Origin of the sequence: Bradyrhizobium sp. CCBAU 65884 (genome assembly GCF_028128835.1) — a bacterium.
Lineage (GTDB): Bacteria > Pseudomonadota > Alphaproteobacteria > Rhizobiales > Xanthobacteraceae > Bradyrhizobium > Bradyrhizobium ottawaense.
Genome location: NZ_LBJU01000090.1, coordinates 1 through 51,473, shown reverse-complemented (window position 1 = coordinate 51,473; position 51,473 = coordinate 1). Strand labels below are relative to the sequence as shown.

Here is a 51,473-nt window from a genome sequence, read left to right as displayed (position 1 = left end):
ACCAACGCGGGAAGAGGTGAAGATCCCTCACCGCGCCTCTTCAAATCCGGCCAGCACCGAGGTCAGGTTCGCGCCCAGAATATCCGAGAGATAACCGCCCTCCTGCACGAACACGGTCGGCAGGCCCATCCTGGCGATGGCCTGGCCGATGCGGCGGAAGCCGGGCGTGGTGACGGCCAATCCCTTGAGCGGATCGTGCTCGGAGGCATCGAGGCCGAGCGCGATGACGAGCGCGCCGGGCGCAAAGGACTCGATTGCCTTGCGCGCCACGTCCATCGCCTGGATGTAGCCGTCATCGCCGGTGCCGATGGCGAGCGGGATGTTGAGATTGGTGCCGAGGCCGGGCCCCTCGCCGCGCTCATGGGCATAGCCCCACACATAGGGATAGTAGGCAATGGGATCGGCGTGGATCGACACCGTGTAGACGTCGGGCCGGGCGTAGAAGATGCCTTGCGTGCCGTTGCCGTGATGGACGTCGACGTCGAGGATCACGACGCGCTCGTGCTTCTGCCGCAGATGCGCCGCGGCGATCGCGCTGTTGTTGAGGAAGCAGAAGCCGCCGGCCATGTCGCGATAGGCGTGATGACCGGGCGGACGGCAGAGCGCATAGGTCGCATCCTCACCATCCATCACCATCTGCGCGGCGGCGACCGCAACATCCGTCGCGGCGCAGGCCGCAGCCCAGGTGCCCGGACCGATCGGCGCCGCGGTATCGGCGGTGTGCCAGCCGAGCTTGCCGACGATGTGGGTCGGATAGGTCGCAGCGTGGCGCACCGGATGGATGTTGCCGATCATCTCCGGACCGGAATCGCCGAGCGCGGTCCAGGCGTCCCAGGCTTCGCTCAGGAACGACAGATATTCCGGACTGTGAATGCGCGCGCGAGGGCCCTGTCCGAATGTGGTCGGCTCGACCAGCTGGTGCTTGCCGTCCTTCAACCCCTTCAGCAGGCGGTCGGCGCGCTCCGGCTGCTCGGTGGTGCGCTTGACGACACCGCGAACCAGGAAGAATTGCGGATCGTGGCTGCGGTGCAGTTCGGTATGGACGGCTTTCACTCAAACACTCCGTGCTTGCATGCTCTGGTCTTGACGCGTTTTCTTCACGCGAACCGGTATCCACTTCGCTCGAAAACGCTGTTGAGGCGGCGCCACAGACGTCTTGATCGCTGCGGCGGCCAGATGCAAGCAAGAAGAATGCCGTCTCGCCCTGCGGCGGAAGCAGATCGCAATCGGCGCTCAGCAGCGCCCGCGCTGCAGGCAGTGCTCGCGGCCCGGCTGATCGGTGCGGAAGGACTCGATGAAGCCGCCCTGACGCTGGGTGACGAAGACGGTCTTGCCGTCGCTGCCGCCGAAGGCGAGGTTGGTCGGCTCCTTGGCCTTCAGCGCGATCTCCCGCTCGACCGCGCCGTTCGGCTTCATCAGCGCAATCGTGCCCTTGAGAATGCGCGCGACATAGAGCCGGCCGGCAACGTCGGTGCGCAGCCCGTCGACGGTGTCGGGCTGAAACGCCTTGACGAGTTTTGCAGCCGTCAGCTCGTTGCCGTTGATCGCATAGGACCAGATCTGGCCGCTGCTGGATTCGCCGACATAGAGCGTCTTGCCGTCAGGGCTGAGATCGATGCCGTTGGTGGTGCCCATTGCGCGCGGCGCCGACATGATCTGTCCCTGCACCGTGCCGTCGGCGGCTTTCGTAATCCGCCAGATATGGCCTTCCCGGCCCTTCCAGTTCGGATCGCTCGCATAGATCGTGCCCTCGCGGGCGATCGTGATGTCGTTGGGCTGGTTCATCTCGTCGGAGTGAAACCAGATGCCTGGCTCGGTCGTCCCCTTCGCAATCGCGAAGATGTTGTGCTTCTTGTAGTCGGCGATGAACATGGTGCCGCTCCGGTCGAAGCGGATGGCGTTGCCGACACTGCCATCGGGCAGCGCCGTGAACGGCTCCGACGCGGTGCCGCCGGCGGGCAGCCGGCCGATGGTGCCGGGCCTGCCGAGATTGACCACGAACAAATTGCCCTCGAGGTCAGCCGCCGGACCCTCGATGCCGAAGGTGTATTCGCCGGGAGGCGTCACCTGCGCACTCTCGAACAGCTTCGTTTCCGCATGGGCGGACGCAGCCGCGACGGCGAGTAGGACGCTACTGCACAGGCACCAGAAATTCCTGCCGGATGTAATAGCCATCGCCGTCGGTGCACTCGCCATTCAAATAGGGATCGGCCGGCCGGAAGAATCGGCTGAAGCCGGGTTTGTCTACAGCGCTCCTTTGTGTCACGACAACGACCTTTCCGGCCGGTATTTCGCCGCATTCCTTGCTGGTTTTGCCAAAGAACTTGCGCTGCGGCGGGCCCGGCTTGATCCGCATCCGCGTACCCGGAACCATCGTCGCGACGAGCAGATCCGCGGTGTCCAGCAGACGTCTGTAGCCGGTCTCGGTCTTCGGCAGGCTCTCGCCGCCCGGCGGCATCAGCTTCTCCGCGCCGAGACCGCGGAGCCGCGTGCGCAGCTTGCCGGCGTCGGGATCGCCGGGATAGGTCCAGCCGTCCTGCGAAAGTATGAAGCGGAGCACCGCCACGTCCTTCTCCGCCTCCGATTGGCCGCCCTTCAAGCCGAAATCGGAATGGCAGCCGACGCAATGCTTCTCGACGAGGCCTTTGCGCAGCGTGGTCAGCCGGGCGCTGTTCTGCGCATCCCTGGCGACGAAGGCCGCGAGCTGATCGATCATCGCCTGGCTGCGCATGTCGCACGGCAGCGGTGGCGGCGGATCACCCGCGGCACGATCGATCCGGATCACCGTCTGGTTCTTGTCCTCGACCAGCCAGATCGCGCCGTCTTCCGCGACCGTCATGCCGACCGGCGCCCCTTGCGGCCGCGCGCCGTTGACGCGGTGCCAGCCTGCGATCAGCTCGTCGAACGGCGCGGCGGCGACCTCGCCGGCGTCGGACTGAAAACTGCGCACCGGATCCGCGGCGCAACTGACGTGGTAGCGCACCGGCGCGGGGGAAGGCTTGGGGAAGCCGCGATCGTCGACGTCGTAGACGAGGACGCGGCTTCCGGTCGGACGATATCCGTGGAGGCCGACCAGCAGCTTGCCCTCCAGCTCCGGAAATTTGCTGCCATGATAATAGAGCATCGCGAGCGGCGCGCCGTGCGGCGGCATCAGCGAGAGCGGCGGCTTGTAGAGCGCGTTGGCCGTGCAGAGCGATTTGTAGAGCCCGCCTTGCAGCACGTTCCTGAATTCCGGGCTCGGCGTCGACAGATCGTAGCAATAGGGCCAGCCATAGTGCCTGCCCTGCTCGATCGCGTTGATCTCCTCGTTCGGCTTGAAGATGTCGGGCAAGTCGCGGCTGTTCTCGCCCTGCAGGAAGGCGTAGCCGGCCTCGGGAAACTTCGGATGCAGCGCCAGCGCCATCGAATTGCGCAAGCCTCGCGCATAGACGGTGTGCGGCGGATCGGCATCGCCGGGCTTCAGCGCCGGGAAGACACCACCCGGGGGCGGCGTGAACAGCCAGATTGCTGCCATCGCGAAAGCGCCCTCGGCCGCCGCGCAAGGCTTTGTGATTGGCGCCGGCGTGATGCAGTCGTCGCTGTGCGAGCCGACATTGACGAATAGCCGCCCGTTCCAGTCGAAGACAAACTGCTTGAGCGGATGCGCGCTCTCCTGGAGCCTTGTGCCGTCGGGCAGCGTGATCCGGCGGCCCGGCATATGACGGACGATGGTCTCGACCGTGCCGCGCGGATTGTCGGCGATGGGATCGAACCGGAAGATGGTCTCGGCGGTCGAGGCGTAGAGCTTCCTGTCCGGACCGATGGCGAGGCCGAACGGATATTCGATTCCCGCCAGGAGCTCCCTGAACCGCTGGCCCTGGGCCGCGCGCGGATCGAGCAGCAACAGCCGTCCGTCGGTGTGGCCCCAGCCGCCCATGTCGGCCACCACGAACAGCTCCCGGCCCGGCAGCTGGACGATCGCGCGCGGGAATTTCCGGCCATCCTCTTCGCTGGCGACGAGCCCGGCGCAAAATCCGGCCTTCATGTCGATCTGGATCCTGGGAAAAGCGAGATCGCCATTGCCGCAGGTTTCCGCGCCGATCGCATAGCCGCTGCGGCGGAGCGGCTCCGATGACGCCGCCGAGGCGAGCCCAAGCAGGGCCGCCAACACCCCCACACACGCGCGCAGGCTTCGGCGTTCACGCCTGGATGTGAAGTAGCTCACGGCGGCCCCCCAGATTTCCCCCGAAAAAGCTGTTTCATGCCGTCCGAACGCCGTCCAGCCGAACATCACTCGCCTGTGATTAAACCTGTAACGACCTCTGAGCCGACCAATATCCGTAGATTCCCTTACCGGGCTCGACCCGAATGTTTCGCGAAGGCTTCGGGTGGTATCGATTTGCCATCCAAGTTGCTCCGCCAGGAGGCGCATATGGTCCAGGTCTATTTTCACTGCTCCAACACCGAGGGCACGCTGATCGACCGCTACGGCGCCGCCGTCTCCAATCTCACGGAGGCGCGCGACCGTGCCTCCCAGATCATGAATTCGATGATCCAGACGCCCGGCGCTGAAGACTGGCGCGATTGGGTGATCCATGTCAGCGGCTCCGACGGCGAGGATCTGTTCGATCTTCCTTTCACCGCCATGCTCGGCAAGCCGCATTGAGGTGATGTCATGTTGCTCGCTTCACTGAGCCTGTTCCGCCAGCCCGTGAACTTCGTCGCCGCCAAATGGCAGACGCTGATCAGGGTCGCGGGCGACCCCTACCGCCCCGAGTTGCACTACATGCGCGGGCCGGGCCCCAAATGGCGCGCCAAGTATCAGGGCAGCCGGCTGAACCGCTCGCTCTGAGCGCTACGGCCTCGCCGCTTCCAACTCCGTCTCTCCTTCGTCATGGCCGGGCTTGTCCCGGCCATCTACGTTTTTGGACGTGGATCAAAGACGTGGATGCCGGGACATAGGCGAGCGTAAGCGACGCCGTCCTTCGGACGGCTATGCCCGGGCATGACGAGTAGGGCAAGCGGTCCCTACCTCACCTCCCGGTAAACGTAGCCTTGCGCTTCTCAACGAAGGCATTGCGCCCCTCGATCGCGTCCGCGCTCTTGCGAACCACCGCCTGGAGCTCGATCTCGCGGCGGAATTGCGCCTCGTAGGTCGCATGCTCGCTCTCCTCGACGAGCAGGCGCGTTGCCACCAAAGCGCGTGTCGGGCCCTCCGCCAGACGGCGCGCCAGAATCAGCGCCTCGTCCATCAGCTTCGCGTCGTCCACGACCTGCCGCACCAGGCCGATCTCCTGGGCCCGTTCGGCCGTCAGCGGCTCGTTCAGCAGCATCAGCTCGAGGGCGCGCTGGCGACCGATCAGCCGCGGCAACAGCCAGGTCGAGCCGAGATCCGGCACCAGCGCGATGCGGCTGAACACCTGGATGAAGCTCGCCGACCGCGCCGCCACGATCATGTCGCCGGCCATCGCCAAGCTGAAGCCGCCGCCGGCCGCGACGCCATTGACGGCGACGACGACGGGCACGCGGCATTCGCGCAGCGCCTTGAAGGCGGGCCAGTAGAGGCGCATGACGCCGGCAGCAAGATCCTCACCCAGCGCTTCCGACGCCTTCAAATTCTGTCCTGAGCAAAAACCGCGCCCCGCGCCAGTGAGGATCAGGGCTCGAATACCCTCGTCCTGCGCCATCTCGCCGATGGCGGCGGCGAGCGCGCCGAGCAGGTCCGGCGTCATCGCGTTCAGGCTCGCCGGCTCGTCCAGCGTCAGGATCCCGACCGCGCCATCCCGCGCCTGTTTCACACCAGCCATGTCGCGTCTCCCTTAGGATTTTCTCGTTGGTGGCAATGTGCCATCCTTCGGATGCCCCGCCAATGCTGAGCTTCCGCGCCAACACAGCTGGCGCCAGAACAACAGAGATCAAGACGACATCATGCCTCATCAGTTCAGCCTCAACCAAACCGTCCGCAAACCCGCCGTCACCTCCAAGGGCGGCATCGTCGCCTCGCAATCGCGGCGAGCGGCCGAAGTCGGGGCGCAGGTGCTGGCGGCGGGCGGTGACTGCGTGGACGCGATTGTGGCGACCACCATGGCGCTGAATGTGCTGGAGCCCTGGAATAGCGGCATCGGCGGCGGCGGTGCGATGGTGCTCTACCGCGCCAGGGAAAATCGCTTTGAGGTGATCGACTACGGCATGTGCGCGCCGCAGAGCCTGCGCGTTGCCGACTATCCGCTCAGCGGCGAAGGCGCGGCGTCCGATCTCTTCCCCTGGCCGCGGGTGAAGGACGATCGCAACATCCACGGCCCCGGTTCGATCGCCGTGCCTGGCGTCGTCGCCGGCATGGAAGAGGTGCATCGCCGCTACGCCAGAATGCCGTGGAAGGATCTGGTCGCGCCGGCAGCCAGGCTCGCCGGCGAAGGCCTGCTGGTCGATTGGTGGACCACGGTGACGATCTCGGGCTCGGCCGCCGATCTCAGGCGCTATCCCGCCAGCGCGGCGGCGTTCCTGAAGGATGGGCTGCCGCCGAGCGCGCCATGGGGCATCAAGGCCGAGACGCGACTGCCGCAGGACACGCTGAAAGCGACGCTGTCGCATCTCGCCGAGGCCGGACCGCGCGATTTCTACCAGGGCGATCTCGCCAGGAGCATCGCCTCCGACATCAAGGCCGATGGCGGTTCGCTGTCGGTCGAGGACCTCGCCGCCTTCCGCGCGCATCTGCGCGAGCCGCTGGCGATCCCGTATCGCGGCGGCAAGGTGTACGCGACGCCAGAGCTCACGGCCGGGCCCACCATGGCACACGCGCTGCGCCTGTTGCAGCAGAGCCTGAAGCCGGCAAGCGCGCCGGACGCAGCCGCCTATGTCGAATATGCGCTCGCTCTGCAAGCGGCCTTCCGCGAGCGGCTCAAGGACATGGGCGATGCCGACGGCAAACGCTCGCTCGGTGCGGAATATCTGGCGCCCGCCTGCACCACGCATTTCTCCGTGGTCGACCGACACGGCAACATCGCCGCCGTGACGCAGACGCTGCTCTCGTCCTTTGGCTCGAGATATGTGACGCCGCACACCGGCATCGCCATGAACAACGGCATCATGTGGTTCGATCCGACACCGGGCACCACCAATTCGCTCGCGCCCGGCAAGCGCTGCCTCTGCAACTACACGCCCGTCATCGCCGAGACCAGGGACGGCAAGCGGCTCGCGGTCGGCGCCTCAGGCGGCCGCCGCATCCTGCCCTCGGTGATGCAGCTCGTGTCGTTCGCGATGGACTTCGGCATGGACCTCGATGCCGCCATCCACCAGCCGCGCATCGACGCCAGCGAGGGCGCGGTGGTGATCGGCGATGCTCGCTTGCCTGAGGACGTGCGCAAGACGCTGGGCTCGCGCTTCGACTATGAAGAGACCCGCGTGCAGGCCTTGCCGCAAAAATTCGCCTGCCCGAGCGTGGTGATGCGCGAGGGCGACGTCAATTCCGGCGCGGTCGAGATCTTTCAGCCCTGGGCCGAGGCGGTGGCAGAAGCCTGAGCGTTCGTCGAATAAGAAGCGGGCGCTAGCAGAGACGCGCAACTGCTTCAACGGGTCATCGCGCCCATGTGGCCACGACGCGAGCCTCTCTCGTGTCCCGGACGCGCTGCAGCGTTCTTACGCTGCTGCGCAGCGTCCGGGGCACGCTCGACGCGCAGATCAGTGCCAGACTGCGCCAGCTTGCGTTGATTCGATGCGCCATCGCGCATCTCCGCGAGCGTCACGACTCCTCCACATTCGCAGGGAACTTACCTACCCGTCGTTCATTGATTTGAACGGACAAGTGCGCTCGCCCCAGTGGAGGACATGATGAAGAAACTTGCGCTCGCCGCGTCGCTGATCCTTGCAGCCGGCCTCACATTCACCAGTCCTGCCCTGGCCAAGGGCGGCCATGGTGGCGGACATGGAGGCGGACATGGGCACGGCCATGGTCATGGTCATTCGATGGGCCATCATCACCACGGCTCACCGCCCGGATGGTCGCGCGGACGCAAGGTCGGCTGGCGCGGTCACGGGTGCCCGCCCGGCCTGTGGAAACAAGGCCGCTGCTGAAGTCGGATATCTGCCAATGATGCAAGGCGCCGCTCCTGACCGGGCGACGCCTTCTTCACATGCCGAGCCGGTCCCGTATGCGGCCCGTAATCACCGCGGTCGTCACACCCACCGGCCAGAACGCGTGCATCGGGATCGGCTTGATGCCCGTGATGGGCATGTCGATCTCCGCCTTGGCGCCGCCGATCAGCCGGCGCGCGAGCTGCGCCCCCATCGCGGTCGCGAGCGCGACGCCGCGGCCGTTGCAGCCGAGCGAGATCAGGATGCCTTCGGCCGGCTCATGCACATGGGGATAGTGATCCCCGGTGATGGCGAGACGGCTATTCCAGCCGTGAGTCCAGGCAACGCCTTTCAATTGCGGCCACAGCCGCTCGGCATAGCGCATGAGATAGGCGACGTCGTGCGGCGACTTGATCCAGCGCATCGGGCCGCGGCCGCCCATTAGCAGGCGATTGTGCTGGTCGATGCGGTAATAGACGGTGATGTGGCCGCTCTCGTACAACACGGACCGCGTCGGCATGATCGAGCTGGCCACCGCATCGGAGAGCGGCGCCGTGGCCGCGATCGACGAGAACACCGGCACGATGGTGCGGCGGAGCGCGGGCCAGAGATCTCCGGTAAAACCGTTGGTGGCGAGCAGGACCTTGTCGGCATGAACCACCGCCCGCGGCGTCTCGATGCGCCAGCTTCTGCCATCGCGGCGCAGTGACAGCGCCGGCGTCTCGCCATGCACCTTCGCGCCGGCCGAGATCGCGGCGCGTGCGAGACCACGGGCGTAGCTGAGGGGATGCAGATCGCCGCCGCGCGCATCCAGCATGGCGCCGATGTAGCGGTCGGTGCCGGTCATCTCGCGCAGCTGCTCGCGGTTCAGATATGTCACCGGCATGCCGCGGCGGATGCATTGCTGCGCCGTCGTCTCGATCGCCGCGGCGCTGGTCGCGTTATAGGCCGCACGCAGCGTGCCGTTCTGCCGCGCCTCGCAGGGGATCTGGTAACGGCGGATCAGGTCATGGGTGAAGTTGGTGGTGCCGTAGGAGAACGCGATCATGCGGCGGCCGAGGTCAGCGCCGAAATCAGCCTCGATCTGATCAGGATCGTGCTTCAGGCCGGGATTGGTGTGCCCGCCATTGTTGCCGGACGCGCCCCAGCCCGGCTCCTGCGCCTCCAGCACCAGCGCCTCGACACCCTGCTCCGCCAGATGCAACGCGGTGGACAGGCCGGTGTAACCACCGCCGATGATCGCGACCGAAACATTCTTGTCCGTATCGAGCGGCGGCGTGGCAACCGGCGCGACGGCGGTGTCGGCATAGAGCGAGGGCGGCAGAGGCAGGCGCGCAGGCATGGCGAAGTCCGGTCAGAGCGGATGCAGCACACGCCGCAAGAAATCCTGCGTGCGCGGATGCTGGGGTTGGTTGAGCAGCGCCTTGGCCGGCCCCTGCTCGACGATGACACCGCCGTCGATGAACAGCACGCGGTCGGCAACGTCGCGGGCAAAGCCCATCTCGTGGGTGACGACCACCATGGTCATGCCGTCGTCGGCGAGCTTGCGCATCACGCCGAGGACATCGCCGACCAGTTCAGGATCGAGCGCCGAGGTCGGCTCGTCGAACAGGATCGCCTTGGGCTGCATGGCGAGGGCCCGCGCGATCGCGACGCGCTGCTGCTGGCCGCCGGAGAGTTGCGGCGGATGCGCATCGGCCTTCTCGGCAAGCCCGACCTGGGCGAGCAGCGCGCGGCCGCGCTCGAGCGCCTGCGCGCGCGATTCCTTCTTCACATAGAGCGGTCCTTCGATGACGTTCTCAAGCGCGGTGCGATGCGGAAACAAATTGAAGCGCTGGAACACCATCGAGACCTGGGTGCGGATGTTCACGATCGACGGCGCGTCGCGGTCGACCTTGAGCCCCTCGACGCTGATCTCGCCGCGGTCGTAGCTTTCGAGCCCGTTGATACAGCGCAGGATGGTGGACTTGCCGGAGCCGGAGGGACCGACGATGCAGACCACCTCGCCCTTCTGCACCGAGGCCGTGATGCCCTTGAGCACCTCGTTCTCGCCAAAGCTCTTGTGGACGTCGTTCAGATCGATCATCGCTTGCCGGCCCGCTTCTCGAAGTGACGGACCAGCAGGATCAGCGGGATGCTCATGGTGAGGTACATCAGCGCAACAAGCGTGAACACGCTGGTGTTCTTGAAGGTCGAGGACGCGATCAGCTTGCCCTGCAGTGCGAGCTCGGCGACCGTGATGGTCGAAGCCTGCGAGGAATCCTTCAGCATCATGATCATGACGTTGCCGTAGGGCGGCAGCACGATGCGCACGGCTTGCGGCAGCACCACGCGGCGCATGGTGAGCCACCAGCCCATGCCGATCGACTGCGCCGCCTCGATCTGGCCCTTGTCGATCGCCTCGATGCCGGCGCGAAAATTCTCCGCCTGATAGGCCGAATAGGCGATGCCGAGCCCGAGGATCGCAGCCTGCAAGGCGGACAGCGTGACGCCGAGATCGGGCATCACGAAGTAGAGGTAGAACAACAGCACGATGATCGGGATGCCGCGGATCACGTTGATCAGGCTGGCGCTGATCATCGACAGCGCCTTGATGCCGGAGACCCGCATCATCGCCCAGATCAGGCCGAGCACCGTCGAGAGCAGCAGCGAGCCGATGGTGACGACGATCGTCAACACGACGCCGTTCATCAGGATCGGGAAGAACTCGGCGGCGTCGTGCCAGAAGCCTTTCATCGGGCAGCCTAGTCTCTACCGATCAGCCCTGAGCCTTGAGGCCCCATTTGTCGAGGATCTTGTCGATGGTGCCATTGGCCTTCAGCTTCGCCAGCGAAGCGTTGATCTTGCCGAGCAGCGCGGCCTCGCCCTTGCGTACGCCGATGCCGACCGAGCCGACGGTGACGGGCTTGTAGCCGTCAACGAGGCGCACTTCGGGGAAGCCGCCCTGCTTCAGGTTATAGGCGAGGATCGGATAATCGGCGTAGCCGGCCTTGAGGCGGCCGGTGTTCACGTCGCGCAGGATGTCCGGAATGGTGTCGTAGGCCTTGACGTCCGCGAACAGGCCAGACTTCTTCAGCGCGTCGACGAAGGCGGTGCCGACCTGGGCGCCGACCGTCTCGCCCTTCAGATCCTCTTGCGTGGCATAGGCCTTGGTGTCGCTCTTCGGCACGACGAGGCCTTCGCCATAGGTGTAGATCGGATCGGAGAAGTCGACGACCTCCTTGCGCGGCGCGGTGATGAACATCGCGGCGGCGATGATGTCGATCTTGCTCGACGTCAGCGACGGGATCAGTGCCGAAAACTGCATCGGCTCGATCTGCACGTTGAAGCCGGCATCCTTGCCCACTTCAGTGACGAGATCGACCATGATGCCCTGGATGGTGTTGGTCTTGGTGTCGAGAAAGGTGAAGGGAATGCCTGTCGGGGTCGAGCCGACCTTCAGCACCTGCTGCGCCGAAGCGGGCGTTACGGCTGCCAGTGCGAGCGCCGCGACCGCGGCCAGACCAAAACGCTTCATCGCATCCTCCTTTGGGTCTGGCCGATGGCGGCGCTCGCGGGTGTTGCGAGCCGAGCCGTTTCGGCCTATTTTCACCAATATGAAAATTTGGTCACACTTTCGGCGATGATGCAAGTGGTTTTCATGCACATGAAGGAAGCGGTTTGACGTGAGCGGTGGCAAACGAATGCGCAAACCGGCGGCAACCAAGCCGGCGAAGCGGGTGAAGCCCAAAGCCGTCACCAAGCCGGCGGAGCCTGCGATGGACGTGGCGGTCGGCCGCCGCATCCGGGATCTCAGGCGCGTCAGGCAATTCTCGCTGGAAACGGTCGCGGCGCGCACCTCACTGTCGATCGGCTTTCTCAGCCAGATCGAGCGCGGCCTGTCGTCACCATCGCTGCGCGTGCTGGCCACGCTCGCGGATGTGCTCGGCGTCGGCATCGCCGCACTGTTCGGCGCAAGCCCGAGCGCCGACGGCACCTCCGATCAAGTGGTGACGCGTGGGCTGCAGCGGCCCGAGCTGAAGCTCTGGCGCACCGGCGTCTCCAAGCAATTGCTGAGCCCGGCCAGCGCTGACAACAAGCTCAATCTGTTCCTGGTGCATCTGGAGCCCGGCGGCTCCACCGGCGACGAGCTCTACACCCATGACGGCGAAGAGGCCGGCCTCGTGCTCGAGGGCGAGATGATGCTGACGGTGGACAGCGAGACATGGTCGCTGAAGACCGGCGACAGCTTTCGCTTCGCCAGCCGCCGGCCGCACCGGTTTTCCAATCCGGCCGAGGATGCGAAGGCCGTGGTGCTGTGGGTGAATTGCGTGACGGGCTAGCCGAGCTTACGATCAAGCAAGGCGCCTACATGGAATTGCATCGCATAGATCATGCGACAGACTTCATAGCGGTGTAGCAGCCCCTTCTCCTATGCCCACTGAGGCTGTGAGTGCGGAGCATCGTGGACCATGGGAGAGCAACCGTCAGTTAGCAGCTTGAAGTAAATATGATAGATCAAGTTGAACAGAACTTCGCAGTATATACTTGGATTGTTATAACCATTTTCCCTCGAGTAGCGGTGGGGTACAAAGCCCGACCTGCAGATATTGTAGACCGGACACTCGGAACATTTTTGGGGTACCCGTTCCGTCTGGTTCAACTTCTTGAAAGTAGGATCATCAAAGACCCTCGAAATCGAGTCACGATGTACATTGAACTCGAAATGTGCCCCACTCTTGTTTATTCGCGAAACGTCGTGGGCTTCAATATCGCCATCGCTGTCGATAATGATCGACCGACACTCAGCCGATCCGACAAGGTCAGAGCTGGCGTCCGCTCCGACTATTTTGTTGATAATATCCTCAAAGAAGCGAATATTTGTGCGTGGATAGTCCTTCCACCACTCGTCAAAAAGCTCCATCAAAAAGCTAGAGAATTCGTTGAGTGAACTCTTGACGTACGTTGACATGGTATCGTGATCGGCGTCAGGCAGGAGAATATTCATCCTTTCAACACAGAGTTCTGACGTCATAAACTCATAATACTCCCTTCCCGAAATCGATGGATCGATAACGGTGATCACTCCTCGAAACCGCAAATCGGCGGCACTCTGCGCAAGGACTAATCCTCGGGTAGCCTCGGCGTAAGTTCCTTTACCTTTGTGATCAACCCGCCACCTATCATTGATCAATCGCGGGCCATCCAGACTAATCCCTACATTGACCTTGTATCTCGCAAGCAGCTCGATCCATTCATTGTCCAACAACGTTCCATTCGTTTGAACTGTAAAGCCGAGACGATCTGCCGAGCAGATGCTCAGCAGTTCATCCAACATCTCTTTGAAATATCTCTTCCCAACAAGTAGGGGCTCACCGCCGTGAAAAGTAACAATCACGTGCTCCAGACCGTACTCCTCGATGTATTCGTTTATTCGCAGGCCGAGCACCGCAACAGTCTCTCTAGATATCCGCCGGGAAGTGGATTTGTACGACTCGTCTCCCCTGAAGTACATGTAACAATACTTGCATGCTATGTTGCAGTGGCTCGCAACCTTCACCACCAACTGCGTTGGCACCATTTTATGCGGGTTCATGGAAAGATCACTCCAGGACGCCAAGTCCTCCGTTGACGCATGGGAGGACTTGGCATTGTGTCACTCACGAGCGACTGTGCGAGCAATCCTTGTCGTGGCTATTGCTCTTGGTGTAGGGGCAACTCGGAGAACCCTGAGCAAGCAAATTGAGTTTCTCGGGCGCATTACTCCCGGCCGACAGCGTTGGAAAACGCTTTGACAACCGAAGCGACAACTCTTCGGCATCAAGACAGCCCGAATTTTCAAGAATCTTCGCCTGTGCCTCTGGGTCAAATCTATTGAAGCTAGCATTCACTGCCTCAAACCAGGCGTCACGTCCTGGCCGTGCCGAAGCAGAAGTAGCTAGCCCCCCCGCGGCAAGTCCGGCCACACTCAACTGAACAACCGATCGTCGGGAAATTTCAGCCATTGACAATCTCCATTGGATAGACAACCGTGCAACAATACATCAACTTTTAATTGTGTAAATCGCTTTTCCCGCATTTCTGGACCCACTGGACTCCAACGAGCCATCGAGAACTCTAGTGCTTGGGATCATCCAAGACACACCGCTAGTTTACTGGCTGCTTGCCGTTGCCTTCGGCCTTGCAATCGAATGCACAGCTAAGCGCAAGATTTCGTTGCATCACCTGTGCGTCAATATTGCTAGTGGGATACTGGTCCTGCTCTCAGGCTACTTGATTGCAGCCCCCATCATCACCGGTTTAGCTAAGATCGCACGCTCGCTAGTAGGTGTTGGCTGGATTGACCTTCGCATCTTTTCGGAGACGGAATTTGTTTCTCAGATTGGTGCGGCCGCACTCTACTTATTTATCTTCGATTTCTTTTACTATTGGTGGCACCGCTCTCAGCATGTGTATCCATCCCTTTGGGAACAGCACGCCGTACATCACAGTGATACAGAATTCGGTGTGACGACTTTTCTTCGTCAACACTGGACTGAAGTTATTTTTCAAGCCTTTCTGATCCACCTTCCCATCATTATTGCTTTCCGACTAACGCCTGTCACTTTCTGGGTCATTTCCGGAATCATTGCGAGCTTTAGCTTTTTCACACATCTAAATCTCCCAATACAGCTGGGAAGCTGTGCCTGGCTTATTACTTCCCCACAGTTGCATCGCTTACATCATTCCAAGTTGCCACAACACGCTAACCACAATTTTGCGGCCTTTTTTCCGGTGTGGGATTTGGTGTTTGGCACCTACCAAGCGCCGATTCGGGATGAATTCCCTCCCACAGGTTTGATGTCGAATGAAAAGATTGAGTCTCTGACAGAGGTTGTGGGCTGGCCTATGAGGCGATGGATAGCAACACTGACTAAAATGAATCGTCGCTTGAGACGATAGTGACCTTCTTAGCCCACGGCTCACGCTTCGATCTTTCCAAAGCGCAACGGTAAACCGCCTAGCTTATCGTGCCGGGAAGCACATCACCCAAACCGGTGATTATACCGGTCCACCGTCAGCGCACTGACGTCGATGTCCGGCTTCTTGCCCGACAGCATGTCTGCGAGCACGCGCCCGGAGCCGCAGGACATGGTCCAGCCGAGCGTGCCGTGGCCGGTGTTGAGGTGGAGATTGGCGTATTGCGTCGGGCCGATCACCGGCGGGCCGTCCGGCGTCATCGGACGCAGGCCGCTCCAGAACGTCGCCTTGGCGAGATCGCCGCCGCGCGGGAACAGATCGGTCAGCGAATGATCGAGCGTAGCGCGGCGCGCATCGTAGAGCTTGTCCGAATAGCCCGAGATTTCGGCGGTGCCGCCGACGCGGATTCGATTGCCGAGCCGCGTGATCGCGACCTTGTAGCTCTCATCCATCACGGTCGATTCCGGCGCGCCTGCGGCGTCCTTGATCGGCACCGTGATCGAATAGCCCTTCACCGGATAGACCGGCAGGGAAATGCCGAGCGGCGCGGCGAGCCGCGACGACCAGCTTCCGAGCGCGAGGACGTAAGCGTCGGCCTGCAATGTGCCGGCACTGGTCACAACACCGCTGACGCGCGCGCCGTCGGTGGTGATGCGGTCGATGCCGATGTTGAACATGAAACGCACGCCGAGCGCCTCGGCATGCTTGGTCAGCGCCTGCGTGAACATGTGGCAGTCGCCGGTCTCGTCCTGCGGCAGGCGAAGCCCGCCGACGAACTTTTCCTTCACGCCTGCGAGCGCCGGCTCGACCGCGATGCAGCCCTCGCGGCTCAGCACCTCGAACGGCACGCCGTATTGCTTGAGCACGGCGATGTCCTCAGCGGTGCCGTCGAGCTGGGCCTGGTAACGGAACAGCTGCAGCGTGCCTTGCGAGCGCTCATCATACTGGATGCCGATGTCGCGGCGCAGATCGCGCAGGGAATCGCGGCTGTATTCCGCGATCGGGATCATCCGGCTCTTGTTGACCGCGTAACGTGCGCTGGTGCAATTGCGCAGCATCTTGAGCAGCCAGACCCACATCACCGGATCGAGCTTCGGCCGGATCACGAGCGGGCCGTGCTTCATCAGCAGCCACTTGACCGCCTTTACCGGCACGCCGGGGCCGGCCCAGGGCGAGGAATAGCCGGGCGACACTTCGCCGGCGTTGGCGAAAGAGGTCTCCAGCGCCGGCTCAGGCTGACGGTCGACGACCGTGACCTCGTGGCCGGCACGCGCAAGGTAGTAGGCAGAGGTGACACCGATGACACCGCTGCCGAGGATCAGAACTTTCACGCTTGGTCAAACTCCCGCGGCATCACGCTCGCCGCTGCAAGGAAACAACTCGCAACGGCGAGAGCAATTATCAGGCCACCCGCTTGATGGCGTCACCAAGGATCGCGACGATATCGTCGATGTGGCTCTTCTCGACGATGAGCGGGGGCGACAGCGCAAAGGAGTCGCCGCTCATGCGGAAGTACAGCCCGCGATTGAAGCAGTCGACCATGACGTCGTAGCCACGCGCACCGACCGCGCCGTCGCGCGGCGACAGCTCGACGGCGCCCATCAGCCCGCAATTGCGGATGTCGATGACGTTGGGCAGGCCTTTCAGCGAATGCAGCGCGTCGCGCCAGTATTCGGCGATCGACGCACCGCGCGTGAGCAGGCCCTCGTCCTTGTAGATGTCGAGCGTCGCGATGCCCGCGGCGCAGGCGGTCGGATGCGCCGAATAGGTGTAGCCGTGGAACAGCTCCATGACGTTTTCCGGGCCGATCATCATGGCGTCATGCACCTTGCGATGCGCGAACACCGCGCCGCAGGGAATGGTGCCGTTGGTGATGCCCTTGGCCGTGGTCATCATATCAGGCGTGACGCCGAAGAAGTTGGCGGCGAACGGCGTGCCGAGACGGCCGAAGCCGGTGATGACCTCGTCGAAGATCAGGAGGATGCCGTGCTTGTCGCAGATCTCGCGCAGGCGCTGCAGGTAGCCCTTCGGCGGCGGCAGCACCGCGGTCGAGCCCGGCACCGGCTCGACGATGACGGCGGCGATCGTCTCGGCGCCGTGCAGAGCGACCAGCCGCTCGAGATCGTCGGCGAGCTCGGCGCCATGCTCCGGTTGGTCCTTGGCGAAGGCGTTGCGGGTGAGATCATGGGTATGGCGGATGTGGTCGACGCCCGGCAGCAGCGTCGCGAAGGCACGGCGGTTGGCGACCATGCCGCCGACCGAGGTGCCGCCGAAGCCGACGCCGTGATAGCCGCGCTCACGGCCGATCAGGCGGGTGCGGCTCGCCTGGCCGTTGGCGCGGTGATAGGCGAGCGCGATTTTCAGCGCGGTGTCGACCGATTCGGAGCCGGAATTGGTGAAGAAGATGCGGTCGAGGCCCTTCGGCGCGATCTCGGCGAGCCGCTCGGCGAAGTCGAACGCCAGCGGATGGCCCATCTGGAACGACGGCGCGAAGTCCAGCGTCATCAGCTGGCGCTCGACTGCGGCGGCGATCTGCTTGCGGCCGTGGCCGGCATTGACGCACCACAGGCCGGCGGAGCCGTCGATCACCTTGCGGCCGTCCACGGTGGTGTAGTGCATGCCCTCGGCCGAGGAGAACAGGCGCGGCGCCTTCTTGAACTGCCGATTGGCCGTGAACGGCATCCAGAACGAGTCGGTCTTGATAGTGTTCGGAATCTGATGAAGGGTCACGGCCGCGCTCCTTTGCTGACCCTCTAGCAGAGCCACGGCTTGGAATGCGCAACAAGTCCTTTTCTGGTGACCTGCAAGCCATTGATTTAGCTGGGGCTGTCGGGCCATATTTGCGCGATCCGCAACACCTGCAACACAGGACCTGGGCCATGAGCGTCGACATCGGTGGACGGCTGCGATTCATCCGGGCGCGCCACAAGCTGTCGCAGCGCGAGCTGGCCAAGCGTGCCGGGGTCACCAATTCGACGATTTCGCTGATCGAATCCAACCAGATGAACCCCTCGGTCGGCGCGCTCAAGCGCATCCTCGACGGCATCCCGATGGGGCTCGCCGAGTTTTTCGCGCTGGAGCCGGAGTCCAGGCGCAAGATCTTCTACCGCGCCGAGGAGCTGACCGAAGTCGGCAAGAAGCCGATTTCGTATCAGCAAGTAGGCGACAATCTGTTCGGTCGCAGCCTGCAGATCCTGAAAGAACGCTACGAGCCCGGCAGCGACACCGGACGCGTCCACCTCGTCCATGACGGCGAGGAAGGCGGCATCGTGATCTCGGGCAAGCTCGAAGTCACCGTCGAGGACGAGCGCCGTATCCTCAACCCCGGCGATGCCTATTACTTCGAGAGCCGCCGCCCGCATCGGTTCCGCTGCGTCGGTGGCAAGCCGTGCGAGGTGATCTCGGCCTGCACGCCGCCGACGTTCTGAATTGCGAACAGTCGCATCCGGAAGGTTACGGGCGGCCACCGGTATCTTACGGTGGTTGAGCCATCTCAATTTCTGTGCGCCAGACCGCTATATATTACGAACCGTAGCCGAGCAGCCTGGCTTTGAGGTGCTGAGGTTATGGCCCCGGACTCCAGGGTATTCCGGGGCCGCTTCGTAACAGAGGCCCGCGCATGAAGATCACTCTTGCCAATGCGGAAGCCGCGCTCGACGAAGTCCTGCGCGATACCGACAAGCTCCACTCGCGCGAACTGCGCAAGGCCATCGCAAAACACATCGAAGCGCAGAGAGAGCAGATCAAGGCTCTCCGCAGAATGATGAACTGATCGCCGCTGCGGAGCGAGCAGGCCTCGCCCCGCCTGCCGCCTCAACGCTGCGTCAGCAACTCCTCAATCCGGATCGGGAATTTGCGCACGCGCACGCCGGTCGCATGCCAGACGGCGTTCGCGACCGCGCCGGCACTGCCGGTGATGCCGATCTCGCCGACGCCCTTGATGCCGAGCGCGTTGACGTGCGGGTCGTGCTCCTCGACCGTGATCATTTCGAGCGGCGGCACGTCGGCACTCACGGGGATATGGTACTCGCCGAGATCAGCGTTCATGATCCGGCCGCTGCGCCGGTCGGTGACGGCCTCCTCGTGCAAAGCAAACGACATCCCCCAGATCATGCCGCCGAACAGCTGGCTTTGCACCATGCGCGGGTTGACGATGCGCCCGGCCGCGAAGGCGCCGACCATGCGGGTGACGCGGACCTGGCCGAGCTCGGGATCGACCTTCACCTCCGCGAACACGGCGCCATGGGCATGCATCGCATATTCCTCCATCGCCGCAGGGTTCGGCGCACCAGTGCCGCGCGCCTCGACCTCGGCGAGGCCGGCGCGCGCGAGGATCTCGGCATAGCTCTCCCCGCGGCTCTCGTCGTCGCGCCGGATCAACCGGCCGTCGCGCGCGATCACGCCGGCATTGCCGGCCCCGAACAGCGGCGAGCGCTCGTCATTGGTGGCGAGATCGGCGAGCTTTGCGATCACGGCCGCGCCGGCGCTGTGGATCGCAGCTCCCGCGGTCGCGGTGTGCGCGGAGCCGCCGGCGATGCCGGCATCGGGCAGGTCCGATGTCCCCGCCTTGAACGCGACGCGGTCGATATCGAGGCCGACGGCGTCGGCGGCGATCTGGGCCAGGGCCGTCCAGGCGCCCTGCCCCATGTCGTGCGCACCGATCTCCATCACGCCTGAGCCGTCGCGGCGGATCGCCGCGCGCGCTTCGGCCTGGAACATCAGTGCCGGGAAGGTCGCGGTGCCCATGCCCCAGCCGACCAGCAGGCCGGCATCATCGCGCATCTGCCGCGGCTGCAGCGGACGCTTCTCCCAGCCGAAGCGCGCCGCGCCCTGATCGTAGCAGGCCCGCAGCGCCTTTGACGAGAACGGTTTGCCGGTGATCGGCTCGACCTCGGCATAGTTCTTCAGGCGGAAGGCGAGCGGATCGATGCCGCAGGCCCAGGCCATCTCGTCGATCGCGCTCTCCAGGGCGATTGATCCCGTCGCCTCGCCCGGTGCGCGCATGAACAGCGGCGTGCCGGTGTTGACGCGCACGGCGTCATGTGAGGTGCGGATCGCAGGTGCCGCATAGAGCGTGTGCGAGGCGTCGGCCGCCGGCTCGTAGAAATCGTCGAACGTGCTCGATACGGTCCGCGCATGGTGATCGAGCGCGGTGAGGCGCCCCTCACCGTCGGCGCCGATGCGCAAGCGCTGACGGGTCGGCGCGCGATGGCCGACCGGGCCATACATCTGCTCACGCCGCAGCACCAGCTTGACCGGCCTGCCGACCAGCTTCGCGGCCATGATGCCGAGAACCGGCGGACCGCCCATGAGCCCCTTCGATCCGAAGCCGCCACCGAGGAACGGGCTGCGGATGTGGATCTTGTCGTGCGCGATGCCGAACAGCTCGGCGATGCGCGCGAGCGACAGCTTCAGGCCCTGGGTCGGCATTTCCACGGACAGCTTGTCGCCATCCCAGTGAGCCACGACCGCATGCGGCTCCATCGCGTTGTGATATTGCGGCGGCGTCTCATAGGTCGCGTCGATTTGCGTCTCGGCCGAGGCAAGGCCCGCCTCGACATCGCCGCGGTGATTTTCGGTGGGGTTGCCGACGCCGACGACGGGCGGCACAAAACTCTCGCCGGCATCGAGGCCGATGAGCGGAGGCTGCGCCTCGTAGCGCGGCGCCAGCAGCGCGGCACCTTCCGTCGCGGCTTCAAGCGTCTCGGCGATCACGACGGCGATCGGCTGATTGGCGTAGCGGACCTCGTTGCTCTGCAAAGCCTCCATCCGAAACACGAAGGGATTGGTCTTGATCTCGGGGTCGATGGCGAGCGGTGGCTTGTGGTCCGGCGTCATGACGTCGACGACGCCGGGATGACGTTTGGCGGCAGCGACATCGAGCGACGCCACACGTCCGCGCGCGATGCTGGAGGTCGCGATCACCGCAAACAGCATGCCGGGCGGATGATTGTCGGCGGCATAGGTCGCCTGCCCCGTGACCTTGAGGACGCCGTCACGGCGGGTCAGCGGCTGGCCGATGTTCGAGCCGTGCCTGAGATGGGCGGGTGCGCTGGTGAGGTTGAGCTCAGGCATGGATGGCTCCGGACGTCGAGGCAAAGGGAGAGGCCGGCAGGGCGGGCAGGCGCGCGGGCGTCCCGGCGGCGGCGAGGGTCAGCGCGCGCACGACGATGCGGCGCGCGAGCTCGATCTTGAAGGCGTTGTCGCCGGACGGCTTTGCGTCGGTGAGCGCACGCCAGGCGGCTTCCTGGAAGGCGTCGGCCGTGGGCGCGACGCTCTTGAGAACGTCCTCCGCAGCGCGGGCGCGCCAAGGCTTTGCGGCGACACCGCCAAGTGCGAGCCGCGCTTCGGCGATCCTGCCGTTCTCGATCCGCAACGCAGCCGCGGCCGAGACCACCGCGAAGGCGTAGGAGGTGCGCTCGCGAACCTTGAGGTAGCGGGCATGCGGGGCAAATTCGCGCGCCGCCGGCGGCAGGCGCACCGCAACGATGAGATCGCCGGGCTCGAGCGCGGACTCGCGCTCGGGCGTATCGCCGGGCAGGCGATGTAGTTCGTCGAGCCCGATCTCGCGCCGGCCGCCCCGGCCCTCGATCTCGACGACCGCACCGAGCGCGACCAGCGGCACGCAGAAATCGGAGGGATGCGTGGCGATGCAGCTCTCGCTCCAGCCGAGCACCGCGTGGGTGCGGTTCTCGCCGCCGCGGGCGTCGCAGCCGCTGCCGGCCTCGCGCTTGTTGCAGCGGCTGGCAGTGTCGTAGAAATACGCACAACGCGTCCGTTGCAAGAGATTGCCGCCGACGGTCGCGGCGTTGCGCAGCTGCGCGGATGCGCCGGAGAGCAGCGCTTCGACGACGGCCGGATAGGACCTCGCGAAGTCCGCATCATGCGCGAGATCGGCGTTGCTCACCAGGGCGCCGATGCGCAGGCCGCCATCGGCGAGGCGCTCGATGTCGTCGAGCCCTTCGAGGTGCATGACGTCGACGAGACGATCCGGACGGCTGACGCCACCTTTCATCAGATCGAGCAGATTGGTGCCGGCGGCGAGATAGACGGTGCCGGGCTGGGCCGCCGCGGCAACGGCCTCCGTGACCGTCGCGGGCCTGACGTATTCGAACTGTTTCATGCCGAGCGCCTCTGGTTGGTTTCGTCAGCGCGTCCTTGCGCGTCGAGCACGGCATCGACGATGCCCGCATAGGCGCCGCAGCGGCAGAGATTGCCGCTCATGCACTCGCGGATGCGTTCGGGATCGTCGCCGGCCTGCGCTTCCTGCATCATGCCGATCGCGCTCATGATCTGGCCGGGCGTGCAGAAGCCGCACTGAAAGCCGTCATGGGCGATGAAGGCGGCCTGCACCGGATGCAGCTGGTCGCCGCGCGCAACGCCCTCGATGGTGAGGATGTCGGCTCCGTCATGACTGATCGCGAGCGCGAGGCACGAGTTGATACGCTTGCCGTCGACCAGAATTGTGCAGGCGCCGCACTGGCCGCGGTCGCATCCCTTCTTGGTTCCGGTGAGATGGAGGCGCTCACGCAAGAGATCGAGCAGCGTGACGCGCGGATCGTCGAGGACGAAGTCGCGCCGCGCACCGTTCACGGTGAGGCTGATGGAGTGGTTCATACAAGGCTCCGATCAGATTTGGACATGAGTGATCGCGCAGCGCGCCACCGCCGTGGCCGCCGTCGATCTACGTTGACGCGGGCAGAAGCCGGCCAACATCCAGGCGAAGATACGGAGGCTCCCTCCGCTTAACAAGGGCCGGTGGAAAAATATTGGAATTGGTCAAAAGCCCATGCGCCACCAACGCGATGCAGCCCGGCAAGGGTTCAACAAGGGTTCAATCTAACCAATTCGTGATCTACATTGCCCGATATGGACGACCACAGCGACCAGACCCGGAAGCCCCGCGCCGATGCCGTGCGCAATCGCGAGCGCGTGCTCGAAGCCGCCAAGGCCGTTTTCAACGCGGGCGGCCCGGAAGCGAGCCTGGAGGCCGTGGCCAAGCGCGCCGGCGTCGGCATCGGCACGCTCTATCGGCATTTTCCGACGCGCGAGGATCTGTTCGAGGCCGTGTACCGACGCGAGGTCGAGCAGCTCAGCGAGCTTGCCGAGCATCTGCGAAGCGCCAAGGATCCGGTCGAGGCGCTGCGGCGCTGGCTGCAGTCCGCCGTCGAATTCGTCGCCACGAAAAAAGGCATGCTGGCCGCGCTGGCGCTGGCGTATCAGAGCTCGTCGGAACTTGCCGTTTTCTCGATGGACCGGCTGACCAAGGCGATCGGCTCGCTGCTCGAGCGCGCGGTCGCAGCCGGCCAGATGCGCGCCGACATCGTTCCGGAGGACCTGCTGCGGGCGTTTTTCGGGATGTGCTACATGCACGATAAGCCGGGATGGCAATCCTCGGTGCTGCGCCTGCTCGACGTGTTCGTCGACGGGCTGCGGGTGCAATCCGCTGCCAAGACCAGGGCGCGCGTGGCCAAGCCAGCGAAGCCGGCGGTGAAACGGAAGCGATAGCGCGCCCGTATTTCCCTGAGGTCATGCTAGGATCAGCATTGCCGGGATTTCAACGCGGAGCCTGTCATGCGCATTGCCGCCTTGCTGGTCGCTATCAGCATTATCTTCAGCTCCACCGCAGCCTTTGCCGACGATATTGCCTCGGCGCAGGGCGTCATCCGCGCCCAGGAGCAGGCTTTTGCGCGCGACGATGCGGCCGCGGCCTATTCCCACGCCGCGCCGGCGATCAAGGAGATCTTCCCCGCACCTGGCGCCTTCATGTCGATGGTGCAAAGCGGTTATGCGCCGGTCTACCGGCACAAGAGTTTCGAGTTCGGAGACAGCAAGAGCGAAGGCAGCTGGATTGCGCAGCGCGTCCACATCATCGACGCCAATGGCGAGGCGTGGGAAGCCCTGTACACGCTCGAGCAGCAGGCGGACGGCAGCTACAAGATCACCGGCTGCTCGCTGCTGAAGGCGGGACAGGCGGCTTAGGTTGCAAAGCCCGGTCCGGTCCTGATCGACTTCATCCGCGAGCGGATCAACAGCGTCAGGACGATGCCGATATTGAGCGCGTTCCACGCCACACCGTTCGCGAACGCTGCGGCGTAGGAACCGGTCGCATCGAAGATGATGCCCGACACCCAGCCGCCGAAGGACATGCCGAACACCGAGGCGAAGATCACGATGCCGACGCGCGTTGCGGCTTCGCTCGCCGGCATCGCCTCGCGCACGATGATGGCGTAGCTCGGCACGATGCCGCCCTGGAACAGGCCGAACATCGCGGAGATGAGATAGAGCGAGGCGAGGCTGTCGAAGAACAGATAGAACACCAGCGCGAAGCCCTGCGCCAGCGATCCCACCAGCAGCGTGCGGATGCCGCCGATCTTGTCGGCGAGGAAGCCCGAGCCGATCCGGCTGACGATGCCGCAGGCCATCATCAGCGACAGCATCTCGGCGCCGCGCGCCACGCCGTAGCCGAGATCGCCGCAATAGGCGACGATATGCACCTGCGGCATCGCCATGGCGACACAGCAGGAGATGCTGGCGATCGAGAGCAGCACCGTCAGCGTGTTGGTCGACAGCTTGAGATCGACGCGCGGCGGCGGCGCATTGGCGTGGTCGTGGACCTTGTCGTGACCTATCTGCGCGCGCAGGACCAGCACGAGGATCGTCATCAGGCTGACGCAGACGAGCCCGATGCCGATATGAGTGTAGCGCCAGCCAACCTCCTGCATGCCCCAGTTCACGATCGGGGGCCACATCGTTCCGGCGAAATAATTGCCGCTCGCGACGATGGTCACGGCGAGGCCGCGATAGCGCTCGAACCAGTGCGAAGCCTCCGCCATCAGTGGCGCGAAGGTCGCCGACGTTCCGAGCCCAATCAGAAAATAGGCCGCCACGAACTGCCAGAGTTGTCCGGACAGCCCCGCGAGCACATTGGCAACGCCGAGGAAGGCGATGCTGATCGCCATTGCCGGCACGATGCCGAACCGGTCGGTGATCTTGCCGGCGATCACGCCGCCGAGCCCGAAGCCGAACATCATGAGGGTGAAGGCCAGCGACACCGCGCCGCGGGTGGCGGAGAATTCGGTCTGCACCGCGGGAAGCATCACCACGATCGCCCACATGCCGACGCCACCGATCGAGCCGATCACCAGCGCAAGCACAAGCCGTATCCAGGCCTGACGGGAATCAGGGCTGAATGTTCCAGGCGTTTGTCCGGAGTGATTTGGCGCGTGCACGGGGCGGAACATGGCCCGCGGATCGTCACAGGGTCAAGCATCGTGGCGCGATATTGGGCATGCGCGGTGCACTGCGGTAAGAAGCAGCTTGGCGAACGCGCGATTTGCCATTAGTTTGCAATCCGCGTGAGCAAATCGCCGCGCGAAAGCATGTCGGCGGAATGTTGCTGCGATTGACACGATCGATGCGGATCAAGGTGGGACGCTTCATTGCCCTCACCTATCTGTTTTGCGTGCTCGCGCCAGCGGCAAGCCTCGCCTGGGGCAGCGGCCCGGCGCCGTGTCTCGATGAGACCCTGCTGGCCGATCTCGCACCGGTGCATCAGCAGATGCCGGGCGGTCACATGCACGACGGCAGCTCGCACGATCACGCGGCGGCACACGCGCATCACCAGGCCGCCGCGCAGGACGCGCCCGCTTCTTCGCATCATCATGGCGGCAAGGGCACGGCCGGACCGTGCTGCGCGATGATGTGCATCAGCGCGCTGCCGGCCGATCTGCCTGGCTTCGCCAAGCCGCTTCAGCCCGTCTCCGCCTGTGCCCCCGAGATCGTGGCCAGCCTGCACAGCACGGCGCCGCCCCTGCACTACCGCCCTCCCATCGCCTGATCTGACACGACGATTTCGGGCCGAACGCGCGTTTGCGCGCGCGGACCTGTGGTCTTTCAGATCAGGGATGAATCATGCTGACGCTTTCCGTGGCGACGTCCGCCGCCGCATCTACGGCGCGAGGACGACACTTTCGATTCCATTGGCCGTTGCTGGCCGCACTTGCGCTGGCGCTGTCCGGCTGCATGCCGGCAACGACGCAAGTCGCCGGCGCCGATCCCGCTGATCCCTCGGCGAAGGTCGCGCCCGTCGGCTATGGGTCGACCATTGCGCCCTACACCAGCCTGCGGCCTGCAGCGCCGGCGCCATGGCGCGACCGCAACGAGGCCGTGACGCCGCAGCCGAAGCAAGACCGGTAGGAGCGCGCCATGACACATCAATTCGCGCGAGGCCTGCTCGTTCTCGCCACGCTCAGCCTTTGCGCACCCGGTCTTGCCGGCTGCGCCGCGTTCTCGCCCGACAGCGGCATGAGCGCGGTCTCCGAGCTGACGAGCCAGACCATCAACAAGGATGTCGCCTTCGTTCGCACGCCCGAGGGAGCGGGCGCAGTCGATGAACGTGTCCGCCAACTGCTCTCGCGGACGCTGAACGTGGAGACCGCCGTTCAGATCGCACTGCTCAACAACAAGGGATTGCAAGCCGTCTATAACGAGCTGGCGCTGGCCGAGACCGATCTGGTCGAGCAGAGCCTGCCGTCCAATCCCGTGTTCTCGATCTCGCGGATCTCAGGCAACGGCGCCAGCGAGATCGAGCGCCAGGTGGTCGGCGACATCCTTGCGCTCGCCACCCTGCCGTTCCGCTCCGACATTGCCCGCGACCGGTTCCGCCAGGCGCAGTTGCGCGCGGCGCTGGCGACGTTGCGGCTCGCCGCCGACGTCCGCGGCACCTACGTGCGTGCTGTCGCCGGCAACGAGATGGTGGCGCTGCTGACGGATGCGAAGGCGACGGCGGAATCGACCGCACAGCTCGCGGTCAAGCTCGGCGAGACCGGCTCGCTCAACAAGCTCGACCAGGCCCGCGAGCAGGTGTTTTACGCCGAGACCACCGCCGACCTCGCCACCGCGCGCCAGGCTGTGGCGAGTGCGCGCGAAAGGCTCGCGCGGCTGATGGGATTGTGGGACGGCGGCCTCGACTTCCGTCTGCCCAATCAATTGCCGCCGCTGCCGCGCCGGCCGCAGGCACTGCCCTTGATCGAGGCCGATGCGGTGGCCCATCGCATCGATCTGCAGATCGCCCGGCTGGATCTGACGGCGCTGGCGAAATCGCTGAACCTCACGGAGGCGACGCGCTTCGTGACGCTGCTCGATCTCGCCGGCATCTCCCGCCGCACTCGGGATCCCGAAGGCGCGCCCTTCCGCGAACGCGGATTCGACGTGCAGTTCCAGATCCCGATCTTCGACGGCGGCGAAGTCCGCGTGCGGCAGGCGGCCGAGACTTACAATCTCGCCTTCAACCGCCTGACCGAGCGCGCCGTCAACGTGCGCTCGGAGGCACGCGATGCTTATCGTATCTATCGCTCGGCTTACGACGTCGCCAGCCACTACCAGCGCGAGATCATCCCGTTGCGTAAGATCATCACCGAGGAGATGCAGCTCCGCTTCTCCAGCATGCAGGTCGATATCTTTGCGCTGCTCACCGAGGCACGACAGCGTCTGGCCTCGCTGCGCGGCGCGATTGACGCCCGGCAACGATTCTTCCTCGCCCAGTCCGACCTGCAGACCGCCGTCAACGGCGGCGGCGCGCCTGCTGCGGGCGGCGACACTTCAACCACCATCGCCGCGGCAGCGCCTGCCGACGGCGGCCACTGAGATGGAGGCCGGCATGTTTTCCCGCAGAGGGTTTTTGGGCACCGCCGCGCTCGTCGGCGCATCCGCGGTCCAGGGCCGCGTGCAGGCGGCATCTATCCCGGAAGCTGCGCACATGGACAAGGTGGTGATGCAGCCGCCGCTGCATCCCGTCAGCGGGCCCGACTATCGCCCCGTCGTCACGCTGAACGGCTGGTCGCTGCCGTTTCGCATGAACGGCGACTGGAAGGAATTCCATCTCGTCGCCGAGCCCGTGGTGCGCGAATTCGCCGAGGGCATGAAGGTGAATCTGTGGGGCTACAACGGCCAGTCGCCGGGCCCGACGATCGAGGCGGTCGAGGGCGACAAGGTCCGCATCTTCGTCACCAACCGCCTGCCCGAATACACCACCGTGCACTGGCACGGCATGATCATTCCGAGCGGCATGGACGGCGTCGGCGGGCTGACCCAGCCGCACATCCTGCCGGGCAAGACCTTCGTCTACGAGTTCGAGATGAGGAAGAGCGGGACCTTCATGTACCACCCGCATTCCGACGAGATGGTGCAGATGGCGATGGGCATGATGGGCATGGTCGTCGTGCATCCGCGCGATCCGAACTTCCGGCCCGTCGACCGCGACTTCGTCTTCGTGATGAGCACCTATCGCGTCGATCCCGGCACCTATCTGCCGCAGGTCAACGAGATGACCGACTTCAACATGTGGACCTGGAATGCGCGGGTGTTTCCCGGCATCGATCCGCTGCCGGTCAGGCTCGGCGACAAGGTGCGCGTGCGGATCGGCAATCTCAGCATGACCAACCATCCGATCCATCTGCACGGCCACAGCTTTGCCGTGACCTGCACCGATGGCGGCTGGATTCCGGAGAGCGCGCAATATCCGGAGACGACGACCGACGTGCCGGTCGGCGCGGTGCGCGTGTTCGACGTGCTCGCCGACAATCCCGGCGACTGGGCGTTCCATTGCCACAAGTCGCATCACACCATGAATGCGATGGGGCACGCGGTGCGCAATTTGATCGGCGTGTCGCGCAAGGACCTCGCCAAGGCCGTCGGCAAGCTCGCGCCCGACAGCATGGCGATGGGCTCGACCGGCATGGCGATGGGCAACATGGAGATGCCCGCGCCCGACAACACGCTGCCGATGATGACGGGCACCGGCCAGTTCGGGCCGATCGAGATGGGCGGCATGTTCACAGTGATGAAGATCCGCGAGGACCTCGCACGCGACGATTATCGCGATCCCGGCCCCTATCAATTCCCGAAGGGCACCGTCGCCTACGAGGTCGAGGCGCCCGATGCGGCACCAGTGCGGCAGCCGGGCAAGCCGACGCACAAGATGAAGATGTGAGCGTTTCGATGAACCACCAACTGGAGACAACGATGAAGACGATCAAACTCGGCCTCGCGCTGGCGGCGCTTTTGACCGCGCCGGTCCTTGCTCACGACAAGCACGGGCATGGGACCTTTTCGGCCGGCGAGCCCGGCGATCCGAACAAGCCCGCGCGCACCATCGAGATCCTGCTGAACGAGATGGACTACGCGCCTGCCAAAATCGAGGTCAAGCGCGGCGAACAGGTCCGCTTCGTGCTGCGCAATGTCGGCAAGGAGGACCACGAATTCCTGCTCGCCACGCCTAAGGAGAATCTCGCGCATGCCGTGGAGATGAAGAAGCATCCGCACATGGAGCACGACGATCCCAACGGTGTCAGGCTCGCACCGAACAAGACGGCCGAGATCCTCTGGAAGTTCAGCAAGGCCGGCACGTTCGAATTTTCGTGCCTCATTCCCGACCATCGCGACTACGGCATGGTCGGCCACGTCACCGTGAAGTAGCGACAAGGAGCCTCCCATGAACCGCATCATCCGCATTACCGCAGCGCTGACGCTGGCTGTCGGCCTTACCACTGCCGCCCTCGCGGCGGGGACCGCCGCGATCAGCGGTGAGGTCAAGAAAATCGACGAGGGCGCCGGCAAGATCACGCTCAAGCATGGGCCGGCGAAGAGCCTCGGCATGGAGGACCCCATGACCATGGTCTACCGCGTCAAGGACGCGGCGATGCTCAAGCAGGTGAAGGTCGGCGACAAGGTGACCTTCGAGGCCGAGGAGGCGGCGTCGGGGTATACGGTGACCAAGATCGACAAGGCGAAGTAGGGGTCGCCCGGTCATTCCAGGGCGCGCGGCGCGAACCCGGAATGACGACCTTGGCTCCCGAAACACCCCGGTCCGCCCCTCTTCCCACCCCCGCGTTAACCCTTTGCTAACCATACACCCGGCAAGAATTGCCGGGTGAAGTCGAGTGTCGTCAGCCGCGTAAAACGGGAGCTCCCGTGGACGCCAGTGCGGTGCCTCACTTTCGGAACGGCGGCCCTTCGGCCGCCGCGCAGACATTTGGGGCGCGCGGCCGGCGGTCGCGCGGGGAGGCAGCTACCATGGTCGACGTCACCGCGGGACAGGGCGTAGGCAGCGCAAGGCCCTCGATTCCCTCCCTCAACGAGATCGTCAACGTCCTCAAGCGCGGCGACATCGCGCTGGCGCTCGGCATCCTCACCATCCTGGTGGTGCTGATCCTGCCGCTGCCCGCGATCGTGCTGGACCTGTTCCTGGCGATCTCGATCACGCTGTCGATCCTGATCCTGATGACCTCGCTGTTCATCCAGACACCGCTGGAATTCTCGGCCTTCCCGACCATCCTGCTGATCTCGACCATGCTGCGCCTGTCGCTCAACATGGCCTCGACCCGGCTGATCCTGTCGCACGGGCACGAGGGCACGGCGGCCGCCGGTCACGTCATCGAGGCCTTCGGCAGCTTCGTGATGGGCGGCAATTTCGTCATCGGCATCATCGTCTTCGCCATCCTGATCATCGTCAATTTCGTCGTCATCACCAAGGGTTCGGGCCGTATCGCCGAGGTTGCCGCCCGCTTCCACCTCGACGCCATGCCCGGCAAGCAGATGGCGATCGACGCCGACCTCGGCGCCGGCCTGATCGACGAAAAGGTCGCCAAGCACCGCCGCAAGGAGCTGGAGGACGAGAGCGGCTTCTTCGGCGCCATGGACGGTGCCTCCAAATTCGTCCGCGGCGATGCCATCGCCGGCCTGTTGATCGTCTTCATCAACGTCGTCGGCGGCATGATCATCGGCGTGGCGCAGCAGGGCATGTCCTTTGCCGATGCGGGGCGCAGCTACACGCTGCTGACCGTCGGTGACGGCCTCGTCACCCAGGTGCCGGCGCTGATCGTCTCGACCGCGGCCGGCCTGCTCGTCTCCAAGGCCGGCGTCTCCGGCGCCGCCGACAAGGCGCTGATGAAGCAGTTCTCCGGCTATCCGCAGGCGCTCGCGATGTCCTCGGCGGTCATGCTGGTGCTGGCGGCGCTGCCGGGCATCCCGACCCTCCCCTTCCTGGCGCTCGGCACCGGTGCCGGCGCGCTCGCCTGGCACGCCCGCAACCGCAACCGGGTGACGGCCAAGGCCGAGGAAGCCGCCATGGCCGCACCCGCTCCGGGAACGCCCGGTGCGGCGGGCGCGGCTGCGGCCGAAGAGCCGATCTCGGCGGCGCTCAAGATCGACGACCTCAAGATCGAGCTCGGCTATGCGCTGCTGCCGCTGGTCAACGGCCCCGACGGCACCGACCGCCTCACCGAGCAGATCAAGGCGCTGCGCCGTTCGCTCGCGATCGAGATGGGTTTTGTGATGCCGGCGGTGCGCATCCTCGACAACGTCCAGCTCGAGGCCAACACCTACATCATCAAGATCAAGGAGGTCGACGCCGGCACCGGCAAGATCTGGCCGAACCAGTTCATGGTGATGGACCCCGGCGGCAGCCAGGTGCAGGTGCCCGGCATCCACACCACCGAGCCGACCTTCGGCCTGCCCGCGACCTGGGTCGATGCCAGTCTCAAGGAGGAGGCCTCGCTCAAGGGCTACACCGTCGTCGACGCCGCGACCGTGCTCTCGACCCATCTCACCGAGCTGCTCAAGGCCAACATGTCGGACCTGCTCTCCTACGGCGAGGTGCAGAAACTGCTCAAGGAGCTGCCGAAGGAGCAGGGCGAGCTGGTCAAGGACATCGTGCCGGGACAGGTCACGGTCTCCGGCATCCAGCGCGTGCTGCAGCTGCTGCTCGCCGAGCGCATCTCGATCCGCGATCTCTCCACCATCCTCGAAGGCATCGCCGACTCGCTCGCCTTCTCGCGCAATCCCGCCACCATGGTCGAGCACGTCCGGGCCCGCCTGGCGCGGCAGATCTGCGCGCAGAACACCTCCTATGCCGGCTATCTGCCGCTGATCGCGCTGTCGGCGCGGTGGGAGCAGGCCTTTGCCGAATCCATCATCGGCCAGGGCGAAGAGCGCAGCCTTGCGATGCAGCCCTCGAAATTGTCGGAGTTCATGACCGGCGTGCGCGAGGCGTTCGAGCGCGCCGCCCGCGAAGGCGAGGCGCCGGTGCTGGTCACCTCTGCGGCAATTCGTCCCTTCGTCCGCTCCCTGGTGGAGCGGTTCCGGGCCCAGACGACGGTGCTGTCGCAGGCCGAGATCCACCCCAGGGCGAGATTGAAAACTGTCGGAAGCATCTGATTTGCCTTAAGAAGCCGTGTGTTTTTCGGCCACAGGCAAATGGTTTCTGAGTTCCTGGCGCCTTGTGGACCAAACCTCGACAAGGCGCCTGACAGGCACATTACAGCTTTGAAATAATTGCAAAAATGCACGATCAAGGGTCGCTTTTGATCGCGATCTTTCACGTCCTGTCACGCTCTTGTGATGGCCTCTTGGGAACGAATCCCCCCAATACTAGGTTGTTGGGCACCGGAAGCATGAACCTGCCTGAAACGGCCGGCGACTACTTCGGGTAGATGGCGGCAGGAGGCTTCCATGAACCACTCGATCTACAGCGCAGATCGCGCGACCCATTTGAAAGTCGTGGTCGTTGCCCTCGTCGCAGGGATCGCGGTGGCGGGCCTCGGCATCACGGCACGCACGGGTTCGGACGAAGGTCTGACCCAGACCGCCCGCGTCATCAAGGCCGACAAGCCGGTTGTTATCACCAGCGCGAATGCATCCCTCGTTCGCTAAGGAGATCTGACGAGTTTTTTGAATTCACGCGGCTCTTTACCAGCCCCCCAAAGTCGCCACGTGGATATGTAGACGACCCCAACCCCAAGTCGACTACAGAAAGCGCCCGCCCCCCACGGGCGCTTTCTCATGTCTGGGGGTGTGATTGCAGGCGCGCTCGCCAAATTCATCAAACACACGACTGTCTCCTCTCGTGTTCCGGACGCGCTGCAACGCGATTTCAGCACCCGCCTCACTCCGTCATTCCCGGCCCGTGTAGGATGGGTTGAGCGCAGCGATACCCATCATCTGCCCTCTCCTCTTTCACCGTATTCGTGTGCATCCTCCGAACGATCGCCGGCCCAGTCGACCGGATAATTGCCAAGCCTCACATGGCGATGAAACGAGGACCATGCCGAGTCGCATACGCGCGGGACCAGCCCATGCTTGACCGGATTGATGTGGACGTAGTCGACATGGCGCACGAAATCGCCTTCATCGCGTATGGCATGCTCCCAATAGCGGCGCTGCCAGATTCCGCGTTCGCCCCTCGCGGCGCGGCTCGATGATATTCGTTCACCGCGCTCGACGCCGCGAGAAAATGCTGACTTGACCAGTCGCCAGCGTGTTGCGAAATCGGAATCGCCTTCGGGTAACGACCATACCGCATGGAGATGATCGGGCAGCACAACGACGGCGTCGATCGTGAAGGGATGACGTCGGCGTGTTTCGCGGAAGGCCGCGCGCAAGATCTCGACATGGTCCGTCAGCAGGGAAAGCCTGCGCTCCGCCAGATTGACGGTAAAGAAGAAGCTGCCTCCCGGGACGAAGTTGCGACGATAATTTGTCATCATGAATTGGCCGAGAAGAAAGTGATGGGTTTCGCAAGGGCTCAACCCATCCTACGGGCTCAGCATGACCTCGTCTGATCAAAAGCGCAGCGAAAGGCCTCGATCGACTAGGAAGGAAGACATTTGGATAGAGCATCTTTGATGGGAACAGCACCGAGACGCATGACGAGAGCACGCAGCTCGTCAGGAAGGTGGGCAAGCGCCTTCATTCGATGCTCGTTCGAATAACCAAGAAGCTCAAAAGACCCGCCGGAGTCATTGAAGTAGAACTCCTGCATTGTCTTGCCGCCGCCCGATCTAAAAACGACTCCAAGACGTAAGCCAACACTAGGCTTCGGTCCGATTTCATATTCGATAATGTTTCTGCTCAGGACATCTATTAGCTCATCCATAGGCGCACCGGCCGGTATCTCGTACTGACATGAGGCCTTGCGCAGCATCGCTTCGTCAACGGCCATGACGAAGTAAGTCGGGTAAGGAATAATCATCAACACGACACTGGTCGCTGACCGGAGCGGCTCTAGCGTTGACCTTAGCGCAGGTGACATGCCGTCGAGTGCTAGAGCAAGTTTAGCGGAGCCTGCGAAGAACCAAATGCAGATCCCCCCGCGAAACAGGCCAGCCGAAAGGTTCCTAGTCCGTTACAAGAAGCTTTTGATCGGAGCTCAAACATCGAATGCGTTGCTCGTTAGACGAAAATTCGATTTCGCATTTCCCCCTCGCCCCCAAACGGCGCGACCACATCGATGATCTTCCTATTCGCCCCGCCCTTCCACTCCGCCGGCGTCAGCCGCACATCCCCCGCATCGATCCGTTTCGCGACGATCTCGTCCGCCAGCGCCCAGAGCGCAACGCCGACCGGCTGCTCGCCCTTGTAGAAGATCCGGAACTGCTGCAGCAGGATCGCCGGCATCACCAGCCATTCGAGGTCGCCGAGCGCGATAGCCTTGTGGCGCGGGCTCTGGGTCATCAGCCAGGTGATCTCGCCGAGCACCTGCGACACGGTCTTGGGCGGCGAGGCCGCTTGCGCGGCGGCGGAAGCACTGGGCTCGTTCGCGGCCTGGGCGCCGTTCGCGTGCGGAGCGCTGCCGTGGAGCGAAGCGATACCCATCGTTTCAGCGGCAGAGGATGATGGGTTTCGCAAGGGCTCAACCCATCCTACGGGCTGCTATGGACAGAATGCCATTCCCAACCCCTGCGGGTGACGCTAGACGAAACAACCTGGGCACATCAAGCAATAATTTGATGACGGAGTTGTCGGCGCGCGAGGCGTGTGGATTTCGCCACGCCGGCGTCATGAAGGATGTTGCAGCTTGCCGCGTCACGATACCGCCTGCTCTCTTGTGCGAACGCCGTGACGGAGTGTGAAGTAGCAGCGCCCACCACTCTCGTGTCCCGGACGCGCTGCAGCGATCTTACGCTGCTGCGCAGAGCCGGGACCCAGGAAGCCACAGCATTTGCTGCCACGTGGGCCCCGGCTCTGCAGCGCATCGCTGAAGAAGCGCTGCGCTGCGTCCGGGGCATGAGAGCGGAATTTGGACGCAGCTCGTAGGATGGGTAGAGCGCAGCGAAACCCATCAACACTTCCCCTGTGTTGAAACATGATGGGTTTCGCAAGTGCTCTACCCATCCTACGCCTCCGAGACACGCCTTCGCATCCTCGCGGCTGATCTCGCCCGAGCTTTGCTTGATCTCTTCACCCTCTTGAATGGAGAGGGCGCAGGGAAGACCGGGCGCCGGCTGGCACCCGCGGTCCACTGTGCGAATCCTGCGTAACAAGAAGCTGCACAGCGGCATACAGGTGTAGCCAGGACATCCCGGCCTTCCCTGCGCAGTGGGCTTACGGCTTATGTCGTGATCTCCCCGGGGAGCGTTGCACTATTGCCCCCGTCGCCTTGCGGATGGCTGACGGATGCGTCCGGTTGGACGACACCCATCACCACAAGACTTGGCGCACAGACCCCGGGCGCCAGGACCACACGATTTTGCCGTACGCGGATCACACCGGTCGTGTGCGCGATACTTTCGCTCACGGCTCTCCGCCCTGCGAAAGCACTTCGCGCCGATGCAACTAGCGTCCACCGCCGCCCGGCCCGCGTTCGTGACGATCGCGATACGCCCCTCTTCCTTGGGCCGGGTTGTCGCGACACATACGCCCTTTCCGAAATTCGGTAAAGTGGAATATTTTTAAGGCGCCGATTGACCGATGGATTGGGTGTTTTGCCCGTCGGGCAACACAAGGGCTTGTAAGCTGGGCCCATCCACCGAATTGGTCTCGGTCAGTAGCCTCCGTGTCAAATTTCCAGGATTGCAATCAAGGCTGATGTCGGCGAACCGCACCGCAAGTCAGGTATAAAGCTTAAAGCCGCTCTTCCAGCGGCGTTCCTGGAAAGCTACATGGAAATCACGATCAGCCGCTAGACGTCGCGCCCAATGGCTTTCCATCTCGAGAAAAACGCCGCCCGCTTAAATGAAGCGCAGGCGGCGGCTTACCAGCCCCCGGGAGGGTGAGAGCAAAATCCCGATGAAGGAGAACGAGACCTGAATTCAAGATGGCGGCAGTAGGCCCGGCGAGGTCAGCCACTTGTTGAGCTCCCCAGCAACATCGATCTGGCGGGCTTTTCGCAGAAGCTCCGCGCGGCGGACGCCAGCGGGCATCCCGTTGGCCTGTAGGCGGAGATTGATCGCCTCTTGCGCAAGGCGGTATTCGAATGTCAAGGATTGTCGTGGGGACCGTTGAGCCGGCATGTATGACGCTCCGCTGCGGGGTTGAGCGGGAGCGCAACTTGCGTTCACACCACCGATAGATGCTATGGGCCGCTCGATGGTCGTGGGACAGTGCGCCTTTATCTGCCGGATAGCGAGCGCTTTGTTCGGTTCCTGGCAGCAACTATCCGCATCCACTGGCGCCTTGTGCGGTCTGCCCTCCCATCCAATACCGTGCCAGCCAGATGAAGAGCACGCTTTCGTTGGCGCACCACTCGACGACCTTTGGCATCATCGTTCGTCATCTCACAGGCTCTCTCAATTGGCGCGCATGTTCGGAAGCGAGACTCAGCAACCGCGGCAAATATTCTTGAGCTTCGCGGCGGTTCGGGCTTCTTCCGCACGAAATGGATCTTTGTAACCTGACGATGGGTCGATGCCGGCTTCATCGGGCTTCCTGGTTCTTGGAGGAAATGCCGCATCGTAACAGGAAAGGCGCGCGCTGGTACTTTCGATCGCACGGCAGTTCGGCTCGGCGGCAAAAGCTGTTGGCGTGAATGTGCCCAGTGCGAATGCCAGCAAGAGCGCCGCGGTCCATGTGCCTGTTCGAACCATCCTCATGCTGAACACTCCATAGCTATTTGGTTTTACTCGCCCAGGTGGGACGCTCGCCGGTCCAGGCCGGAAGAGCATCCCATTCGGACCAACGCATCCGGCGCTCCTCACCTCCGACCCTCACGAAAACAAAGGGCGCATCGTCCCGGCCAGTCTTCGAACCAACGAAGATTGCCGGAACCCCGTAGGCATCCCTGATGATCGCCGTGTTTGCCATTTTGGGCTCCCGTTAGCTTGAACTGGCTCAACGCCGCGGTTTGCAGTTCTGACGCATGGTGATGGAACCGACTTGCCGCTACAAAATGGCCGTCACCGCAATCAGCAGCACGAGAAAGACCGGCACCAACAAAGGTGGTACGAGCCACTCACGAATGTCGAATTTGTCGAAATCTGACATCTGACCGCCTTCTCTTGGGTTGAGGCGGGAGCGCGAAGCTCTCAGTCACCGATAACGGCCACGTAGCGCACGGTGATGCGAACTGTGTAGCAGTCTTCTAATCAGTTAGCGAGATCAATCTCAGCCGCCTGGCACCCAATCGCCCAAGGCGAGCGCTCTACACAAGTTCATCAGTCCACACCTTGAAGCTGACGAGCGTGTTGGGTCCGAAAGTCTGGGCAATCGGAACATCCGCCGCATCGCGGCCTTGTGCAATCAGGACGCGCCCAATTCGCGGAGTGTTGTTGCGTGCATCGAATGTGTACCAGCGACCGCCAAGATAGGCTTCGAACCAGCCTGCAAAGTCTCCGGGGGCGTGGGGCGGCGGGATGCCGATGTCGCCGAGATAGCCGGTGCAATAGCGCGCTGGAATGTTCAAGCAACGGCAGAATGCAATGGCAAGATGCGCATAGTCGCGACAGACGCCCTTGCCCTCGTTGAATACGTCCCAAGCCGTCATGGTGGCCCGCGCATGCTGGTAGCCGAATGCGATGTGATTGTGCACGAAATCGCAGATCGCCTGGACCCGTGACCAACCCGGCGCCACGTTCTCGAACAGCTTCCATGCGATGTCGGAAAGCCGATCGGTTTCGCAGTAGCGGCTGCCAAGCAGATAGACGATGGTATCAGGTGGCAGATCCTGCACCGCGCATTGCGTGGCTGAAGGCACAATGACATCGGGCAGCCCGCTATCGCGCACTGTGCCGTTGGCGGAAAGACGCATGCGGCCGGCGGGCGCGACAAATCGATTGCACCAGTTTCCAAAGCCGTCGCGGTAGGGCGAGATCGGCACGGGAGGCTCGGTGATGAGATAATCCGGCACGATGATGTCGGATGCCCGGGTGAAATGCATACCGACGACAGCAATCAATGGTGTGACTTGCTGGAATTCGTAGGTCATCTCGAAGCCAACCTGTATTTTCATGTTCAGGGCCTGCCTCGACTGCATTGACTCGAAATGGCTGCGGGGACGATCGCGTTGGCAACGGCGGCCGGCGGTCCGCTACTTCAAACTAGAGGCCTCCTTGGTGATGGCCGAGATTGAACTGCCAGACTTGCGAACGACGTTGGTAAATTGCTCATCCGATAGCTTGAGCCGCCTGCGCAGGATCCTGACCTGCACTTTATCTCTTAAATCCAGCGAATTGCGGAAATGGGTCGGCTTTGGTCTGTTCATATGTTTCTTTCGCGATGAGGGGATGGACTAGATCGCGCGACCAGGCGGGCGTTACGCCGCTCCTGCTGCGACGGCGACTGTCCGCTGCTCACGAAGATTTTGTCTCCGTCAAGCCAACATTCGCCAGGGAGCGACGTTCCTCCGCTTTTAGGATTATCTGGTCGTGAGCGGAGGGGCAGATACGCACGAGCCAGCTCAACGACGCGGAGCCCCGTAAGTCGGCGGCGGTGCCTGCACCGTCGGCGCAGCGGCGGCGAACAGCTCATCCTTGCTGCCGGTCAGCGGCGGATAGATGCGCTTGCGGTTGATGATGTTCTTGGTCGCCTTCGCAGCCTGACCGGTCGCCTTGACCTCGCGATCCCAGCCCTCGGTATAGAGCGCGCCCCAGCCGCCGAGATCGAGCACGGTCACGTACCAGTCGATCCGCAGCGGCAACATCGGCAGGCCGGCGAGATCGGCGACCACGTTGTGGCCGGCGAAACGGCCCATGGGACGCGCGAACTGGCAGGACATCACGGTCGGATGCAGCCCGTCGACCACGCTGGAGGCGACGTCGCCGGCCGCGAACACGCCACCGACATCGGCAACCCGCATGAAGGGATCGACCAGCAGGCGCCCGAGCCGGTCGCGGGCGTCCGGAAAGCGCGCCGCCAGAGGGCTCGCACGCATCCCGGCACACCAGATCACCGTCTGCGCCGGAATGAACTCGCCGGAGCTCAAGCGGATGCCGGCGGCCTCGACCGAGACGACGCGCACGCCGAGACGCGTCTCGACGTCGAGCGCCGCCAACGCCGTCTCGATGACGGGACGCGCCGGCGCACCGATGGTGGCGCCGACCGCGGGATTGGGATCGACCAAGATGATGCGGCGGCTGCCGGCGATGCCCGCCCGCGCCAGCCTGTCGGGCATCTCGGCTGCGACCTCGATGCCGGTAAAGCCGGCACCGACCACCACGACGGTCGACCGCCCCGGCGCGGGCGCGCTGCGGCCGAGCGAGGCGAGATGGTCCTCGAGGCGGAGCGCCGCAACATAGGTATCGACATCGAAGGCGTGCTCGGCGAGGCCTGGTATGTCGGGACGCATCACCTCGCTGCCGAGCGCCAGCACCAGGCGGTCATAGGCCAGCGTCCGCTCGCCGCTGCTCGTGACCAGCGAAATCTCGCGCCAGACCGGATCGATGGCTTCGACCTCGCCGATCTCGTGACGGACACCGACGGGATCGAGCAGCTTCGGCAACGGTATCGCGACCTCGCGGAGATCGACCTCGTAATTGCGCACCCGGATGTTGTGATAGGGATTGCGATCGATCACGCAGATCTCGATGTCGCTGACAGCACCGATCTCGTCGCGCTTGCGCGCGGCACCGATGGCCGCCCACAGGCCTGCAAATCCGGCGCCGAGCACGACGATACGCGCCATGTCCGTTGACTGCACTTTCCCAATGGAACGACGAGCGAACGACAAGCGATCGAGCGGTCTACCCGCACAGGTAGATATAGCTCATCGCCGCCAACGGGCCAACCGTGATCCGCAGAACGAAACCGGCGCGCCTCACGCCTCGCGCAATTCCGACGGTGTCGCGCCAAAGCGCTTGCGGAATGCACGGTTGAAATAGGACAAATCGGAAAAGCCCGAGGAATGTGCGATGTCGCTGATCTTGCGCGTCCTGGCGCGGGGATCGCCGAGCAGCTTGCGTGCCTGCAGCAGGCGCTGCTCCAGCACGAATTCGGTGAAGGTCGTGCCGGCCTGCTCGAACAGGCGTTGCGCCTGGCGCGGGCTGAGGCCCGAGCGCGTCGCGACCTCGGACAGGCAGAGATCGTTGCGGCCGAGCGCGGCCATCACATCGGCGCGCATGAGGTCGAGGCGCGCCGCCGCATGGCCGCGGCCGCGCGCAAGGCTGGCATGCTCGGCATCGGTGCCGAGCAGGAGGCCGACGAGATCGACCATATGCTGCGCGGTCAGGCGCTGGCCCACCGCGTCGAGATGCGGCGCGTGATTGGCGGCGAGCGCGTGGTAGCGGAAGATGGTCTCTGCGACGGCACCGTCGCTGAGCACTTGCGACAGCTTGTCCTCGGCACGCGGACTGATGTCGAGCAACGCGCGGCGCGGCATGCGGATGGTGGTGAAGCGGTTTTCATCGGTGTGACCGACGGTGCCGGTGATGCTCATGTCGACGAGCACCATCTGCGCGGGCGCAAGCTCCACGGTGTGGCCGTTCTGCCCGACACGCACGAGGCCGGCATGTGCGGCGATCAGCACGAGGTCGTCGCTGCCGTCGGCAAGGTGGCTCTGGGTGCGGGAATATTGCGCGGAGGCGCCTTCCGGAATGGCGAGCGCGATGTTGTCGACCACACTGATCTGGAGCCGGCAATCGATGCTGTCGCCATGACTCGGCCCGATATCGAGGCCGCAGGCCCCGAAAGCCCGCTCGCGCCAATGTTCGAACGCAGGGCCGTGCGGCAGTCCAGTGTATTGGTGAACGAAGATGCCGGACGTTTTCGCTGCATCCATCTGATTTCTAGCCCCTCTCCGGCGTCACGATCGGCGGCGCCGACTGCAAATTCCGGGGATTTGACGCCGCAAATTGCGGCGAGGTTCAAATCGGGGGCGGATTCAGGGAGACTTGTCGGGATGCGACGGCGAAGCGGACCCTGACGACAGGGTCGTAGCCCGCATGAACGGCACCTATTTCTTCGCGGGCGCCTGCGGCTGGGACGGCGGCACGGTCTCGATCAGCTTGCCGGAAAACACCGGGGCCGAGGTCGGCCGGCCGTCGGGCGAGCCGCCGGCCTGCTCGACGGTGACCGCGTAGGTCGCGCCGTTGACGACGTCGGCATCATAGGAGGCGAGCAGCGGACGCGCGGTGAATTCGCCCGCGCCGATCACGCCGAGCGAGCGCGGGCGCGGCAGCTTGTCGGAGATCAGCCAGAGCTCGAAGCTCTTGCCGGGCTCCGGCGTCGCGCCGACCTTGCGCACCGTGAAATTCCGCGTCGCGCCGTCGATGGTGAGGATGAAGGCGGGGCCACCGCCCTGGCCCTGCAGCAGCGCGACATATTGCGCCGCGGCGGCGAGCGGCGCGACCGGCGTCTTCACTTCCACCGTCTGGATGCGCGGCGCCGGACGTAAAGCCCCCGGCAGCGCGTCGGGCAGAAAGATTTGAAGCGACAGCGTCACCAGCAGCGCGGCCGCGAGCGCGCCGACCGCGGATGCGATCGAGCGCCAGCGCTTCACGCGGCCCTCGAGACGGATCACGTTGGTGTCGTCCGCGATGGGCACCTGCGGCGTCCGGACGACCTCAGGATCGGGCGCATGGACCTGCGGCATGAACACCGGCGCGATGTCGGGTATCACATCGGATCCGGAGCGCATCGGCTCGGGCTGCTCTGCTTCGGGAGGCTGCGGCTCCGGTTGCGGTCCCTGCTCCAGCGGCGCTTCCGGCGGCGCGGCCTCGACGGGCGGGATTGGCGGCGGTACGATTTCGGCCAGACCGGGCGGCTGCTGCGCAAGCGCCGTGCGCGCGATCTCGGACCTGATGTTCTCCCACACGATCGGACGCGGCTCGACCGAGCCGACCATCTGGTTGAGGGCGCCGAGCCGATAGGCCCAGGCCTGCACGATGTCGGCGAACGCCGGGTCCATCGCCATCATGGTCTCGACCTGCGCGCGCTCATCGGCATCGAGGGTGCCGAGCGCATATTCCGCGGCGAGCGCGATATGGTCCTCCGAGTAGGCCATCACATGCAGTCCAGAACCACCCTCACAGTATAAACCCTCATAGTCCGAGGCACTCCCGGATATCCAACATGCTGCGCCGGAGCCACGTCTTCACCGTGTTGACGGGAGCGGCGAATTTCTCCGCCAATTGCTCGCGGCTCCAGCCGTTGTAATAGGCGAGAAGCACGAGCCGCTGACGGTCCGGCTCGAGCCGGCCGACGCATTCCAGCAGCCGCTTCAACTCTTCGGTCATCTCCCGGCGCGCCAGCGGATCGGGGCTGTCGGCCGCGACCTCCATCGCCTGAGGCTCTTCCTCGATCGAGACCTCAGACTTCTTGCGCACGATGTCGATCGCACGGTTGCGCGCAATCGAGGCCATCCACGTGATCGGCGACGACAGCGCCGGATTGAACCCGCCGGCACCGTTCCAGATCTTGACGTAGGTCTCCTGAATGACCTCCTCTGCGAGATCCTGTCGGCGCAAGATACGGAGCACGACGCCATAGAGTTTCGCGCGCGTGGCGGCGTAGAGGCGCTCGAACGCAGCCTGATCGCCCTTCGCCACCGCCTCGATCAACCCGACCAGCTCTGCTGGCGTCAGCATTCAGCCCCCCGACACGCGGGCCATCGCGTTCCGCGCAGGCCCCGGCACTTCGCTACCATAGCGCGCGGCCAAGCCGTCCACCAAGGGGTGCGGCGCCACACTGTGGATAGCACATGCGAAAACCCGGACCTTGCGGGTCCGGGTTTGGCAATAATTCCAGGATGGTCTGGCGGCTAGCGGCTCAGGCGACGGCGCCGATGCGGGCGCGCATCAGGCCGATGCTGTCGAGATCGGCCTGCTCGCGGGCATTTTCCTCGGCGCGCTCGCGGGCCTGGTCGCGCTCGTCCAGGAGCTCGACCTTCTTGAGCTCCTCGAAGGCCTCGGCCAGCGCGGCCTTGGCTTCGTCGAGCTGGCCCTTGAGCTCGTCCGCCGAGCGGGTCAGGTTCTCGCGGCGCTGAATGGCGGCCTTGGCATAGGTCGGATAAGCGAAGTGCGAGGGATCGTTGATCCCGGCACGCTCCTGCTCGGTCGTGATCTCGCGCTCGAGATCGGTCGACATCCGCTGGAAGTCGGCGATCATGGTCTCGATCTGGGTGACCCGGCGGCGCTTCTCGTCGACCTGAAACTTCTTCAGGCGGATGAGGGTATCTCGTGACTTCATCGACTCGTACTCCCCAGAAGTCCCCTCGCTGCACGTGGGACGTCACCGGTCTCCCCACAGGCCCAACAGGGGCCAAGACCGGCTCTGCTACTCTGTGGGATGGGATGATGACCTGACAAAGTTAGCGTTCCGTTTCCAAATTACCGAGGATTTGCGCCAATTGGCGATACCCGTCCGCCAGAGACGCATTTTCGTCCTTGCGCTGGCGCAGGAACGCCTCGAGCGGTTCGTGCAGGCGGATCGCCTCGTCGACCTCGGGGCTGGAGCCGGCCCGGTAGGCGCCGAGCCGGATCAATTCCTCCATGTCGGCATAGGTCGCCATCACCGCCCGCGCCTTCTGGATGACGGGCCAGAACTGCGGATCGGCCGATTTCGGCATGGTGCGGGAGACGGATTTGAGGATGTTGATGGCGGGGTAGCGGCCGCGCTCGGCGATCGAGCGCTGCATCACGATGTGGCCGTCGAGGATGCCGCGGACCGCATCGGCGATCGGCTCGTTATGGTCGTCGCCGTCGACCAGCACCGTGAAGATCGCGGTGATGGCGCCCTCCCCCAGGCCCGGTCCGGCGCGCTCCAGCAGTTTCGGCAGCTCGGTGAAGACGGTCGGCGTGTAGCCCTTGGCCGTCGGCGGCTCGCCGGCGGACAGGCCGATCTCGCGCTGGGCCATGGCAAAGCGCGTCACCGAGTCCATCAGGCAGAGCACGTCCTGATCCTCGTCGCGGAAATATTCGGCGACCGCGAGCGTGAGATACGCCGCCTGCCGGCGCATCAGCGCCGGTTCGTCGGAGGTTGCGACCACGACGACCGAACGGGCGAGGCCCTCCTCGCCGAGGTCGTCCTGCAGAAATTCCTGCACCTCGCGGCCGCGTTCGCCGATCAGCCCGATGACGCTGACCGCGGCGTCGACGTTGCGCGCGAGCATCGACAGCAGCACCGATTTGCCGACGCCGGACCCTGCGAAGATGCCCATGCGCTGGCCGCGGCAGCAGGTGAGGAAGGTGTTCATCGCGCGCACGCCGAGATCGAGCGGGGCGCCGACACGCTTGCGCGAATGCGCCGGCGGCGGCGCATTGCGGAACGGCATCGGCGAGGCGCCCTGTGGCAGCGGTCCCTTGCCGTCGATCGGCTCGCCCAGCGCGTTGACGACGCGGCCGAGCCAGGCCGACGACGGTCGCACCAGATTGGCGGCATTGGCGATGACGGCCTTGCAACCGCGGCGCACGCCGTCGAGGCCGGCGAACGGCATCACGACAGCATTGTTGCCGGAGAAGCCGATCACCTCGCAGGGAATCGAACGGTTGGCGCCGGTCTCGATCACCAGCCGCGCGCCGACCGACATCGCATGAATCGGGCCGGCCACCTCGACCATCAGGCCGCGGACACCGACGACGCGGCCATAGATATTGATGCCGTCGATGTCGCCGATCTGTTCGGCAAGCGCCTTCATAAGAGAGCCTTCATTAAGGACCGCGCCTTGGTCATCCCCAGGGTCGCCCTTTGCGATCCCCGGGACTTCACGGTGAAAACCTTAAGTTTCGCCATATTTCTGAACGGCGCTTAACTTCGTGTTTACCCGCATCATTAATCATTGCGTCACTGTCTTTGTGACTGAGCGTGACTCCCCTTCAGAAGAAGGCTGAGTCGCGGGAGTCGGTTAGGCCCGTCTCTTAAAGTGGAACTTGAACTGAGCTGGGTGACGAAAGCTGCTTCGCGCACAGGACCTTAGGGCGATTCGACAAAAATTGCACCCGGGGGACTTGCGTTCCAGAATCAGGATTTGTTAACCATCTGTTGTCAGGATCCGAATCAGTTGTTCAAAGGCGTTTTGTTGAGTGCCGCGAATGCGGCCGACCTGACGCCCAGGAGCGGCGACTATGGGGAACTGGCATGCGCGTTTTGCTGATTGAAGATGACAGCGCCGTCGCGCAGTCGATCGAGCTGATGCTGAAGTCTGAGAGCTTCAACGTCTACACGACCGATTTGGGGGAAGAAGGCGTCGATCTCGGTAAATTATACGATTACGACATTATCCTTCTCGACCTCAACCTGCCCGACATGTCCGGCTACGACGTGCTCAAGCAGCTTCGGGTCTCCAAGATCAAGACACCGATCCTGATCCTCTCCGGCCTCGCCGGCATCGAGGACAAGGTCAAGGGTCTCGGCGTCGGCGCCGACGACTACATGACCAAGCCCTTCCACAAGGACGAGCTGGTGGCCCGCATCCACGCGATCGTGCGCCGCTCCAAAGGTCACGCCCAGTCGGTCATCCAGACCGGCGACCTCGTCGTCAACCTCGACACCAAGACGGTGGAAGTCGGCGGCCAGCGCGTGCATCTGACCGGCAAGGAATACCAGATGCTGGAGCTGCTCTCGCTCCGCAAGGGCACGACCCTGACCAAGGAAATGTTCCTCAACCATCTCTATGGCGGCATGGACGAGCCCGAGCTGAAGATCATCGACGTCTTCATCTGCAAGCTCCGCAAGAAGCTGGCCAACGCTTCCGAGGGACGCAACTTCATCGAGACCGTGTGGGGCCGCGGCTACGTGCTGCGCGAGCCGCACGAGCACGAAGAGCGCATTCCCGCCTGATCTTCTGGGTTTACGTCGCGGGCCCCTTTCGGGCTCGCTCCTCCCAGCCTGGACCCCGCCGCAAATGGCGGGGTTTTGTTTTTTGGGGACGTGAAGGCGGCTTCGTCGCCGTCCCGCCATTGAACCGCTATGCTTCCCCCGCCGACGAATGGTCGCTGCACTATGGGGGAACGATGATCCTGCAATCACTGGCCGGCCTGCCCGCCTTCCTGGTCTATTTCTGCACCGGGCTGATCGCGATCGTGGCGTATCTGTTCGTCTATACCCGCATCACCGCGCATAACGAGTTCCAGCTGATCCGCGACAACGAGCCGGCCGCGGCGATCGCGCTCGGCCTCAGCCTGCTCGGCTTCGTGGCGCCGCTGGTCAGCGCCATCGCGCATTCGGCCAATGTGCTGGACTGCCTGATCTGGGCGACGATCGCGCTGATCGTGCAGATCATCGTATTCTTTCTCGTGAGAGTGCCGGTGCCGAAGCTGTCGGAGCGGATCGCCGCCGGCGAGCTTGCGCCCGCGATCTGGCTCGGGCTGTCCTCGCTCGCCGCGGGCCTGCTCAACGCCGCCAGCATGATCTATTGAGATGGCCGACAAACCGTCCAAACAGCAGTTCGGCAAGCGTCGGCCACGCCTGCCACAGCCATTGCCGCTGCCGGCCAAAGAGCCGACGAAGCGCTCAGGCCATGTCGCCCTGCTGGTGATGGGCACGCTCGCGGTCGGCACCACCGCCTACACGATGATGCCGCGGCAGAATTGCGAGCCCACACCCGGCGCCGTGCCGGGGCAGACGACCACGACCTGCACAAGCAGCAGCGGCAGCAGCTCGTCAGGCGGCAGCAGCTCGCGCTGGTCGTCGCGGTCGAACTTCTTCAGCAGCGATTCTTCGAGCCATTCCTCCTCGAGCACGTCGTCCGATTCCGGCCACAGCAGCGTCAGCCGCGGCGGCTTCGGCTCGTTCGGCCATGGCTTCTCGGGCGGCGGTTGATCCATGCAGCGCATCAATTGCCTGGAGCGCGACGACTGGCGGGAGACCGCGGCGCAATGCGGCTTCGTCTTCCACACCATCGACGGCGAACGCTATTGGGACGAGCGCGCTTATTACGGCTTCACGCTCGACGAGATCGAGCGCGGCATCGAGACGCCGACCGCCGAGATCGAGGCGATGTGCCTGGAGCTTGCCGGCCGCGTCATCGGCGAGGAGCGGTACCTGCGGCGCTTGCAGATTCCGGAAGCGTTCTGGAGCCTGATCGCCGAGAGCTGGCAGCGCGACGACCGCAGCCTCTATGGCCGGCTCGATTTGAAATTCGACGGCAAGTCGCCGGCAAAACTGCTCGAATACAACGCGGATACGCCGACCTCGATCTTCGAGGCCGCGGTGTTTCAATGGACCTGGCTCGAGCAGGCGATCGAGCGCCGCATCGTCCCTGTTCGCGCCGATCAGTTCAACTCCATCCATGAGCGGTTGATCGCGGCGTGGAAGGAGATCGCCGCGGGCCGCCACGTCCATCTCACCGGCACCACCGACAACTCGGAAGACGCCGGCACGCTCGCTTATCTCGAGGACACCGCGCGCCAGGCCGGCCTCTCGACCAGGTTGCTCGACATCGAAGAGGTCGGCTGGCGCGATGAGCCTGGCGGCTTCGTCGATCTCGACGAGGCCGACATCGCACTCGCCTTCAAGCTCTATCCCTGGGAATGGATGTTCCAGGATTCCTTCGGCGCGAAGCTGAAGGAGGCGCCGACGCGCTGGATCGAGCCGCCGTGGAAAGCGGTGCTCTCCAACAAGGGCATTTTGCCGCTGCTGTGGGAGATGTTTCCGAACCATCCCCATCTGCTGCCGGCGTTCTTCGAGGACGACGCGCGGGCAGCGGAGCTCGGGACGTCGTATGTCCGCAAGCCGCTGCTGTCGCGCGAAGGCGCCAACGTCACGATCGTGTCCGGCGGCGTATCGCTGGACGAGCAGGAAGGTCCCTACGGCGCCGAAGGTTTCGTGCGCCAAGCGCTCTCGCCGCTGCCGAATTTTTCAGGCTTCTATCCGGTGGTGGGAAGCTGGCTGGTGAACCACGAGCCGTGCGGATTGTCGATCCGCGAGGACGAGAGCCCGATCACGGGCAACGGCTCGCGGTTTCTGCCGCATGCGATTTTGTGATTTGTCATTCCGGGGCGCGACAAAGTCGCGAGCCCGGAATCCATGGTCCCAGGCGGATCGAATGGCCCCGCGTCTAACCACCTGCCTGTTACGATGGCTTGTGGTTATGGATTCCGGGCTCGGCGCTGACGCGCCGCCCCGGAATGACGAAGCAGCTCACCTCGCCGCAGCAATCTTCAGCGGCTGCGGCATCAATCCGCCCATGGGGCGGCCGGAGCGTGCGGGGTTGAGCTGATAGAGACCGCGGCGGTCGGTGATGGGACGGAACGCATCGGTGATGCCGACGACGGATTCGGCGGCGCCAAGCAGCAACGTGCCGTCGGCCTCCAGGCCCTTCGCCATCCGCTCGAAGATCACCGCCTTGGTGTCCTGGTCGAAATAGATCAGCACGTTGCGGCAGAAGATCACGTCGAACGTGCCGAGATGGGAGAAGTCCTGCAGCAGATTGAGCTGGCGGAACTGCACCATGGCGCGAATGTCGGCATTGAGCAGCCAGGTCTCGCCGGCTTGCGTGAAGTACTTCATCAGGTGCTGGATCGGCAGGCCACGCTGCACTTCGAACTGGCTGTAGATTCCGGCCTTGGATTTCTCCAGCACCTCCTGCGACAGATCGGTGGCGACGATCTCGATGCGCCAGCCGGCCAACGCTGCGCCCATCTCCTTCACGCACATCGCGATCGAATAGGGCTCCTGACCCGTCGACGACGCCGCCGACCAGATGCGCAAGCTCTTGCGCGCCGCGCGCGCCTTGATCAGGCCCGGCAGGATGGTGTCGCGCAAGTGATCGAAGGGAATCTTGTCGCGGTAGAAGAAGGTCTCGTTGGTGGTCATCGCTTCGACGACGTCGGTGGCAAGCCGGCCGTCGCCGTTCCTGATCTTCAGCACGAGATCGGGAATGCCTGACAGACTCGCCTTGCGCGCCAGCGGCAAGAGCCGGCTCTCGACCAGATATTGCTTGTCGGGGGACAGATCGAGGCCGGAGCGCTCCTTCAGGAACTTGCGCAGATAATCGTAGTCAACCGGCGTCACGCGCGATCTCCCGCGAACAGGCGGTTGACCTTGGCGCCGATCTGGTTGAGCGGAAGGATCGCCGCGCAGATGCCGGCATTGGCCGCCGCGCCCGGCATGCCCCAGACCACGCTGGAGGCTTCGTCCTGCGCGATGACGCTGCCGCCGGCGGCAACGATGTCCTTGCCGCCGCGCATGCCGTCCGAGCCCATGCCGGTCAGGATCACGGAGAGGATGCTGCCGTGCCAGATGTCGATGGCGGAGGTGAAGAGCGGATCGACCGCAGGCTTGCAGAAATTGACGGCGGGGCCGTCGTCGAGCGCGATCACGGTGTCCGCGCCGCTGCGCACCACGCGCATGTGCTTGCCGCCGGGCGCAAGATAAATCCGTCCCGGCTTCACCGGCTCGCCGTCGACCGCCTCGGCTGCCGGCTTACGGCTCGAACGCGCCAGATGCTCGGCAAGGATGGTGGTGAAGGTCGGCGGCATGTGCTGGGTGATCAGCACCGGGAAGCGGTCGATCACCGGGCCGAGCTCGGTGACGAGCGCCATCAGCGCCTGCGGACCACCGGTCGAGGAGCCGATCAGCAGCACCTTGGGCGCCTGAGGGGAGAACGGGCGCATGGTGAGCGCCCCTGACGGCGCAGCAGGCACCGCCGGAACGGGCGCTGTGGGCCGCGCAACAGGACTACGCGGGGCCGGAGCCGGGCTTGCGGGCGCCAGCGGCGGGCTTGCGACCGCGGCCTTGCGACGCAGCCGCGCACCGAGATGGCGGATCTTCTGGATCAGGTCGTGATGAAAGATGTCGGCGGCCGACGCCTCGCGCGTCGATTCCGGCTTCGGAATGTAATCGGCGGCGCCGAGCGACAGTGCCTTGAAGCTGATCTCCGCGTTACGGCGGGTCAGCGTCGAAGCCATGATGATGACGAGATCGCGCTTCTTCGCCAGCAGCTGCGGCAGCGCCGAGATGCCGTCGAGCTCGGGCATTTCGATGTCGAGCACGGCAACGTCGGGATTGATGCGTTCGATCTGGTTGACCGCTTCGAGCCCGGTGCGCAGCGAGGCAGCGACCTCCATGTCGTGCTCGGCACCGATCCAGCGCGAGATCAGACCGCGGATGACGACGGAGTCGTCGACGATCATCACCCGCAGCGGCCCCGCTTCGCGCGAGCCGGTCGTGGTCGAATTACCTGCGAACGCAACACTCATTACTCACCAACTCAGACTGAAAGGGTACAGTTGAAAACGAGCGCCGAAGCATCCTTCGGCCTCCGGCCGATCGCTCAGATAAGGCCGACTTCCTGGAATTTCGCCGTCACAATGTCCTTGTCGAACGGCTTCATGATGTATTCGTTGGCGCCGGCATGCAGCGCGCGCGCGATATGCGCGACGTCGTTCTCGGTGGTGCAGAACACGACCTTGGGCTGATCGCCGCCGGGCATGCGCCTGAGATGGCCGAGGAACTCGTAGCCGTCCATCACGGGCATGTTCCAGTCGAGCAGCACCGCATCGGGCAAGCCGCGCTTGCAAGCCTCCAGCGCCTTCTCACCGTCCTCGGCTTCGAGGATCTGGAAGTCGAGTCCCTCCAGGATCCGGCGCGCAACCTTGCGAATGACGCTGGAATCATCAACGACGAGACAAGTTCGCATGTGAACCTCTGCTTCCTCCCCCTTTGCGGGGGGCACTTCCAATTGCAAGTCCGTCGGCGACGATGCCGCCGTATCAGGCCGCCATCATCTCGGGCGCGAGCTCGAGGACGCGATCGACGTCGAGGACGACCATGAGCTGGCCGTCGAGGCGATGGACGCCGCCGGCGAGCTTGGCCATGCGGGGGTCGAGGTTGACGGGATTTTCTTCCATGCCGGCTTCGGGCAGGCGCAGCACCTCGCCGATCTGGTCGATCAGGAGGCCATAGGATTCGCCGCGGAGGTCAACGCCGACCGCCATCGGCACCTTGCCGTCCTCGGGCTGCGGCAGGCCGAGGCGGGCGCGCATGTCGACCACGGTGACGATGCGGCCGCGCAGATTGAGCACGCCTGCGATCTCGCGCGAGGACAAGGGCACGCGGGTGACGCGCTCGGGCATGAACACGTCCTGGACCCGGGAGATCGGCAGGCCGAACAGCTGGCCGCCGATCATCGCGGTGACGTATTCGACCATGGCGCCTTCGCCCACTTGCGTCTTCTTGTTCATCTGCTTCTCCTGATCCCTGTCCTGCTCTTACGCCGCTGCCCGGTTCAGCTCAGAGGCGCCGGCGGCACCCGCGGTCTGCTCCTTCAGCGCCGCGATCAGACCGGGACGGTCGAACTTGGCGACATAGTCGTGGAAGCCGGCCTGACGGCCGCGCTC

At 64.1% G+C, this 51,473-nt stretch carries 54 protein-coding genes; 21 read left to right on the top strand and 33 right to left on the bottom strand.

Going from position 1 to position 51,473, the window contains the following annotated elements:
* Positions 1 to 27: 27 nt before the first annotated feature.
* The 3 genes from XI03_RS06705 to XI03_RS06695 form a co-directional block, all read right to left on the bottom strand.
* Positions 28 to 1,053, bottom strand: a complete 1,026-nt coding sequence (locus tag XI03_RS06705; RefSeq protein ID WP_271591674.1) for a histone deacetylase family protein — start codon at positions 1,051 to 1,053, stop codon at positions 28 to 30.
* Positions 1,054 to 1,233: 180 nt separating this feature from the next.
* On the bottom strand, positions 1,234 to 2,175 hold the full coding sequence (locus XI03_RS06700) for an SMP-30/gluconolactonase/LRE family protein (RefSeq protein ID WP_271591673.1): 942 nt from the start codon (positions 2,173 to 2,175) through the stop codon (positions 1,234 to 1,236).
* Entirely contained in the window at positions 2,132 to 4,150 is a 2,019-nt protein-coding gene (locus tag XI03_RS06695) for a PQQ-dependent sugar dehydrogenase (protein WP_442869699.1), read from the bottom strand. The genes XI03_RS06700 and XI03_RS06695 overlap by 44 nt, the downstream gene beginning before the upstream one ends.
* Positions 4,151 to 4,411: 261 nt before the next feature.
* Between XI03_RS06695 and XI03_RS06690 the strand changes: the two genes are divergently transcribed.
* On the top strand, positions 4,412 to 4,645 hold the full coding sequence (locus XI03_RS06690; protein WP_018316955.1) for a DUF6894 family protein: 234 nt from the start codon (positions 4,412 to 4,414) through the stop codon (positions 4,643 to 4,645).
* Between the two features lie 9 nt (positions 4,646 to 4,654).
* Positions 4,655 to 4,831: a hypothetical protein gene (locus XI03_RS06685; protein WP_162832249.1), complete on the top strand. Its 177-nt coding sequence runs from the start codon at positions 4,655 to 4,657 to the stop codon at positions 4,829 to 4,831.
* 181 nt (positions 4,832 to 5,012) lie between these two features.
* Here XI03_RS06685 and XI03_RS06680 read toward each other — a convergent pair whose 3' ends face one another.
* A complete protein-coding gene (locus XI03_RS06680) occupies positions 5,013 to 5,786 on the bottom strand; it encodes an enoyl-CoA hydratase-related protein (protein ID WP_028142222.1) in 774 nt (257 codons plus the stop codon).
* A 121-nt stretch (positions 5,787 to 5,907) separates the two neighbouring features.
* Between XI03_RS06680 and XI03_RS06675 the strand changes: the two genes are divergently transcribed.
* The gene (locus XI03_RS06675) at positions 5,908 to 7,497 is read left to right on the top strand and encodes a gamma-glutamyltransferase family protein (protein ID WP_271591671.1); all 1,590 of its coding nucleotides are present in this window, start codon (positions 5,908 to 5,910) and stop codon (positions 7,495 to 7,497) included.
* A gap of 252 nt (positions 7,498 to 7,749) precedes the next feature.
* On the opposite strand, the gene XI03_RS06670 is transcribed toward XI03_RS06675, so the two are convergent.
* The 5 genes from XI03_RS06670 to XI03_RS06650 all read right to left on the bottom strand — a co-directional run bounded on the left by XI03_RS06670 (position 7,750) and on the right by XI03_RS06650 (position 11,566).
* Entirely contained in the window at positions 7,750 to 7,938 is a 189-nt protein-coding gene (locus XI03_RS06670) for a hypothetical protein (RefSeq protein ID WP_271591670.1), read from the bottom strand.
* Positions 7,939 to 8,104: 166 nt separating this feature from the next.
* On the bottom strand, positions 8,105 to 9,391 hold the full coding sequence (locus tag XI03_RS06665) for an NAD(P)/FAD-dependent oxidoreductase (RefSeq protein ID WP_271591669.1): 1,287 nt from the start codon (positions 9,389 to 9,391) through the stop codon (positions 8,105 to 8,107).
* A gap of 12 nt (positions 9,392 to 9,403) precedes the next feature.
* The gene (locus tag XI03_RS06660; protein WP_028142218.1) at positions 9,404 to 10,135 is read right to left on the bottom strand and encodes an amino acid ABC transporter ATP-binding protein; all 732 of its coding nucleotides are present in this window, start codon (positions 10,133 to 10,135) and stop codon (positions 9,404 to 9,406) included.
* Positions 10,132 to 10,785, bottom strand: a complete 654-nt coding sequence (locus XI03_RS06655; protein ID WP_028142217.1) for an amino acid ABC transporter permease — start codon at positions 10,783 to 10,785, stop codon at positions 10,132 to 10,134. The genes XI03_RS06660 and XI03_RS06655 overlap by 4 nt, the downstream gene beginning before the upstream one ends.
* A gap of 22 nt (positions 10,786 to 10,807) precedes the next feature.
* Complete coding sequence (locus tag XI03_RS06650) at positions 10,808 to 11,566, bottom strand: ABC transporter substrate-binding protein (protein ID WP_212429315.1); 759 nt, start codon at positions 11,564 to 11,566, stop codon at positions 10,808 to 10,810.
* Positions 11,567 to 11,732: 166 nt separating this feature from the next.
* Here XI03_RS06650 and XI03_RS06645 point away from each other — a divergent pair, with 166 nt between their 5' ends.
* Entirely contained in the window at positions 11,733 to 12,371 is a 639-nt protein-coding gene (locus XI03_RS06645) for a helix-turn-helix domain-containing protein (RefSeq protein ID WP_038974372.1), read from the top strand.
* Positions 12,372 to 12,460: 89 nt separating this feature from the next.
* Here XI03_RS06645 and XI03_RS06640 read toward each other — a convergent pair whose 3' ends face one another.
* Positions 12,461 to 13,624, bottom strand: coding sequence for a radical SAM protein (locus XI03_RS06640; protein ID WP_271591668.1), 1,164 nt, complete (start codon positions 13,622 to 13,624; stop codon positions 12,461 to 12,463).
* Between the two features lie 64 nt (positions 13,625 to 13,688).
* Positions 13,689 to 14,033, bottom strand: a complete 345-nt coding sequence (locus XI03_RS06635) for a hypothetical protein (protein ID WP_157158826.1) — start codon at positions 14,031 to 14,033, stop codon at positions 13,689 to 13,691.
* 115 nt (positions 14,034 to 14,148) lie between these two features.
* Here XI03_RS06635 and XI03_RS06630 point away from each other — a divergent pair, with 115 nt between their 5' ends.
* The gene (locus tag XI03_RS06630) at positions 14,149 to 14,970 is read left to right on the top strand and encodes a sterol desaturase family protein (protein ID WP_271591667.1); all 822 of its coding nucleotides are present in this window, start codon (positions 14,149 to 14,151) and stop codon (positions 14,968 to 14,970) included.
* A gap of 83 nt (positions 14,971 to 15,053) precedes the next feature.
* Here XI03_RS06630 and XI03_RS06625 read toward each other — a convergent pair whose 3' ends face one another.
* Together XI03_RS06625 and XI03_RS06620 are read right to left on the bottom strand one after the other, a co-directional pair.
* A complete protein-coding gene (locus tag XI03_RS06625; RefSeq protein WP_271591666.1) occupies positions 15,054 to 16,319 on the bottom strand; it encodes a D-amino acid dehydrogenase in 1,266 nt (421 codons plus the stop codon).
* 70 nt (positions 16,320 to 16,389) lie between these two features.
* Positions 16,390 to 17,718 carry an aspartate aminotransferase family protein gene (locus XI03_RS06620; RefSeq protein ID WP_212251037.1) on the bottom strand — a complete coding sequence of 443 codons (1,329 nt, stop codon included), beginning with the start codon at positions 17,716 to 17,718 and terminating at the stop codon, positions 16,390 to 16,392.
* Positions 17,719 to 17,867: 149 nt separating this feature from the next.
* On the opposite strand from XI03_RS06620, the gene XI03_RS06615 reads away from it, so the two are divergent.
* Both XI03_RS06615 and XI03_RS06610 read left to right on the top strand, forming a co-directional pair.
* Complete coding sequence (locus XI03_RS06615; RefSeq protein WP_038972074.1) at positions 17,868 to 18,416, top strand: cupin domain-containing protein; 549 nt, start codon at positions 17,868 to 17,870, stop codon at positions 18,414 to 18,416.
* A 191-nt stretch (positions 18,417 to 18,607) separates the two neighbouring features.
* Positions 18,608 to 18,760 (top strand): hypothetical protein, encoded by a 153-nt coding sequence (locus tag XI03_RS06610; RefSeq protein ID WP_193375318.1) that lies wholly within the window; start codon positions 18,608 to 18,610, stop codon positions 18,758 to 18,760.
* A 41-nt stretch (positions 18,761 to 18,801) separates the two neighbouring features.
* Here the strand turns inward: XI03_RS06610 and XI03_RS06605 are convergent, their stop codons facing one another.
* Genes XI03_RS06605 through XI03_RS06595 form a run of 3 tightly spaced genes read right to left on the bottom strand, consistent with a single transcriptional unit; the run spans position 18,802 to position 22,605 of the window.
* Positions 18,802 to 21,063 (bottom strand): xanthine dehydrogenase family protein molybdopterin-binding subunit, encoded by a 2,262-nt coding sequence (locus XI03_RS06605; protein ID WP_271591665.1) that lies wholly within the window; start codon positions 21,061 to 21,063, stop codon positions 18,802 to 18,804.
* A complete protein-coding gene (locus tag XI03_RS06600) occupies positions 21,056 to 22,111 on the bottom strand; it encodes an FAD binding domain-containing protein (protein ID WP_271591664.1) in 1,056 nt (351 codons plus the stop codon). The genes XI03_RS06605 and XI03_RS06600 overlap by 8 nt, the downstream gene beginning before the upstream one ends.
* Positions 22,108 to 22,605, bottom strand: a complete 498-nt coding sequence (locus XI03_RS06595) for a (2Fe-2S)-binding protein (RefSeq protein WP_271591663.1) — start codon at positions 22,603 to 22,605, stop codon at positions 22,108 to 22,110. Before XI03_RS06595 ends, XI03_RS06600 begins: the two co-directional genes overlap by 4 nt.
* Before the next feature lie 252 nt (positions 22,606 to 22,857).
* Between XI03_RS06595 and XI03_RS06590 the strand changes: the two genes are divergently transcribed.
* Both XI03_RS06590 and XI03_RS06585 read left to right on the top strand, forming a co-directional pair.
* Positions 22,858 to 23,496, top strand: a complete 639-nt coding sequence (locus XI03_RS06590) for a TetR/AcrR family transcriptional regulator (RefSeq protein ID WP_028142208.1) — start codon at positions 22,858 to 22,860, stop codon at positions 23,494 to 23,496.
* 66 nt (positions 23,497 to 23,562) lie between these two features.
* Positions 23,563 to 23,970, top strand: a complete 408-nt coding sequence (locus XI03_RS06585) for a DUF4864 domain-containing protein (protein ID WP_271591662.1) — start codon at positions 23,563 to 23,565, stop codon at positions 23,968 to 23,970.
* On the opposite strand, the gene XI03_RS06580 is transcribed toward XI03_RS06585, so the two are convergent.
* Entirely contained in the window at positions 23,967 to 25,232 is a 1,266-nt protein-coding gene (locus tag XI03_RS06580; protein ID WP_038972080.1) for an MFS transporter, read from the bottom strand. The genes XI03_RS06585 and XI03_RS06580 overlap by 4 nt on opposite strands.
* Positions 25,233 to 25,405: 173 nt before the next feature.
* Between XI03_RS06580 and XI03_RS06575 the strand changes: the two genes are divergently transcribed.
* The 8 genes from XI03_RS06575 (at position 25,406) to XI03_RS06540 (ending at position 32,700) form a co-directional block, all read left to right on the top strand.
* Positions 25,406 to 25,828 (top strand): hypothetical protein, encoded by a 423-nt coding sequence (locus tag XI03_RS06575; RefSeq protein ID WP_271591661.1) that lies wholly within the window; start codon positions 25,406 to 25,408, stop codon positions 25,826 to 25,828.
* Positions 25,829 to 25,902: 74 nt separating this feature from the next.
* Positions 25,903 to 26,187: a hypothetical protein gene (locus XI03_RS06570; RefSeq protein WP_028142204.1), complete on the top strand. Its 285-nt coding sequence runs from the start codon at positions 25,903 to 25,905 to the stop codon at positions 26,185 to 26,187.
* 9 nt (positions 26,188 to 26,196) lie between these two features.
* The gene (locus XI03_RS06565; RefSeq protein WP_271591660.1) at positions 26,197 to 27,636 is read left to right on the top strand and encodes a TolC family protein; all 1,440 of its coding nucleotides are present in this window, start codon (positions 26,197 to 26,199) and stop codon (positions 27,634 to 27,636) included.
* Positions 27,637 to 27,649: 13 nt separating this feature from the next.
* Positions 27,650 to 28,981 (top strand): copper oxidase, encoded by a 1,332-nt coding sequence (locus XI03_RS06560; RefSeq protein ID WP_271591659.1) that lies wholly within the window; start codon positions 27,650 to 27,652, stop codon positions 28,979 to 28,981.
* A gap of 32 nt (positions 28,982 to 29,013) precedes the next feature.
* Positions 29,014 to 29,466, top strand: a complete 453-nt coding sequence (locus tag XI03_RS06555; RefSeq protein ID WP_038972088.1) for a cupredoxin domain-containing protein — start codon at positions 29,014 to 29,016, stop codon at positions 29,464 to 29,466.
* Positions 29,467 to 29,482: 16 nt separating this feature from the next.
* Positions 29,483 to 29,785, top strand: a complete 303-nt coding sequence (locus XI03_RS06550) for a copper-binding protein (protein ID WP_271591658.1) — start codon at positions 29,483 to 29,485, stop codon at positions 29,783 to 29,785.
* Positions 29,786 to 30,063: 278 nt separating this feature from the next.
* On the top strand, positions 30,064 to 32,205 hold the full coding sequence (flhA, locus tag XI03_RS06545) for a flagellar biosynthesis protein FlhA (RefSeq protein ID WP_271591657.1): 2,142 nt from the start codon (positions 30,064 to 30,066) through the stop codon (positions 32,203 to 32,205).
* 294 nt (positions 32,206 to 32,499) lie between these two features.
* Positions 32,500 to 32,700 carry a hypothetical protein gene (locus XI03_RS06540; RefSeq protein WP_028142198.1) on the top strand — a complete coding sequence of 67 codons (201 nt, stop codon included), beginning with the start codon at positions 32,500 to 32,502 and terminating at the stop codon, positions 32,698 to 32,700.
* A 284-nt stretch (positions 32,701 to 32,984) separates the two neighbouring features.
* Here XI03_RS06540 and XI03_RS06535 read toward each other — a convergent pair whose 3' ends face one another.
* From XI03_RS06535 to fliI, 12 genes are all read right to left on the bottom strand, one after another.
* Complete coding sequence (locus tag XI03_RS06535; protein WP_271591675.1) at positions 32,985 to 33,530, bottom strand: REP-associated tyrosine transposase; 546 nt, start codon at positions 33,528 to 33,530, stop codon at positions 32,985 to 32,987.
* A 107-nt stretch (positions 33,531 to 33,637) separates the two neighbouring features.
* Complete coding sequence (locus tag XI03_RS06530) at positions 33,638 to 34,024, bottom strand: hypothetical protein (RefSeq protein WP_271591656.1); 387 nt, start codon at positions 34,022 to 34,024, stop codon at positions 33,638 to 33,640.
* Between the two features lie 194 nt (positions 34,025 to 34,218).
* Entirely contained in the window at positions 34,219 to 34,641 is a 423-nt protein-coding gene (locus XI03_RS06525) for a toxin-activating lysine-acyltransferase (protein WP_271591655.1), read from the bottom strand.
* Between the two features lie 1,943 nt (positions 34,642 to 36,584).
* On the bottom strand, positions 36,585 to 36,857 hold the full coding sequence (locus XI03_RS06520) for a hypothetical protein (RefSeq protein ID WP_080670183.1): 273 nt from the start codon (positions 36,855 to 36,857) through the stop codon (positions 36,585 to 36,587).
* A 548-nt stretch (positions 36,858 to 37,405) separates the two neighbouring features.
* Positions 37,406 to 38,212: a transglutaminase-like domain-containing protein gene (locus XI03_RS06515; RefSeq protein ID WP_028142196.1), complete on the bottom strand. Its 807-nt coding sequence runs from the start codon at positions 38,210 to 38,212 to the stop codon at positions 37,406 to 37,408.
* Between the two features lie 78 nt (positions 38,213 to 38,290).
* On the bottom strand, positions 38,291 to 38,464 hold the full coding sequence (locus XI03_RS06510) for a DUF3606 domain-containing protein (RefSeq protein ID WP_081494336.1): 174 nt from the start codon (positions 38,462 to 38,464) through the stop codon (positions 38,291 to 38,293).
* 195 nt (positions 38,465 to 38,659) lie between these two features.
* A complete protein-coding gene (locus XI03_RS06505; RefSeq protein ID WP_271591654.1) occupies positions 38,660 to 39,883 on the bottom strand; it encodes an NAD(P)/FAD-dependent oxidoreductase in 1,224 nt (407 codons plus the stop codon).
* A 132-nt stretch (positions 39,884 to 40,015) separates the two neighbouring features.
* Positions 40,016 to 40,975 (bottom strand): helix-turn-helix transcriptional regulator, encoded by a 960-nt coding sequence (locus XI03_RS06500; protein ID WP_028142193.1) that lies wholly within the window; start codon positions 40,973 to 40,975, stop codon positions 40,016 to 40,018.
* 174 nt (positions 40,976 to 41,149) lie between these two features.
* Positions 41,150 to 42,199 carry an anti-sigma factor gene (locus XI03_RS06495; protein ID WP_271591653.1) on the bottom strand — a complete coding sequence of 350 codons (1,050 nt, stop codon included), beginning with the start codon at positions 42,197 to 42,199 and terminating at the stop codon, positions 41,150 to 41,152.
* A 37-nt stretch (positions 42,200 to 42,236) separates the two neighbouring features.
* Positions 42,237 to 42,782, bottom strand: coding sequence for a sigma-70 family RNA polymerase sigma factor (locus tag XI03_RS06490; RefSeq protein ID WP_095425223.1), 546 nt, complete (start codon positions 42,780 to 42,782; stop codon positions 42,237 to 42,239).
* Positions 42,783 to 42,963: 181 nt separating this feature from the next.
* Positions 42,964 to 43,383 carry a flagellar export protein FliJ gene (gene fliJ / locus XI03_RS06485; protein ID WP_008138882.1) on the bottom strand — a complete coding sequence of 140 codons (420 nt, stop codon included), beginning with the start codon at positions 43,381 to 43,383 and terminating at the stop codon, positions 42,964 to 42,966.
* 121 nt (positions 43,384 to 43,504) lie between these two features.
* Positions 43,505 to 44,830: a flagellar protein export ATPase FliI gene (gene fliI / locus XI03_RS06480; protein WP_038972090.1), complete on the bottom strand. Its 1,326-nt coding sequence runs from the start codon at positions 44,828 to 44,830 to the stop codon at positions 43,505 to 43,507.
* Positions 44,831 to 45,270: 440 nt separating this feature from the next.
* Here fliI and ctrA point away from each other — a divergent pair, with 440 nt between their 5' ends.
* From ctrA to XI03_RS06460, 4 genes are all read left to right on the top strand, one after another.
* A complete protein-coding gene (gene ctrA, locus XI03_RS06475) occupies positions 45,271 to 45,972 on the top strand; it encodes a response regulator transcription factor CtrA (protein WP_008138878.1) in 702 nt (233 codons plus the stop codon).
* A gap of 173 nt (positions 45,973 to 46,145) precedes the next feature.
* Complete coding sequence (locus tag XI03_RS06470) at positions 46,146 to 46,550, top strand: DUF350 domain-containing protein (RefSeq protein WP_028142189.1); 405 nt, start codon at positions 46,146 to 46,148, stop codon at positions 46,548 to 46,550.
* Position 46,551: 1 nt separating this feature from the next.
* The gene (locus XI03_RS06465) at positions 46,552 to 46,953 is read left to right on the top strand and encodes a hypothetical protein (protein ID WP_271591652.1); all 402 of its coding nucleotides are present in this window, start codon (positions 46,552 to 46,554) and stop codon (positions 46,951 to 46,953) included.
* Positions 46,954 to 46,956: 3 nt separating this feature from the next.
* Positions 46,957 to 48,117, top strand: coding sequence for a glutathionylspermidine synthase family protein (locus tag XI03_RS06460; RefSeq protein WP_271591651.1), 1,161 nt, complete (start codon positions 46,957 to 46,959; stop codon positions 48,115 to 48,117).
* 156 nt (positions 48,118 to 48,273) lie between these two features.
* Here the strand turns inward: XI03_RS06460 and XI03_RS06455 are convergent, their stop codons facing one another.
* The 4 genes from XI03_RS06455 to XI03_RS06440 form a co-directional block, all read right to left on the bottom strand.
* Positions 48,274 to 49,146 carry a CheR family methyltransferase gene (locus XI03_RS06455; protein ID WP_271591650.1) on the bottom strand — a complete coding sequence of 291 codons (873 nt, stop codon included), beginning with the start codon at positions 49,144 to 49,146 and terminating at the stop codon, positions 48,274 to 48,276.
* Positions 49,143 to 50,333: a protein-glutamate methylesterase/protein-glutamine glutaminase gene (locus XI03_RS06450; RefSeq protein ID WP_038972092.1), complete on the bottom strand. Its 1,191-nt coding sequence runs from the start codon at positions 50,331 to 50,333 to the stop codon at positions 49,143 to 49,145. The genes XI03_RS06455 and XI03_RS06450 overlap by 4 nt, the downstream gene beginning before the upstream one ends.
* 74 nt (positions 50,334 to 50,407) lie before the next feature.
* The gene (locus tag XI03_RS06445) at positions 50,408 to 50,773 is read right to left on the bottom strand and encodes a response regulator (RefSeq protein WP_007600538.1); all 366 of its coding nucleotides are present in this window, start codon (positions 50,771 to 50,773) and stop codon (positions 50,408 to 50,410) included.
* A 73-nt stretch (positions 50,774 to 50,846) separates the two neighbouring features.
* Entirely contained in the window at positions 50,847 to 51,317 is a 471-nt protein-coding gene (locus XI03_RS06440) for a chemotaxis protein CheW (protein WP_095425226.1), read from the bottom strand.
* Positions 51,318 to 51,473 lie beyond the last annotated feature (156 nt).

Excerpts from the sequence above, each read along its gene's own strand:
- XI03_RS06650 (WP_212429315.1), bottom strand. The coding sequence starts at position 11,566 with ATGAAGCGTTTTGGTCTGGCCGCGGTCGCGGCGCTCGCACTGGCAGCC.
- XI03_RS06490 (WP_095425223.1), bottom strand. The coding sequence starts at position 42,782 with ATGCTGACGCCAGCAGAGCTGGTCGGGTTGATCGAGGCGGTGGCGAAG.
- XI03_RS06680 (WP_028142222.1), bottom strand. The coding sequence starts at position 5,786 with ATGGCTGGTGTGAAACAGGCGCGGGATGGCGCGGTCGGGATCCTGACG.
- XI03_RS06560 (WP_271591659.1), top strand. The coding sequence starts at position 27,650 with ATGTTTTCCCGCAGAGGGTTTTTGGGCACCGCCGCGCTCGTCGGCGCA.
- XI03_RS06555 (WP_038972088.1), top strand. The coding sequence starts at position 29,014 with ATGAAGACGATCAAACTCGGCCTCGCGCTGGCGGCGCTTTTGACCGCG.
- XI03_RS06450 (WP_038972092.1), bottom strand. The coding sequence starts at position 50,333 with ATGAGTGTTGCGTTCGCAGGTAATTCGACCACGACCGGCTCGCGCGAA.
- XI03_RS06595 (WP_271591663.1), bottom strand. The coding sequence starts at position 22,605 with ATGAACCACTCCATCAGCCTCACCGTGAACGGTGCGCGGCGCGACTTC.
- XI03_RS06470 (WP_028142189.1), top strand. The coding sequence starts at position 46,146 with ATGATCCTGCAATCACTGGCCGGCCTGCCCGCCTTCCTGGTCTATTTC.
- XI03_RS06500 (WP_028142193.1), bottom strand. The coding sequence starts at position 40,975 with ATGGATGCAGCGAAAACGTCCGGCATCTTCGTTCACCAATACACTGGA.
- XI03_RS06535 (WP_271591675.1), bottom strand. The coding sequence starts at position 33,530 with ATGACAAATTATCGTCGCAACTTCGTCCCGGGAGGCAGCTTCTTCTTT.
- XI03_RS06565 (WP_271591660.1), top strand. The coding sequence starts at position 26,197 with ATGACACATCAATTCGCGCGAGGCCTGCTCGTTCTCGCCACGCTCAGC.
- XI03_RS06440 (WP_095425226.1), bottom strand. The coding sequence starts at position 51,317 with ATGAACAAGAAGACGCAAGTGGGCGAAGGCGCCATGGTCGAATACGTC.
- XI03_RS06635 (WP_157158826.1), bottom strand. The coding sequence starts at position 14,033 with ATGGCTGAAATTTCCCGACGATCGGTTGTTCAGTTGAGTGTGGCCGGA.
- XI03_RS06645 (WP_038974372.1), top strand. The coding sequence starts at position 11,733 with ATGCGCAAACCGGCGGCAACCAAGCCGGCGAAGCGGGTGAAGCCCAAA.
- XI03_RS06520 (WP_080670183.1), bottom strand. The coding sequence starts at position 36,857 with ATGAGGATGGTTCGAACAGGCACATGGACCGCGGCGCTCTTGCTGGCA.
- XI03_RS06600 (WP_271591664.1), bottom strand. The coding sequence starts at position 22,111 with ATGAAACAGTTCGAATACGTCAGGCCCGCGACGGTCACGGAGGCCGTT.
- XI03_RS06525 (WP_271591655.1), bottom strand. The coding sequence starts at position 34,641 with ATGGGTATCGCTTCGCTCCACGGCAGCGCTCCGCACGCGAACGGCGCC.
- XI03_RS06570 (WP_028142204.1), top strand. The coding sequence starts at position 25,903 with ATGCTGACGCTTTCCGTGGCGACGTCCGCCGCCGCATCTACGGCGCGA.
- XI03_RS06660 (WP_028142218.1), bottom strand. The coding sequence starts at position 10,135 with ATGATCGATCTGAACGACGTCCACAAGAGCTTTGGCGAGAACGAGGTG.
- XI03_RS06495 (WP_271591653.1), bottom strand. The coding sequence starts at position 42,199 with ATGGCCTACTCGGAGGACCATATCGCGCTCGCCGCGGAATATGCGCTC.
- fliI (WP_038972090.1), bottom strand. The coding sequence starts at position 44,830 with ATGAAGGCGCTTGCCGAACAGATCGGCGACATCGACGGCATCAATATC.
- XI03_RS06675 (WP_271591671.1), top strand. The coding sequence starts at position 5,908 with ATGCCTCATCAGTTCAGCCTCAACCAAACCGTCCGCAAACCCGCCGTC.
- XI03_RS06610 (WP_193375318.1), top strand. The coding sequence starts at position 18,608 with ATGAAGATCACTCTTGCCAATGCGGAAGCCGCGCTCGACGAAGTCCTG.
- XI03_RS06465 (WP_271591652.1), top strand. The coding sequence starts at position 46,552 with ATGGCCGACAAACCGTCCAAACAGCAGTTCGGCAAGCGTCGGCCACGC.
- ctrA (WP_008138878.1), top strand. The coding sequence starts at position 45,271 with ATGCGCGTTTTGCTGATTGAAGATGACAGCGCCGTCGCGCAGTCGATC.
- XI03_RS06540 (WP_028142198.1), top strand. The coding sequence starts at position 32,500 with ATGAACCACTCGATCTACAGCGCAGATCGCGCGACCCATTTGAAAGTC.
- XI03_RS06690 (WP_018316955.1), top strand. The coding sequence starts at position 4,412 with ATGGTCCAGGTCTATTTTCACTGCTCCAACACCGAGGGCACGCTGATC.
- XI03_RS06605 (WP_271591665.1), bottom strand. The coding sequence starts at position 21,063 with ATGCCTGAGCTCAACCTCACCAGCGCACCCGCCCATCTCAGGCACGGC.
- XI03_RS06700 (WP_271591673.1), bottom strand. The coding sequence starts at position 2,175 with ATGGCTATTACATCCGGCAGGAATTTCTGGTGCCTGTGCAGTAGCGTC.
- XI03_RS06665 (WP_271591669.1), bottom strand. The coding sequence starts at position 9,391 with ATGCCTGCGCGCCTGCCTCTGCCGCCCTCGCTCTATGCCGACACCGCC.
- XI03_RS06585 (WP_271591662.1), top strand. The coding sequence starts at position 23,563 with ATGCGCATTGCCGCCTTGCTGGTCGCTATCAGCATTATCTTCAGCTCC.
- XI03_RS06460 (WP_271591651.1), top strand. The coding sequence starts at position 46,957 with ATGCAGCGCATCAATTGCCTGGAGCGCGACGACTGGCGGGAGACCGCG.
- XI03_RS06510 (WP_081494336.1), bottom strand. The coding sequence starts at position 38,464 with ATGAACAGACCAAAGCCGACCCATTTCCGCAATTCGCTGGATTTAAGA.
- XI03_RS06590 (WP_028142208.1), top strand. The coding sequence starts at position 22,858 with ATGGACGACCACAGCGACCAGACCCGGAAGCCCCGCGCCGATGCCGTG.
- XI03_RS06580 (WP_038972080.1), bottom strand. The coding sequence starts at position 25,232 with ATGTTCCGCCCCGTGCACGCGCCAAATCACTCCGGACAAACGCCTGGA.
- XI03_RS06615 (WP_038972074.1), top strand. The coding sequence starts at position 17,868 with ATGAGCGTCGACATCGGTGGACGGCTGCGATTCATCCGGGCGCGCCAC.
- XI03_RS06575 (WP_271591661.1), top strand. The coding sequence starts at position 25,406 with ATGCGGATCAAGGTGGGACGCTTCATTGCCCTCACCTATCTGTTTTGC.
- XI03_RS06445 (WP_007600538.1), bottom strand. The coding sequence starts at position 50,773 with ATGCGAACTTGTCTCGTCGTTGATGATTCCAGCGTCATTCGCAAGGTT.
- XI03_RS06640 (WP_271591668.1), bottom strand. The coding sequence starts at position 13,624 with ATGAACCCGCATAAAATGGTGCCAACGCAGTTGGTGGTGAAGGTTGCG.
- XI03_RS06655 (WP_028142217.1), bottom strand. The coding sequence starts at position 10,785 with ATGAAAGGCTTCTGGCACGACGCCGCCGAGTTCTTCCCGATCCTGATG.
- XI03_RS06670 (WP_271591670.1), bottom strand. The coding sequence starts at position 7,938 with ATGACCATGACCATGGCCGTGCCCATGTCCGCCTCCATGTCCGCCACC.
- XI03_RS06550 (WP_271591658.1), top strand. The coding sequence starts at position 29,483 with ATGAACCGCATCATCCGCATTACCGCAGCGCTGACGCTGGCTGTCGGC.
- XI03_RS06505 (WP_271591654.1), bottom strand. The coding sequence starts at position 39,883 with ATGGCGCGTATCGTCGTGCTCGGCGCCGGATTTGCAGGCCTGTGGGCG.
- XI03_RS06515 (WP_028142196.1), bottom strand. The coding sequence starts at position 38,212 with ATGAAAATACAGGTTGGCTTCGAGATGACCTACGAATTCCAGCAAGTC.
- fliJ (WP_008138882.1), bottom strand. The coding sequence starts at position 43,383 with ATGAAGTCACGAGATACCCTCATCCGCCTGAAGAAGTTTCAGGTCGAC.
- XI03_RS06685 (WP_162832249.1), top strand. The coding sequence starts at position 4,655 with ATGTTGCTCGCTTCACTGAGCCTGTTCCGCCAGCCCGTGAACTTCGTC.
- flhA (WP_271591657.1), top strand. The coding sequence starts at position 30,064 with ATGGTCGACGTCACCGCGGGACAGGGCGTAGGCAGCGCAAGGCCCTCG.